54 protein-coding genes, 1 tRNA gene and 2 riboswitches (1 of these 57 running past the window's edge) are annotated in these 54950 nt (G+C 66.1%); of the genes, 22 read left to right on the plus strand and 33 right to left on the minus strand.

Annotated elements, in window-relative coordinates:
* Nucleotides 1-147: 147 nt before the first annotated feature.
* Together aat and C1704_RS10390 are read left to right on the plus strand one after the other, a co-directional pair.
* Nucleotides 148-981, plus strand: a complete 834-nt coding sequence (aat, locus tag C1704_RS10385; RefSeq protein WP_419186794.1) for a leucyl/phenylalanyl-tRNA--protein transferase — start codon at nt 148-150, stop codon at nt 979-981.
* Complete coding sequence (locus tag C1704_RS10390) at nt 978-1724, plus strand: arginyltransferase (RefSeq protein WP_104302666.1); 747 nt, start codon at nt 978-980, stop codon at nt 1722-1724. Before aat ends, C1704_RS10390 begins: the two co-directional genes overlap by 4 nt.
* A 53-nt stretch (nt 1725-1777) precedes the next feature.
* Here the strand turns inward: C1704_RS10390 and C1704_RS10395 are convergent, their stop codons facing one another.
* The gene (locus C1704_RS10395) at nt 1778-2422 is read right to left on the minus strand and encodes a 3-oxoacid CoA-transferase subunit B (protein ID WP_104302667.1); all 645 of its coding nucleotides are present in this window, start codon (nt 2420-2422) and stop codon (nt 1778-1780) included.
* 12 nt (nt 2423-2434) lie between these two features.
* The gene (locus C1704_RS10400) at nt 2435-3136 is read right to left on the minus strand and encodes a CoA transferase subunit A (protein ID WP_104302668.1); all 702 of its coding nucleotides are present in this window, start codon (nt 3134-3136) and stop codon (nt 2435-2437) included.
* A gap of 95 nt (nt 3137-3231) precedes the next feature.
* On the opposite strand from C1704_RS10400, the gene C1704_RS10405 reads away from it, so the two are divergent.
* Nucleotides 3232-3810: a LuxR C-terminal-related transcriptional regulator gene (locus C1704_RS10405; protein WP_104302669.1), complete on the plus strand. Its 579-nt coding sequence runs from the start codon at nt 3232-3234 to the stop codon at nt 3808-3810.
* 75 nt (nt 3811-3885) lie between these two features.
* Nucleotides 3886-4935 (plus strand): glycosyltransferase family 4 protein, encoded by a 1050-nt coding sequence (locus tag C1704_RS10410; protein WP_104302670.1) that lies wholly within the window; start codon nt 3886-3888, stop codon nt 4933-4935.
* Here the strand turns inward: C1704_RS10410 and C1704_RS10415 are convergent.
* The 3 genes from C1704_RS10415 to C1704_RS10425 are packed head-to-tail and all read right to left on the minus strand — an operon-like array spanning nt 4920 to nt 6768.
* Nucleotides 4920-5339: an acyl-CoA thioesterase gene (locus C1704_RS10415; protein WP_104302671.1), complete on the minus strand. Its 420-nt coding sequence runs from the start codon at nt 5337-5339 to the stop codon at nt 4920-4922. The genes C1704_RS10410 and C1704_RS10415 overlap by 16 nt on opposite strands.
* 8 nt (nt 5340-5347) lie before the next feature.
* A complete protein-coding gene (locus tag C1704_RS10420) occupies nt 5348-5989 on the minus strand; it encodes a YceH family protein (RefSeq protein ID WP_170064676.1) in 642 nt (213 codons plus the stop codon).
* The gene (locus C1704_RS10425; RefSeq protein WP_104302673.1) at nt 5986-6768 is read right to left on the minus strand and encodes an SDR family oxidoreductase; all 783 of its coding nucleotides are present in this window, start codon (nt 6766-6768) and stop codon (nt 5986-5988) included. Before C1704_RS10425 ends, C1704_RS10420 begins: the two co-directional genes overlap by 4 nt.
* 258 nt (nt 6769-7026) lie before the next feature.
* On the opposite strand from C1704_RS10425, the gene C1704_RS10430 reads away from it, so the two are divergent.
* The 8 genes from C1704_RS10430 to C1704_RS10465 all read left to right on the plus strand — a co-directional run bounded on the left by C1704_RS10430 (nt 7027) and on the right by C1704_RS10465 (nt 18275).
* A complete protein-coding gene (locus C1704_RS10430; RefSeq protein ID WP_104302674.1) occupies nt 7027-8712 on the plus strand; it encodes an electron transfer flavoprotein-ubiquinone oxidoreductase in 1686 nt (561 codons plus the stop codon).
* Nucleotides 8713-8778: 66 nt separating this feature from the next.
* A riboswitch (glycine riboswitch) is annotated at nt 8779-8869 on the plus strand.
* A 10-nt stretch (nt 8870-8879) separates the two neighbouring features.
* Nucleotides 8880-9000, plus strand: a riboswitch (glycine riboswitch).
* A gap of 59 nt (nt 9001-9059) precedes the next feature.
* Complete coding sequence (gene gcvT, locus C1704_RS10435) at nt 9060-10184, plus strand: glycine cleavage system aminomethyltransferase GcvT (RefSeq protein ID WP_104302675.1); 1125 nt, start codon at nt 9060-9062, stop codon at nt 10182-10184.
* A gap of 38 nt (nt 10185-10222) precedes the next feature.
* Nucleotides 10223-10600 carry a glycine cleavage system protein GcvH gene (gcvH, locus tag C1704_RS10440; protein ID WP_104302676.1) on the plus strand — a complete coding sequence of 126 codons (378 nt, stop codon included), beginning with the start codon at nt 10223-10225 and terminating at the stop codon, nt 10598-10600.
* Nucleotides 10601-10668: 68 nt separating this feature from the next.
* A complete protein-coding gene (gene gcvP / locus C1704_RS10445; protein ID WP_104302677.1) occupies nt 10669-13563 on the plus strand; it encodes an aminomethyl-transferring glycine dehydrogenase in 2895 nt (964 codons plus the stop codon).
* A 10-nt stretch (nt 13564-13573) separates the two neighbouring features.
* The gene (locus tag C1704_RS10450) at nt 13574-14623 is read left to right on the plus strand and encodes a threonine aldolase family protein (protein ID WP_104302678.1); all 1050 of its coding nucleotides are present in this window, start codon (nt 13574-13576) and stop codon (nt 14621-14623) included.
* Nucleotides 14624-14648: 25 nt separating this feature from the next.
* Nucleotides 14649-16040: an L-serine ammonia-lyase gene (locus C1704_RS10455; protein ID WP_104302679.1), complete on the plus strand. Its 1392-nt coding sequence runs from the start codon at nt 14649-14651 to the stop codon at nt 16038-16040.
* 109 nt (nt 16041-16149) lie between these two features.
* Nucleotides 16150-16830, plus strand: coding sequence for a response regulator transcription factor (locus C1704_RS10460; RefSeq protein WP_170064677.1), 681 nt, complete (start codon nt 16150-16152; stop codon nt 16828-16830).
* A complete protein-coding gene (locus tag C1704_RS10465) occupies nt 16827-18275 on the plus strand; it encodes a sensor histidine kinase (RefSeq protein WP_104302680.1) in 1449 nt (482 codons plus the stop codon). The genes C1704_RS10460 and C1704_RS10465 overlap by 4 nt, the downstream gene beginning before the upstream one ends.
* Here the strand turns inward: C1704_RS10465 and C1704_RS10470 are convergent.
* The 3 genes from C1704_RS10470 to C1704_RS10480 are packed head-to-tail and all read right to left on the minus strand — an operon-like array spanning nt 18255 to nt 21211.
* Nucleotides 18255-19748: a tripartite tricarboxylate transporter permease gene (locus tag C1704_RS10470; protein ID WP_104302681.1), complete on the minus strand. Its 1494-nt coding sequence runs from the start codon at nt 19746-19748 to the stop codon at nt 18255-18257. The two genes, C1704_RS10465 and C1704_RS10470, sit on opposite strands and share 21 nt — an antisense overlap.
* A 3-nt stretch (nt 19749-19751) precedes the next feature.
* Nucleotides 19752-20240: a tripartite tricarboxylate transporter TctB family protein gene (locus C1704_RS10475; protein WP_104302682.1), complete on the minus strand. Its 489-nt coding sequence runs from the start codon at nt 20238-20240 to the stop codon at nt 19752-19754.
* On the minus strand, nt 20237-21211 hold the full coding sequence (locus C1704_RS10480) for a Bug family tripartite tricarboxylate transporter substrate binding protein (RefSeq protein WP_104302683.1): 975 nt from the start codon (nt 21209-21211) through the stop codon (nt 20237-20239). The genes C1704_RS10475 and C1704_RS10480 overlap by 4 nt, the downstream gene beginning before the upstream one ends.
* Nucleotides 21212-21458: 247 nt before the next feature.
* Between C1704_RS10480 and C1704_RS10485 the strand changes: the two genes are divergently transcribed.
* From C1704_RS10485 to C1704_RS10505, 5 genes are all read left to right on the plus strand, one after another.
* The gene (locus C1704_RS10485; RefSeq protein WP_245876451.1) at nt 21459-22742 is read left to right on the plus strand and encodes an ABC transporter substrate-binding protein; all 1284 of its coding nucleotides are present in this window, start codon (nt 21459-21461) and stop codon (nt 22740-22742) included.
* Between the two features lie 77 nt (nt 22743-22819).
* Nucleotides 22820-23710: a carbohydrate ABC transporter permease gene (locus C1704_RS10490; RefSeq protein ID WP_104302684.1), complete on the plus strand. Its 891-nt coding sequence runs from the start codon at nt 22820-22822 to the stop codon at nt 23708-23710.
* Nucleotides 23707-24555 carry a carbohydrate ABC transporter permease gene (locus C1704_RS10495; protein ID WP_104302685.1) on the plus strand — a complete coding sequence of 283 codons (849 nt, stop codon included), beginning with the start codon at nt 23707-23709 and terminating at the stop codon, nt 24553-24555. Before C1704_RS10490 ends, C1704_RS10495 begins: the two co-directional genes overlap by 4 nt.
* Before the next feature lie 4 nt (nt 24556-24559).
* Nucleotides 24560-25627, plus strand: coding sequence for an ABC transporter ATP-binding protein (locus tag C1704_RS10500; protein ID WP_104302686.1), 1068 nt, complete (start codon nt 24560-24562; stop codon nt 25625-25627).
* A gap of 12 nt (nt 25628-25639) precedes the next feature.
* Complete coding sequence (locus C1704_RS10505) at nt 25640-26851, plus strand: AGE family epimerase/isomerase (RefSeq protein ID WP_104302687.1); 1212 nt, start codon at nt 25640-25642, stop codon at nt 26849-26851.
* Nucleotides 26852-26873: 22 nt separating this feature from the next.
* On the opposite strand, the gene C1704_RS10510 is transcribed toward C1704_RS10505, so the two are convergent.
* The 4 genes from C1704_RS10510 to C1704_RS10525 form a co-directional block, all read right to left on the minus strand.
* Nucleotides 26874-28754, minus strand: a complete 1881-nt coding sequence (locus C1704_RS10510) for a carbohydrate-binding module family 20 domain-containing protein (protein ID WP_104302688.1) — start codon at nt 28752-28754, stop codon at nt 26874-26876.
* Between the two features lie 230 nt (nt 28755-28984).
* Nucleotides 28985-30181, minus strand: coding sequence for an MFS transporter (locus C1704_RS10515; RefSeq protein WP_104302689.1), 1197 nt, complete (start codon nt 30179-30181; stop codon nt 28985-28987).
* An 8-nt stretch (nt 30182-30189) separates the two neighbouring features.
* Nucleotides 30190-31296 carry a chorismate synthase gene (aroC, locus tag C1704_RS10520; RefSeq protein WP_104302690.1) on the minus strand — a complete coding sequence of 369 codons (1107 nt, stop codon included), beginning with the start codon at nt 31294-31296 and terminating at the stop codon, nt 30190-30192.
* Between the two features lie 89 nt (nt 31297-31385).
* Entirely contained in the window at nt 31386-31844 is a 459-nt protein-coding gene (locus C1704_RS10525) for a CBS domain-containing protein (protein ID WP_104302691.1), read from the minus strand.
* Nucleotides 31845-31980: 136 nt separating this feature from the next.
* Between C1704_RS10525 and C1704_RS10530 the strand changes: the two genes are divergently transcribed.
* From C1704_RS10530 to C1704_RS10540, 3 genes are read left to right on the plus strand one after another with little or no spacing between them, the layout of a single operon-like run.
* Entirely contained in the window at nt 31981-33288 is a 1308-nt protein-coding gene (locus C1704_RS10530) for an O-acetylhomoserine aminocarboxypropyltransferase (protein ID WP_104302802.1), read from the plus strand.
* Complete coding sequence (locus C1704_RS10535; RefSeq protein WP_104302692.1) at nt 33285-34115, plus strand: alpha/beta fold hydrolase; 831 nt, start codon at nt 33285-33287, stop codon at nt 34113-34115. Before C1704_RS10530 ends, C1704_RS10535 begins: the two co-directional genes overlap by 4 nt.
* On the plus strand, nt 34112-34447 hold the full coding sequence (locus C1704_RS10540; protein ID WP_104302693.1) for an Mpo1-like protein: 336 nt from the start codon (nt 34112-34114) through the stop codon (nt 34445-34447). The genes C1704_RS10535 and C1704_RS10540 overlap by 4 nt, the downstream gene beginning before the upstream one ends.
* A gap of 6 nt (nt 34448-34453) precedes the next feature.
* Here the strand turns inward: C1704_RS10540 and C1704_RS10545 are convergent, their stop codons facing one another.
* Nucleotides 34454-35686 carry a YihY family inner membrane protein gene (locus C1704_RS10545; RefSeq protein ID WP_104302694.1) on the minus strand — a complete coding sequence of 411 codons (1233 nt, stop codon included), beginning with the start codon at nt 35684-35686 and terminating at the stop codon, nt 34454-34456.
* Nucleotides 35687-35705: 19 nt separating this feature from the next.
* Between C1704_RS10545 and C1704_RS10550 the strand changes: the two genes are divergently transcribed.
* Both C1704_RS10550 and C1704_RS10555 read left to right on the plus strand, forming a co-directional pair.
* On the plus strand, nt 35706-36092 hold the full coding sequence (locus C1704_RS10550; protein ID WP_104302695.1) for a DUF2069 domain-containing protein: 387 nt from the start codon (nt 35706-35708) through the stop codon (nt 36090-36092).
* A gap of 5 nt (nt 36093-36097) precedes the next feature.
* The gene (locus tag C1704_RS10555; RefSeq protein WP_104302696.1) at nt 36098-37504 is read left to right on the plus strand and encodes an FAD-binding oxidoreductase; all 1407 of its coding nucleotides are present in this window, start codon (nt 36098-36100) and stop codon (nt 37502-37504) included.
* 7 nt (nt 37505-37511) lie between these two features.
* On the opposite strand, the gene C1704_RS10560 is transcribed toward C1704_RS10555, so the two are convergent.
* From C1704_RS10560 to tpiA, 20 genes are all read right to left on the minus strand, one after another.
* Entirely contained in the window at nt 37512-37946 is a 435-nt protein-coding gene (locus C1704_RS10560) for a DUF1178 family protein (RefSeq protein ID WP_104302803.1), read from the minus strand.
* Nucleotides 37943-38557 carry an NUDIX domain-containing protein gene (locus C1704_RS10565; protein WP_104302697.1) on the minus strand — a complete coding sequence of 205 codons (615 nt, stop codon included), beginning with the start codon at nt 38555-38557 and terminating at the stop codon, nt 37943-37945. Before C1704_RS10565 ends, C1704_RS10560 begins: the two co-directional genes overlap by 4 nt.
* An 11-nt stretch (nt 38558-38568) precedes the next feature.
* Nucleotides 38569-38871 carry a DUF2818 family protein gene (locus tag C1704_RS10570; protein WP_104302698.1) on the minus strand — a complete coding sequence of 101 codons (303 nt, stop codon included), beginning with the start codon at nt 38869-38871 and terminating at the stop codon, nt 38569-38571.
* 4 nt (nt 38872-38875) lie between these two features.
* Entirely contained in the window at nt 38876-40372 is a 1497-nt protein-coding gene (gene nuoN, locus C1704_RS10575; protein ID WP_104302699.1) for an NADH-quinone oxidoreductase subunit NuoN, read from the minus strand.
* 13 nt (nt 40373-40385) lie between these two features.
* Nucleotides 40386-41861: an NADH-quinone oxidoreductase subunit M gene (locus C1704_RS10580; protein ID WP_104302700.1), complete on the minus strand. Its 1476-nt coding sequence runs from the start codon at nt 41859-41861 to the stop codon at nt 40386-40388.
* Nucleotides 41862-41877: 16 nt separating this feature from the next.
* Entirely contained in the window at nt 41878-43902 is a 2025-nt protein-coding gene (gene nuoL, locus C1704_RS10585) for an NADH-quinone oxidoreductase subunit L (protein ID WP_104302701.1), read from the minus strand.
* 21 nt (nt 43903-43923) lie between these two features.
* Entirely contained in the window at nt 43924-44232 is a 309-nt protein-coding gene (gene nuoK, locus C1704_RS10590) for an NADH-quinone oxidoreductase subunit NuoK (protein WP_104302702.1), read from the minus strand.
* Nucleotides 44229-44882, minus strand: coding sequence for an NADH-quinone oxidoreductase subunit J (locus tag C1704_RS10595; RefSeq protein WP_104302703.1), 654 nt, complete (start codon nt 44880-44882; stop codon nt 44229-44231). The genes nuoK and C1704_RS10595 overlap by 4 nt, the downstream gene beginning before the upstream one ends.
* Before the next feature lie 73 nt (nt 44883-44955).
* On the minus strand, nt 44956-45453 hold the full coding sequence (gene nuoI, locus C1704_RS10600) for an NADH-quinone oxidoreductase subunit NuoI (protein ID WP_104302704.1): 498 nt from the start codon (nt 45451-45453) through the stop codon (nt 44956-44958).
* A gap of 25 nt (nt 45454-45478) precedes the next feature.
* Nucleotides 45479-46543 carry an NADH-quinone oxidoreductase subunit NuoH gene (gene nuoH / locus C1704_RS10605; RefSeq protein WP_104302705.1) on the minus strand — a complete coding sequence of 355 codons (1065 nt, stop codon included), beginning with the start codon at nt 46541-46543 and terminating at the stop codon, nt 45479-45481.
* Between the two features lie 15 nt (nt 46544-46558).
* Nucleotides 46559-48877, minus strand: coding sequence for an NADH-quinone oxidoreductase subunit NuoG (gene nuoG, locus C1704_RS10610; RefSeq protein ID WP_104302706.1), 2319 nt, complete (start codon nt 48875-48877; stop codon nt 46559-46561).
* Between the two features lie 18 nt (nt 48878-48895).
* A complete protein-coding gene (gene nuoF, locus C1704_RS10615; RefSeq protein WP_104302707.1) occupies nt 48896-50257 on the minus strand; it encodes an NADH-quinone oxidoreductase subunit NuoF in 1362 nt (453 codons plus the stop codon).
* Nucleotides 50257-50787, minus strand: coding sequence for an NADH-quinone oxidoreductase subunit NuoE (nuoE, locus tag C1704_RS10620; protein WP_104302708.1), 531 nt, complete (start codon nt 50785-50787; stop codon nt 50257-50259). Before nuoE ends, nuoF begins: the two co-directional genes overlap by 1 nt.
* Nucleotides 50784-52037 carry an NADH-quinone oxidoreductase subunit D gene (locus tag C1704_RS10625; protein ID WP_104302709.1) on the minus strand — a complete coding sequence of 418 codons (1254 nt, stop codon included), beginning with the start codon at nt 52035-52037 and terminating at the stop codon, nt 50784-50786. Before C1704_RS10625 ends, nuoE begins: the two co-directional genes overlap by 4 nt.
* A 13-nt stretch (nt 52038-52050) precedes the next feature.
* The gene (locus C1704_RS10630; protein WP_104302710.1) at nt 52051-52647 is read right to left on the minus strand and encodes an NADH-quinone oxidoreductase subunit C; all 597 of its coding nucleotides are present in this window, start codon (nt 52645-52647) and stop codon (nt 52051-52053) included.
* A gap of 11 nt (nt 52648-52658) precedes the next feature.
* Nucleotides 52659-53135, minus strand: a complete 477-nt coding sequence (locus C1704_RS10635) for a NuoB/complex I 20 kDa subunit family protein (RefSeq protein ID WP_104302711.1) — start codon at nt 53133-53135, stop codon at nt 52659-52661.
* A 15-nt stretch (nt 53136-53150) separates the two neighbouring features.
* Nucleotides 53151-53510 carry an NADH-quinone oxidoreductase subunit A gene (locus tag C1704_RS10640; RefSeq protein WP_104302712.1) on the minus strand — a complete coding sequence of 120 codons (360 nt, stop codon included), beginning with the start codon at nt 53508-53510 and terminating at the stop codon, nt 53151-53153.
* A 212-nt stretch (nt 53511-53722) separates the two neighbouring features.
* A tRNA-Leu gene (locus C1704_RS10645) sits at nt 53723-53807 on the minus strand.
* A 209-nt stretch (nt 53808-54016) separates the two neighbouring features.
* The gene (secG, locus tag C1704_RS10650; RefSeq protein ID WP_104302713.1) at nt 54017-54400 is read right to left on the minus strand and encodes a preprotein translocase subunit SecG; all 384 of its coding nucleotides are present in this window, start codon (nt 54398-54400) and stop codon (nt 54017-54019) included.
* Between the two features lie 31 nt (nt 54401-54431).
* Nucleotides 54432-54950, minus strand: the 3' portion of a protein-coding gene (gene tpiA, locus C1704_RS10655; RefSeq protein WP_104302714.1) for a triose-phosphate isomerase. It continues 222 nt past the right edge of the window; 519 of the gene's 741 nt are visible here — the last part of the coding sequence; its start codon lies off the right edge, out of view; its stop codon occupies nt 54432-54434.

Below are 54950 nucleotides of genomic sequence, written 5' to 3' on the forward strand. Positions count from 1 at the left end.
CCCGCACCACCCACAACACCCCAGCGCACCGCGCCTTCACGTCGCAAGCCGCACATCAGCAGCGAAGACAAAGACTGTAGCACGAAAGAAAGGGGAAGCGCTAGAGGGCGACCCCATAAAGTTTCGAGGCCTGCGCTTCGCCTGAGAATGCAAGCATTGAAGCTTTCGTTGTCTGTCCCGATGAGCACGCTCGCTATCACCTGGCTCGATCTCGAAGACGACACTTTTCCTGATGTCGCCCTGGCGCTACCGCCGGATTCGGACGCACCTGGTTTGCTGGCCGCGGGAGGAGACCTGCATCCAAGGCGACTGAGGCGCGCATATGCCAGCGGCATCTTCCCCTGGTACAGCGCGGGCCAGCCTATCCTCTGGTGGAGTCCGGATCCCCGGATGGTGCTGTACACCGCCGAGTTCAAGCTCTCGCGGTCCCTGCGCAAGACGTTGCGCCATTTCCGACAGGATCCGGGCTGCGAGGTTCGCATCGACACAGCATTTCCCCGGGTGATCCGTGCTTGTGCGTCCACTCCGCGCGCGGGCCAGTCGGGGACCTGGATCGTGCCGGACATGGTGGACGCCTACGCTGCCTGGCAGCAGCTGGGTGACGTCCACTCTTTCGAAACCTGGGTCGATGATGATCTGGTGGGAGGTCTCTATGGCATCTGCCTGGGCAGGATGTTCTTCGGCGAATCGATGTTTGCCTGGCAAACCGATGCCTCGAAGATCGCGCTGGCGGCGCTGGTGTCTTTCTGCCGGGCCCACGGAATCGACATGATCGACTGTCAGCAGCGCACCGGGCATCTGTCTTCGCTCGGGGCACGGGAGATTCCGCGCTCGGCCTTCCTGGAGCATGTGCGCCGCGCTGTCCAGGCCCCTGGGCCGAGGGTGTGGGCCTTCGAACCCTCCCTCTGGGACGCGCTGGATCCACTGAAGCGCCAGGACGCGGCTTGTGCTAGCGTTTCACCCTGTGGCCCTCCCGCATGACGCATCCCAAGGAACTTCCGCTCGCGTCGCTGCAGTTCTACGCGACCGCCCCCTACCCCTGCAGCTACCTGCCGGGGCGCTCGGCACGCTCACAGGTGGCGACCCCCAGTCATCTGATCCATACCGATACCTATTCCGATCTGGTTTCTCGTGGGTTCCGACGCAGCGGCATGTTCACTTACCGTCCATACTGCGACGGCTGCAAGGCCTGCGTGCCCTTGCGCATCCCGGTGGCGAGCTTCCGGCCCAACCGCAGCCAGCGACGCGCACAGCGCCAGCACGAAAGCCTGCACGCCCGGGTACTGCGGCTGTGCTTCGTCCCGGAGCACTACCAGCTCTACCTGCGTTACCAGTCGGGCCGCCACAGCGGGGGCGGCATGGATCACGATAGCGTGGACCAGTACACCCAGTTCCTGCTGCAAAGCCGGGTGAACTCCAGATTGGTCGAGTTCCGTGAGCCTGGCGTGGACGGTCAGCCGGGCGTGCTGAAGATGATCTCCATCCTGGACATCCTCAACGACGGCTTGTCCGCCGTTTACACCTTCTATGAGCCCGAGCCCGGCTGCAGCTATGGCACCTACAACGTGCTGTGGCAGATTGAGCAGACGCGCCAGCTCGGCCTGCCCCACGTCTATCTGGGCTACTGGATCGGCGAGAGCCGCAAGATGGCCTACAAGGCGCAGTTCCAGCCCCACGAACTGCTGGTGGACGGACGCTGGCAGCCGGCTCTGCCAGGAGGCTGATCACATAACACAACAGGGGCCCGAGGGCCCCTGTCTTGCGACGTGCAGATCGGTCAGGCCGTGGCCAGCGCGAACTCCACGTGGGCGCCCGTCTTGAGACGAACCTCGTCCTCGGTCACGCCGGGAGCCAGTTCGATGCACACGAAGCCCTTGGGCGTGATGTCGAGCACGCACAGGTCGGTCACGATGCGATTGACCACGCCCACCCCCGTCAGCGGCAGGGTGCACTGCTGTAAAAGCTTGTGCTCGCCGTTCTTGGCGCAGTGCTCCATGAGCACCACCACGCGGCCCACGCCAGCGACGAGATCCATCGCGCCGCCCATGCCCTTGACCATCTTGCCAGGGATCATCCAGTTGGCCAGATCGCCCTTCTCGCTGACCTGCATGGCACCCAGGATGGCCAGGTTGATCTTGCCGCCGCGGATCATTGCGAAGGAGTCGGCCGACGAGAAGAAGGATGAGCCCGGCAGCGTGGTCACGGTCTGCTTGCCGGCGTTGATGAGATCGGCATCGACCTCGGACTCGGTGGGGAAGGGGCCGATGCCCAGCAGGCCGTTCTCGCTCTGCAGCCAGACTTCCATGCCGGCGGGCACGTGGTTGGCCACCAGTGTGGGCAATCCGATGCCCAGGTTGACGTAATAGCCGTCGCGCAGCTCGCGGGCGGCACGGGCCGCCATGTCATCACGGTTCCAAGCCATTTGCATTCTCCTTCAGGCGGCGGCGCGCACGGTGCGCTGCTCGATGCGTTTTTCGGGGGTGGCGTTGAGCACGATGCGGTGCACGAAGATGCCCGGCAGGTGGATCTGGTCAGGGTCGAGCTGGCCCGTCTCCACGATCTTCTCGACCTCGACCACCGTGATCTTGCCGGCCATGGCGACGTTGGGGTTGAAGTTGCGCGCGGTCTTGCGGAAGACGAGGTTGCCCGACTTGTCGGCAATCCAGGCCTTGACGAGCGAAACGTCGGGCACCAGCGAGCGCTCCATCACGTATTTCACGCCGTCAAACTCGCGTACCTCCTTGCCTTCGGCCACGATGGTGCCGACGCCCGTGCGGGTGAAGAAGGCCGGGATGCCGGCGCCACCGGCGCGCAGTTTCTCGGCCAGCGTGCCCTGAGGCGTGAACTCCAGCTCGAGCTCGCCGCTGAGGTACTGGCGCTCGAATTCCTTGTTCTCACCCACATAGCTCGAGATCATCTTCTTGATCTGGCGTGTGGCGAGCAGCTTGCCCAACCCGAAGCCATCCACACCGGCGTTGTTCGAGATCACCGTGAGGTTCTTCGCGCCGCTGGCCTGCAGGGCGTCGATCAGCGCCTCGGGGATGCCGCACAGGCCGAAGCCGCCGACGGCCAGCATCTGGCCGTCCTTGACGATCCCTTTCAGCGCCTCGGCAGCGCTGGGGTAAAGCTTGTTCATGCGAGTCTCCTTCGCAACGGGGTTGGGACAAACCCACAGCGTACTACGTATCAGCATACGTAGAATCGCCTAAGCAGTCTCCTGAACGCTTCCTCATGCCTGTCGACCTGCCCGCACTCGGTGCCCTGGACTACCGCGCCGCCTTCGAGATGGCACCGGTGGGCCTGGTGCTCTCGCGCAACCGGGTCATCGTGGACTGCAACCATGCGCTGGCCGAGATGTTCTGTACGTCCCGCGAGGTGCTGGTGGGGCAATCCTTCCTGGTGCTCTACCCCAGCCCGGACGAGTTCGAGCGCACCGGCGAGCGCATCGCGCCCATCCTGGGTCACAGCGGCCGCTATGCTGACGAGCGGATCATGAAGCGTTCACCCGGCGATCCGCGCGGGGAACTGTTCTGGTGTCACGTGACCGGCCGGGCACTGCACCGGGACACCCCACACGCCGCGGGCATCTGGACCTTCGAAGACCTGTCGTCGAAGCGTCCGGTGACGCTGGATCTCACCGGCCGCGAGCGCGAAGTGGCGGCCCTGCTGATCGAGGGCCAGACCAGCAAGCAGATCGGCAAGGCGCTGGGCGTGAGCCACCGTACGGTGGACATCTACCGGGCCCGGTTGCTGCGAAAGTACCGGGCCTCGACCACGCCCGAACTCGTGCAGCGCCTCATGGGCGGATGAAGGCTTCGGCGAACGCTGTCACGAAGCCGCAACCTGCGTGTCATTCAATCGCGCTACCGTCCTACCGGAGCGCGCATGAAGATCCTAATCGTCACGGATGCCTGGGAGCCCCAGGTCAACGGAGTGGTGCGCACGCTGAAGATGACGCGTCGGGAACTTCAGGCCATGGACCATGAGGTGGAGGTGCTGTCACCGCAGGCCTTTCCCACCCTGCCTTGCCCGACCTATCCGGAGATCCGCCTGGCCTGGGCTTCGCGCCGCACCCTGGCGCGGCACATCGATGCCCTCGCGCCAGACTGCATCCACATCGCCACCGAAGGCCCGTTGGGCTGGCAGGCGCGCGCGATCTGCCGGCAGCGCCGCTGGCCCTTCACCACGGCGTACCACAGCCGCTTCCCCGAGTACGTGCATGCGCGCATCCGTCTGCCGGTGGACTGGAGCTATGCCATGCTGCGTCGCTTCCACAACGCGGGCGCGGCCACGCTCGCGCCGACGCCGGCCATCGTGGCAGACCTGCAGTCACGGGGGTTCGCGCGTGCCCGACTCTGGTCGCGTGGGGTGGATCTGACGATGTTCACACCCGAGGGCAAGCGACTGCCGAGGGGCGAGGCCCCCATCTTCCTGCATGTGGGGCGCCTGGCGGTGGAGAAGAACATCGAGGCCTTCCTGCGGCTGGATCTGCCCGGAGAGAAATGGGTCGCCGGAGACGGTCCCGAGCGCGCCCGACTGGAGAAACAGTATCCCGGTATACGCTGGTTCGGGGTGCTGGATGGCCCCACACTGGCCAAGTTGTACCGCAGCGCCGATGTACTGGCCTTCCCCAGCCTCACTGACACCTTCGGACTCGTGATGGTCGAGGCGATGGCCTGCGGCACCCCCGTGGCGGCCTTCCCGGTGCCCGGACCCATCGATGTGGTGGGGTCTTCAGCGGGCGGCGTCCTCGACACAGACCTGCGAAGTGCCTGTCTGAAGGCCCTGTCGCTCGACCGCGCGGGGGTCCGGGCGCATGCACTTCAGTACTCCTGGCGCGCAGCCACCGAGCAGTTCGAGCAGGCCCTGCGGCCGCTCACGGCAACACCGGACGTGCACGCCCCAGTTCGATCGGCCGGTCAGGCGCAGGCCTGACGCAACCAGTCGGGCAAGGGGACCGACTTCTGGCGCGGGAAGTCCACCCACACCAGGGTGGCACCGCCTGCGGCAACGACCTCCCCGGGCTGGTCGGTGCGCTCGAGGGTGATGAAGGTGTCGACGCTGCTGCGCCCCGGGTTGGCCACGTAGTGGCGGGCAAGCAGGGTGCCCGGATACTCGACCTGGCGATAGAAGTTGCAGAACGCGTTCACGATCACCGGTCCGGTGCCCTGGGGGTCGGGGGCGCCGCCCAGGCCGTGCAGCCAGTCGATGCGTACGGTCTCCAGGTAGCGGAAGTAGGTGGCGTTGTTGACATGGCCCATGGCGTCCATGTCGCCCCAGCGGATGGGGATGTGCATCTCGTGCACGAGCTTCTTGTCGTCGGGGATCTCGATGCGCATGGCGGTCGTCAGGCGGCAGGCTTGTCCATGCCGAGTTCACGGTAGAGATGGTCGACCAGGCGGCGCAGCTCGGCCACCTCGGCTTGCAGGGAAGCGGTTACGGGTGCTGGCGGGGTATCGGGCTCGAAGGTGTCCTGCAGTGCGGGTGCCGCCCCCACCAGGTGGGCCCAGCGCGCCTCTCGCATGCCGGGCGCGCGGGGCAGTCGCACCACCAGGGCCGGATCCCGGCTGGCCAGTTCGTCCAGGAAGGCCTCCACCGAGGACGTGTCGGCAAAGCGGTGCATGCGCTCGCTGTGGATGCGCAGCTCCGCCGCCGTCTGGGGCCCGCGCAGCATCAGCAGCGCCAGCAGCACGACGCTCTGACTGGGCAGGGCCAGCACGCGCTGGGTGTTGTGCTCGTAGCGGCTCACCCGGCTGCCGCTGGACTGCAGCACGAGGCTCAGGCCGCGAAGCTCGTCCACCGCTTCCTGCACCTGGGACTCGGTCAGATCCATCACCGGTTGCCGCGCGGTCTTCTGGTTACAGCCGGCCACGAGCGCATTGAGCGAGAGCGGGTAGGTATCGGGCACCGTGAGCTGCTTCTCGATCAGCACCCCCAGCACCCGGCATTCGACGGGGGTGAGCTCACGCAGGCGGGGGGCGGCACTCACAGGGCGAACCCATCGTCGGCGGCGATCACGGCCCCGTTGATGAAGTGACTCTCGTTGGAGCACAGCATCACGAGCAGCGCGTCGAGATCGCGGGGCTGGCCCAGTCGCTTGCGCGGCAGCATGGCGATCAGCTTCTGACCCTGTTCGGTCTGCCAGTGGTGGTGGTTGATCTCGGTGTCGATGTAGCCCGGGCAGATGGCATTGACGTTGATGCCGAACTTGCCCCACTCCAGGGCCATCGCACGGGTCATGTGGACGACCGCCGCCTTGCTCATGCAATACACACCGATCTGCCCCAGCACGCGCAGGCCGGCCATCGAAGCGATGTTGATGATGCGCCCGCCGGTGTAGGTGCCGGGAGCCGCACCGCGAGCGCGCGCCAGCATGCGCTTGCCGACCTCCTGGGCCACGAAGAAGGCGCCCCGCGTGTTGGTGTCGAAGACGTAGTCGTAATCTTCCGGGGTGACATCCACCAGCTTCTGCGTGGTGCTCACACCGGAGTTGTTGACAAGGATGTCGATGGCCCCGACCTCGGTTTCAGCATGCGCAACGGCGGAGCGGATGCTGTGGGTGTCCGTGACATCGAGACCGACCACGTGGGCATCGCCCCCCAGGGCCTCGATCTCCGCGCGCAGGGTCTTGAGTCGCTCGACGCGACGCCCGGCCAGCACCACCGCAGCACCAGCCTTGGCCAGGGTGCGAGCGAACTGTTCGCCCAGGCCGCTGGAGGCTCCGGTGATCAAGGCCACGCGGCCGGAAAGATCGATGCTGTAGCTCATGGGTACCTTTCGATTCCGCCAAAGGGAAGGCATTCATGCCTGACGCAGCCCCAAGCATACCGGGCCCGCATGGCGATGCGCTCCTTGTCGCGCGCTCGACAGCAATGCCAGTCGGGTCGGGATAGAGTCGGATCCCGACAGCAAAATAGAACGATCGTTCGATTTTTGATCGCAAACCGATAGAATTGCGGTCATCCGGTGCGGGCCGCTCTCATGCCCGCCCCCAAGCCCTCCCATCCATTCGACAAGGAAGACACGATGACGGCACAAGAGATCCTGGCGCAGTACGGCCCACGCGAATCCATGGAGTACGACGTCGTGGTCGTCGGCGGCGGCCCGGCCGGGCTGGCCACCGCGATCCGGCTGAAGCAACTCGCGGCCGAGAAGAACCAGGAGATCTCGGTGGTGGTGCTGGAGAAGGGCTCCGAGCCGGGCGCCCACATCCTCTCCGGCGCCGTGATGGACCCACGCGCCATGAACGAGCTCTTCCCCAACTGGAAGGAACTGGGCGCGCCGCTGAACCAGCCCGTCACCGGCGATGACGTGCTGACCCTGACCGAAACCGGCAGCAGTCGCGTTCCCGACTTCCTGGTGCCACGCAACTTCCACAACGAAGGTTGCTACGTCATCTCCTTGGGCAACGTGGTGAAGTGGATGGCCGAGCAGGCCGAAGGACTGGGGGTCGAGATCTTCCCGGGATTCACCGCCGCCGAGGTGCTGTACGACGACCAGGGCCGCGTGCGTGGCGTCGCCACCGGCAACATGGGCGTGGGCAAGAATGGCGAGCCCACCGAGCACTTCCAGCTCGGCATGGAGCTGCTGGGCAAGTACACCATCTTCGCCGAGGGCGCGCGCGGTCACCTCGGCAAGCAGCTGATCGCGAAATACAAGCTGGCCGAGGGCAAGGACCCGCAGACGTATGCCATCGGCATCAAGGAATTGTGGGAAGTCGATCCGGCCAAGGCCAAGCCCGGCCTGGTGGTGCACACGGCCGGCTGGCCCATGGACGACCACACCTTCGGCGGTGGTTTCCTCTACCACCTCGAAGGCAACAAGGTCACCCTGGGCTTCGTGATCGGCCTGGACTACCAGAACCCGTGGATGAGTCCTTTCGAGGAAATGCAGCGGTGGAAGACCCACCCGGCCATCCGCGCCCACCTCGAGGGCGGCAAGCGACTGAGCTATGGCGCCCGCGCCATCAACAATGGCACACCCCAAGCCCTGCCCAAGACCGTCTTCCCGGGAGGTGCCCTGGTGGGCTGCGATGCCGGTTACCTGAATGCCGCGCGCATCAAGGGCAGCCATGCGGCCATCAAGAGCGGCATGCTGTGTGCTCAGGCGCTGTTCGAGGCCGTGGCCGCCGGTCGTTCTGCCGACGAACTGAGCGCCTACCCTGAGGCGTTCGAGAAAAGCTGGCTCTACGAGGAACTGCAGCAGACCCGCAACTTTAAGCATTGGTTCAAGAAGGGCCCGCTGGTGGGCAAGCTGATGACGGGCATCGAGCAGTGGTTCTTGCCCAAGATCGGCATCCAGAGCCCGCCGTGGACGCTGCATCGCGATCAGCCCGACCACGTGTACCTCAAGCCGGCCGATCAGTGCGAAAAGATCGTCTATCCGAAACCGGATGGGGTGTTGACCTTCGACCGTCTGTCCTCGGTGTTCGTGAGCAACACCAACCACGAGGAGAACCAGCCCGCTCACCTGACGCTGAAGGATGCCAGCGTACCCGTCGCGACCAACCTGGCGAAGTACGCCGGACCCGAGGCGCGCTACTGTCCTGCCGGGGTGTACGAGTTCGTCAAGAATGACGACGGCAGTGACCGGCTGCAGATCAACGCCCAGAACTGCGTGCATTGCAAGACCTGCGACATCAAGGACCCCACCCAGAACATCGTGTGGGTGACTCCTGAGGGAGGCGGCGGCCCGAACTATGCGGGCATGTGAACTGACAGGGGTTCCGACGTGAAAAAGGCAGCCGAGGCTGCCTTTTTCGTGGCCGGTGAATTACACTGGCGTCTGTCAGGAGAGAGCTCCCACGGGGGCCGCCGAAGGCGCAGGGTTTCCACCCGAACGCTCAGGTACCCAGGACTGACAAGCGCCTTGTGAACGAGGCGTTCCTCACTGGAGAGAGGCCTGGCGGCCCCGGTCGCCCGGTCCACCGAAGGGGCAAGCGACCCAGGCTGAAACAGCCGGGCCGCCAATCTCTCAGGTAAAGCGGACAGCGAGGGCAGCGCATGCCGACCCGGCAGACGGGGTGGCATGGTCGCACCACTTGCCCCAAGGAGATCGCCATGTCCGCCCAAGTCTCGACGCCCGCGCTGCTGCGCACGCCCCTGTATGCCCTGCACCTGGAGCAGGGCGCCCGCATGGTGCCCTTTGCCGGCTACGAGATGCCGGTGCAGTACGAGGGCATCATCGCCGAGCACCGCCACTGCCGCGAGAGTGCTGCCCTGTTCGATGTGTCCCACATGGGGCAGATCCGCCTGGCTGGCGAAGATGCCGCACGGGCCCTGGAGTCGCTGGTGCCGGTCGATGTGGTCGATCTGCCGGTGGGCAAGCAGCGCTACGGCTTCTTCACCAACAGCAGCGGCGGCATCCTCGACGATCTGATGATCACCCGCCGGGCGAACGACCTGCTCCTGGTGGTCAATGCGGCCAACAAGCACGCCGACCTGGCCCACCTGAACACCCACATCGGGCACCGCTGCACGGTGCAATCCTTGCCCGACCTCGCCCTGCTGGCCTTGCAAGGCCCACGGGCCGCAGACGCGCTGGCGCGCGTCAACGCCGACGTGCAGCGCCTGAGTTTCATGACCGGCGACCATTTCACTCTCGCCGGTAAGTCCTGCTTCGTGACCCGCTCGGGCTACACCGGTGAAGATGGCTTCGAGATCTCGGTGGCAGCCGACGACGCCGAAGCGCTTGCCCGCGTGCTGCTGATGCAACCCGAGGTCAAGCTGGCCGGGCTGGGCGCGCGCGACACCCTGCGCCTGGAAGCCGGCCTGTGCCTGCACGGCCACGATATCGACGCGAAGACCACACCTGTGCAGGCAGCGCTGACCTGGGCCATCCAGAAGGTGCGCCGCGCCGGCGGGGCCCGGGCGGGCGGCTACCCGGGCGCCCAGACCCTCGACCTGCAGATCGCCAACGGGGTGCAGGTGAAACGCGTGGGCCTGGTCGGCCTGGAGCGTGCGCCGGTGCGCGAGGGGGCCAAGCTGCTCGATGCAGCGCGCCACAACGCGGGGCATGTGACGAGCGGTACGGTGAGCCCGACCCTGGGCGTGCCCATCGCCATGGGCTACCTGCCCGTCAACCACGCAGCCACCGGCGCGATCGTGCATGCCGTGGTGCGCGAAAAGACCCATCCGATGCGTGTGACGGCCCTGCCCTTCACGCCGCATCGCTACCACCGCTGAACCTTTCCATTTCTCCAACTTCCAGCCAGGAGCCCTGCATGACCGTCAAGTACACCCCCGACCACGAGTGGATCGAACTCGATGGCGACGAAGGCGTTGCCACCGTGGGCATCACGCCCCATGCCCAGGATGCCCTGGGCGACGTGGTCTTTGTCGATCTGCCCGCCGTCGGCGCCAACTTCAAGAAGGGCGACGTGGCCGGGGTGGTCGAGTCCGTCAAGGCCGCGGCCGATGTGTACGCCCCGCTGAGCGGACACATCCTGGAAGTGAACGAAGACCTCCGGGCCGACCCGTCGCTGGCCAACACCGACCCGCTGGGCAAGGGCTGGTTCTTCAAGCTGAAGATGGACGACCTGGCGGAGTTCGATGCCCTGCTGGACGCGCCCGCCTACGACGCCCTCGTCAAGAACGCCTGAATCCCATCTCCGGTCGCGGCCCGTATCCCGGGCTGCGGCCACCGCCTGCCCCCTCACCCCCCTCTGCCATGCTCATGTCTGCCCTCACCCCCTTGAGCGACCTGGAAGCCCGCGACGAATTCGTAGCCCGCCACATCGGCGTCGATGCCGCTGATGAAGGGCGGATGCTCTCGGCCATCGGCGCGGCCTCGCGCGCCGCCCTGGTCGACGCCATCGTGCCGCGCAGCATTGCCCGCGGTAGCGCGATGAGCCTGCCGCCGGCTGTGCCCGAGGCACAGGCACTGAGCGAGCTCAAGAGCCTGGCCGCACGCAACCGTGTGTTGCGCAGCCACATCGGCCAGGGCTATTACGGCACCCACACGCCTACCGTCATCCTGCGCAACGTGCTGGAGAACCCGTCCTGGTACACGGCCTACACGCCCTACCAGGCCGAGATCTCGCAGGGCCGTATGGAAGCTCTGGTGAACTTCCAGACCATGGTGTGCGACCTCACGGGCATGGCGATTGCCAACGCCTCGATGCTGGACGAGGCCACGGCTGCCGCAGAAGCCATGACGCTGGCGGCCCGCGTGGGCAAGAGCAAGAGCTCGACCTTCTTCGTGGCCGACGACGTGCTGCCCCAGACCCTGGAAGTGGTGCGCACACGCGCCCGGCCGCTGGGAATGACCGTCGTGACCGGGCCTGCCGATCAGGCCGGGCAGACCGACTGCTTCGCGGCCCTGTTCCAGTACCCGGGCGTGAACGGCCAGGTGCGCGACCTGCGACCTCTGACCGAGGCGGTGCATGCCCGCGGTGCCCTGGCGGTGGTGGCCGCCGACCTGCTGGCCCTGACGCTGCTGACCCCTCCGGGCGAGCAGGGAGCCGACATCGTGGTGGGCACGACGCAGCGCTTCGGGATGCCCATGGGCAACGGCGGACCCCATGCGGCCTACATGGCCACGCGCGATGATTTCAAGCGCTCGCTGCCCGGCCGCCTGGTGGGCGTGAGCGTGGACGCCCACGGTGCCCCGGCCTACCGACTTGCGCTGCAAACGCGCGAACAGCACATCCGGCGCGAGAAGGCCACGTCCAACATCTGCACCGCGCAGGTGCTGCCGGCCGTGGTGGCGAGCATGTACGCCGTGTACCACGGCCCGCAGGGGCTCAAGCGCATCGCTCAGCGCGTGGCCAGTTTCACCGCAGTGCTGGCGCAGGGCCTGGCAAGCCTGGGCTGGGCGACCACACACGACACCGCCTTCGACACCCTGGAAGTACGCACGGGTGAGCAGACCGAAGCCTTGCTGGCTGCCGCCGTGGCCGCCGGCATGAACCTGCGCCGGGCCAGCGCAAGCACCGTCGGTATCTCGCTGGACGAAACCACGACGCGAGAGCACGTACAAGCCCTGTGGCAGGTCTTCGCCCAGGGCCGCCCCCTGCCCTCTTGGGACACGGCCGAAAAGGGCGTCGCGCCACTCATTCCGCAGGCGCTGCGCCGCACCAGCCCCTATCTCACCCACCCTGTCTTCAATACCCACCACTCCGAGACGGAGATGCTGCGCTACCTGCGCAGCCTGTCGGACAAGGACCTGGCGCTGGACCGCACGATGATCCCCCTGGGTTCGTGCACGATGAAGCTCAACGCCACCAGCGAGATGATCCCCATCACCTGGCCGGAGTTTGCGCACATCCACCCCTTTGCACCGCAGGACCAGCTGCAGGGCTATGTGCAGCTCAACGAGCAGCTGTGCGCCTGGCTGAGCCAGGCCACGGGCTACGCCGGCATCAGCCTGCAGCCCAACGCCGGCTCGCAGGGCGAATACGCCGGGCTGCTGATCATCCAGGCCTACCATGAGGCGCGCGGCCAGGGGCACCGCAACATCTGCCTGATCCCGGAATCGGCCCACGGTACCAACCCGGCCTCGGCTCAGATGGCCGGCATGCAGGTGGTGGTGACCAAGTGCGACGCCGATGGCAACGTCGACCTCGACGACCTGCGCGCCAAGTGTGAGCAGCACAGCGAGCGCCTGGCCTGCGTGATGATCACCTACCCGTCCACCTATGGTGTCTTCGAGACGCGGGTGAAGGAACTGTGTGAGCTGGTGCATGCCCATGGGGGGCGCGTCTATGTGGACGGCGCCAACATGAACGCCCTGGTGGGCGTGGCCGCACCGGGCGAATTCGGCGGTGACGTGAGCCACCTGAACCTGCACAAGACCTTCTGCATCCCGCATGGCGGCGGCGGGCCCGGCGTGGGCCCGGTGTGCGTGGTGGCCGACCTCGTGCCCTTCCTGCCGGCGCACCGCAGCGCGGGCCTGGGCAGCGAGGCCCAGGTGGGGGCAGTGAGCGCTGCGCCCCTGGGCAACGCAGCCGTGCTGCCGATCTCCTGGATGTACATGCGCATGATGGGTGCCGAAGGCCTGAAAGCCGCCACCGAAACCGCGATCCTCAGCGCCAACTACATCGCCGCCCGCCTGGACGGCCCCTATGAGCTGCATTTCAGCAGCAACGTGCCGGGCATCAAAGGGGGGGGTGTGGCCCACGAGTGCATTCTGGATCTGCGCCCGCTGAAAGAGTCCAGCGGCATCACGGCCGAGGACGTGGCCAAGCGCCTGATCGACTATGGCTTCCATGCCCCCACGCTGAGCTTCCCGGTGGCCGGCACGCTCATGGTCGAGCCCACCGAGAGCGAATCACTGGCCGAACTGGACCGCTTCGTCGAAGCCATGCTGGCCATCCGCGAGGAGATCGCCAAAGTCGAACGTGGCGAATGGCCGCGTGAGGACAACCCGCTGAAGAATGCGCCGCACACGGCCGAGAGCCTGCTCAAGGCCGAGTGGAACCATGCCTACACGCGCGAGGAGGCCGCCTATCCGTTGGCCAGCCTGCGCCGCCAGAAGTATTGGCCGCCGGTGGGCCGGGTGGACAACGTCTATGGCGACCGCAACCTGTTCTGCAGTTGCGTGCCCTTGAGCGAGTACCAATAAGAAGACCGTCATGAAACAGCATTTCGCCAGCGACAACTACGCGGGGATGTGCCCGGAGGCCACGCATTGGTTCATGGAAGCCAATGCCAGTGGCCACCAGCCCGGTTACGGTGAGGACATCTGGACCCAGCGGTCCACCGACAAGATCCGCGAGCTCTTCCAGACCGATTGCGACGTCTACTTCGTCTTCAACGGCACGGCGGCCAATTCGCTGGCCCTGGCCGCGATGTGTCAGAGCTACCACTCGGTGATCTGCACGCCGGTGGCGCACATCGAAACCGACGAGTGCGGCGGGCCGGAGTTCTTCTCGAATGGTTCCAAGCTGCTGGTGGCCGAAGCCGAAAGCCCGGCCGCCCGGCAGGGCAAGCTCACGCCCGATGCAGTGGAGCAGCTCGTCACCAAGCGCAGTGACATCCACTATCCCAAGCCGAAGGTGGTGAGTCTCACCCAGGCCACCGAACTCGGCACGGTCTATACCGTGGAGGAAGTGCGCGCGATTTCGGCCATTGCGAAGCGGCGCAAGCTCAAGCTGCATATGGATGGGGCGCGTTTCGCCAACGCGGTGGCCGCCCTGGGCTGTCACCCCAGCGAGATCACCTGGCGCGCGGGCGTGGACGTGCTGTGCTTCGGCGGGACCAAGAACGGCCTGCCCATCGGCGAAGCGGTGGTCTTCTTCGACCGGGCGCTGTCCGAGGACTTCGCCTACCGCGTGAAGCAGGCCGGCCAGCTGGCCTCGAAGATGCGGTTCATCTCGGCACCCTGGGTGGGCCTGCTGGAGAACGACGTCTGGCTGCGCAACGCCCGGCATGCGAATGCGATGGCGCAGCGCCTGCATGACGCCATCCGCGACATCCCCGGTGTGCAGGTGCTCCACCCGCCTCAGGTGAACTCCGTGTTCGCCCAGCTGCCGGCCCCGGTCATCGAGGGCCTGTACGCGAAGGGCTGGAAGTTCTATCAGTTCATCGCCGGTGGTGGTTGCCGCCTGATGTGCGCCTGGGACACCACAGCCGAGGCGGTGGATGCGTTTGCCAGTGACCTGCGGCAGCTCTGCCAGCCCTGAACCTCACCCCTCCTGGAGCCCGCCCATGGCCGTCTCGGTCTTCGACCTGTTCAAGGTGGGCATCGGCCCGTCGAGCTCCCACACCGTGGGCCCGATGCGGGCGGCCCGGCTGTTCGTGGAGCGGCTGCGCCACGAGGGTCGGCTCGAGGCCGTGCAGCGCGTGCGCTGCGAGCTGTACGGCTCGCTGGGAGCCACCGGCAAGGGCCACGGCAGCGACAAGGCCGTGCTGCTGGGCTTGGCTGGCCACGAGCCCGACACGGTCGATGTGGACCAGGTGCCGGCGATGCTGGAGGCGATCCGCCAGGAGCGCACACTTGTGCTGGGTGCTACCCATCGCATCGCGCTGAATGAGGCCGAGGATCTGATCTTCCTTCGTCGTCAGTCCCTGCCCTTCCATGCCAATGGCATGCGCTTCCTTGCCTTCGGTGCCGATGGCACGGAGCTGGCCGCGCGCATCTACTATTCGGTGGGCGGCGGCTTCGTCGTCAGTGAGGAGGTGGCTGCCGATGGGAGCCGACAAAAGCGCATCGCGCCTGACACCACCGTGCTGCCCCTGCCCTTCCACAGCGGGGCCGAACTGCTGACACTCACCCGCCGTGAAGGCTTGTCCATCGCGGGCGTGATGCGCGTGAACGAGCGTCACTGGCGTAGCGATTCCGAGATCGATGCGGGGCTCATGCACATCTGGCGCGTGATGCAGGAATGTGTGAACCGTGGCTGCCGTGCCGAGGGCACCCTGCCGGGTGGCTACAAGGTGCGCCGGCGCGCTGCGGCGCTGTACCGCTCGCTCACCGCGCACCCTGAAGCGGCCTTGAAGGACCCGCTACAGGTGATGGACTGGGTGAATCTCTATGCCCTGGCCGTCAACGAGGAAAACGCCGCCGGAGGCCGTGTGGTGACCGCCCCCACCAACGGGGCCGCCGGCATCGTGCCAGCCGTGCTGCACTACTACACCCGCTTCGTGCCGGGCGCCACCGAGGCCGGCGTGATCGACTTCCTGCTCACGGCCGGGGCGATCGGGATCCTCTACAAGGAGAACGCGTCGATCAGCGGCGCCGAGGTCGGCTGCCAAGGTGAGGTGGGCGTGGCCTGCTCGATGGCCGCTGGCGCACTGTGTGCAGTGCTGGGTGGCACACCGCAGCAGGTGGAAAATGCCGCCGAAATCGGCATGGAACACCACCTGGGGCTGACCTGCGACCCGGTGGGAGGACTCGTTCAGATCCCCTGCATCGAGCGCAACGCCATCGCCGCCGTCAAGGCCATCAACGCCGCACGCATGGCCCTGCGTGGTGATGGGGTCCACCATGTCAGCCTCGATCAGGTCATCAAGACCATGTGGGAAACCGGCGCAGACATGAAGACCAAGTACAAGGAAACGGCCCGGGGTGGCCTGGCGGTGAACATCGTCGAGTGCTGAGCGCCCGCAGCGCTGCAGGACCGTTTGGAGTCATCCCGCCTCCCGGTCGCTGCCACCTCATAGTGCAAGCCCCAGGGCGGCATCTGTAATTGCGCGTTAAGCTTCGGGCATGCGACTCCTGCTTGCCGAAGACGATGCCATCCTGGCCGACGCACTGGTTGCCAACCTCGAACATGCCGGCTTCGAGGTGGAAACTGCTGAGAATGGTGCCGTCGCGGAGTACCTGCTCAACCGCCAGCATTTCGACGCGGCCATCCTTGACATTGGACTGCCTCTGGTCGATGGACTGACGGTGCTCAAGCGTGTAAGGATCAGCAAGCCCGCCCAACCCATCCTGGTGCTCACGGCCCTGTGCGATCTGGAGCACCGTGTCGAGGGCCTGAATGCGGGCGCCGACGACTATCTCACCAAGCCCTTCGAGTTTCCGGAACTGGAGGCCCGTGTGCGCGCCCTCCTGCGACGGGCCCAGCCGGGCAGCGCCCCGCTGCTGCAAGCCGGCAGCCTGCAGATGGACCGGGATGCACGACGCGCCACCATCGGTGGCGAGCCGGTGGATTTCTCGCCGCGCGAATGGTCGCTGCTGGAACTGCTGCTGGGCCAGCGTGACAAGGTGGTCACCAAGGAGCAGATCACCCAGACCTGGGGAGGCGAGGCCGCAGCAAAGAGCGAGCCGGCCGGCTCCATCGAGGTCTACATCCACCGCCTGCGCCGCAAGCTGGAGCCTTCGGGCCTGTCGATCCGCACGGTGCGCGGCCTGGGCTATCTGCTCGAAGCGGACGCGAAGGCGTGACCCCTGCGCGATGGAGCGCCCTGCAGGCGCGGCTGGGGCTGGTACCTGGCCGACGGTCGCTGCATCGGCACCTGATGTGGTGGCTGTTCATCCCGCAGCTGGTGCTGTGGATTGCAGCCGCCTTCGTCACCTACAGCGTGGCGGCTCGCTACGCCAACCTCGCGATCGACCGCAGTCTGTACCAGTCGTCCCGGGCACTGGCGCAGCAGGTCAAGCCCATCGACAACGGCTTGATGATCGACTTTCCCAAGGCCGCCCAGGCCATCCTGGAAACCGACCCGGACGACCGCGTCTACTACATGGTGAGCACCCCACCGGGGCAGTTCATCCTGGGCAACAACACGCTGCCGCCCCCGCCGCCCATTCCCGACGTGCAGCTCGACCGGCCCTACTTCTACGATGGGTTGGTCGATGAGGTCCCGGTGCGTGTGGCGGCCTTGTACCTGGCCTATGGGGACCAGGCCTCGCCGCAACGCATGCTGGTGCAGCTGGCCAAGAGCCGCGCCAGCCGCGAGGAGCTGGCGCGGCAGATCCTCATCGACACGGCGTTGCCGCTCTCAGCACTGATCCTGCTGATGTCGCTCATCGTCTGGGGAGGCATCCGTACCGGGCTGGCACCGCTCGCCCGGCTGCAGGCCGTGGTGGAAGACCGTGCACCCAACGACCTCGCCCCGATTGAGCTTGAAGCCGCGCCTCAGGAGGTGCGGGCCCTGGCGCGCGCCGTCAACAGCCTGCTGGCCCAGGTGCACGAGAACGTGAGCACACAGCGCCGCTTCATCAGCAATGCCGCGCACCAGCTGCGCACCCCTCTGGCGGGCCTGAAGTCGCAGGTCGAGCTGGCCCTGTCCGAAGCCCAGGACCCTGCGCTGAAAGCGCGGCTGCAACGCGTGCAGGAGAGTGCCACACGCGCGGCCCACCTGGTGGGGCAACTGCTGATCCTCGCGCGCGCCGAGCCTGAATCGGCCGCAGCCCTGGGGAGGCGCCACTTCGATCTGGGCCGGCTGGTGCGTGAAGTGACCGCGGAGCAGGTGCCCCGTGCTCTGCAGCTGGGGGTGGATCTCGGCGTCGACGACAGCGAAGATGCCGCCCTGGAGATCCTGGGCAATGGCCTGTTGATCCGGGAAGTGCTGGTCAACCTGATCGACAACGCCGTGCGCTACGCAGGCCGCGGCGCCAGCGTCACGGTGCGCAGCCGACGGGTGGACACCCAGGCCGAGGTGGTGGTGGAAGACGACGGGCCAGGGCTGCCTGCCGAGGCAGGGCCCGATGCGCACGAGCGCGTGTTCGAGCGCTTCGTGCGTGCCAGCCACGACAGCCAGGGCTGCGGCCTGGGCCTGGCCATCGTCAGAGAGATCGTCGAGCGCCACGCCGGGCAGGTGCACCTGGAGCCGGTGCAGCCGCACGGCCTGCGGGCGGTCGTGCGTCTACCGCTGGCGACGAGCTGACCAGAGCTTCCACAACGGGGGCACCACCAGCAGCAGCGCGGCCATCACCAGCAGGGTGGCCGAGATCGGGCGAGTGACAAACGTGCTCCACTGTCCCTGACTGATGGTGAGCGCCTGGCGCATCGACTGCTCCATCATCGGACCGAGGATCAGCCCCACCACGAGGGGCGCCACCGGGAAGTCGAAGCGCCGCATCGCATAGCCGATCACGCCGAAGACATAGAGCAGGGCCACATCGAACAGCGAGTTGCTGGCGCCATAGACCCCGATGGTGGAGATCACGATGATGCCCGCATACAGGAGCGGCACCGGGATGGACAGGAGCTTGACCCACAGTCCGACCAGCGGCAGGTTGAGCAGCAGCAGGATCACGTTGCCGATGTACAGGCTCGCGATGAGCGTCCACACCAGGCTGGACTGGGAGGTGAAGAGCGTGGGGCCAGGCTGCAGGCCATAGCTTTCGAAGGCCGAGAGGATCACGGCCGCGGTGGCCGACGTCGGAATGCCCAGCGTGAGCAGGGGCATCAGCACGCCAGCGGCCGAGGCGTTGTTCGCAGCTTCCGGGCCGGCCACCCCCTCGATGGCCCCGTGGCCAAACTCCTCCTTGTGCTTCGACAGCTTTTTTTCGGTGTAGTACGAGAGCAGCGTGGGCAGCTCGGCGCCGCCGGCGGGCATCGCCCCGATGGGAAAGCCGAACCCCGCGCCGCGCACCCAGGGCCACCAGGAGCGCTTCCAGTCCTCGCGCGTGAGCCAGACCCGGCCCTGGACCTTGAGCACTTCACCCTTGCCCGCCCGGCCCTGCCAGGCCAGGTAGAGCGCCTCGCCCACGGCAAACAGACCCACCGCCACGGCGGTGAACTCGACCCCATCCAGCAGCTCCGCCTGCCCGAAGGTGAAACGCGGCTGCCCGGTCTGAAGGTCGATGCCCACCATCCCCGCCAGCAGGCCCAGGCTCAGCGCAATCAGGCCACGCAGCACCGAACTGCCCAGCACCGCAGAGACGGCCACCAGCGACAGCACCATCAGGGCGAAATAGTCGGCAGGGCCAAAGCGCAGCGCCATCTCCACCACCCATGGCGCCACGAAGGTGAGCGCAAGCGTGGCCAGCGTGCCCGCCACGAAGCTGCCGATGGCCGCCGTGGCCAGGGCCGGCCCGGCCCGGCCCTTCTTGGCCATCTTGTAGCCTTCCAGGGCCGTCACCACCGTGGCCGATTCCCCGGGCGTGTTGATGAGGATGGAGGTGGTCGAGCCGCCGTACATGGCGCCGTAGTACACGCCAGCAAACATCACGAACATCGCCGCCGCGGGCACCTTGTAGGTGAGGGGCAGCAACAGCGCAATGGTGAGTGCAGGACCAATGCCCGGTAGCACGCCCACCATGGTGCCCAGCAGGCAGCCCAGGAAGCCATACAGCAGGATCTCGGGCTGCAAGGCCGCAGCGAAGCCGCCCATCAGGGCTGCGAAAGTGTCCATCGGTCAGGTCAGGAAGGGCACGAAGGGGCCAAGCTGCACCCCGAGCTGCCGGTCGAAGAGATACCAGATCGCGAACGAGAACAGCAGCGCGACGATCAGGTCACGGGCCCAGCGCCGGCTGTCGAAAGCGCGCGCGATGCACACGAAGGACACCACGCCGGCCAGGCCGATGCCCAGCAGGGGCGTGAGGGCCAGCAGCGCGGCCAGGCCACCGACCATCCAGGCCACCCGGGCATGCCGTCCGGGCAAGGGTGATTCATGCGGGTCATCGACCGCATCACCGCTGCGCCCCAGCAGGCTGAAGACCAGGTAGAGCACCGCGAGGACGCCCAGCACGATCACCAGGGCGCGCGGCATCACGGCCGGTCCGACCGCCGCGAACGCCGGTGGGTCGGGGATCACCTCCACCTGCCATACCCCCAGGACCACCAAGGCGACCAGCGCCAGCCCCATGCAGACGGGGCCGGGGCGAGGGCGCAAGGGCGCCGTCATGCCAGGCCCAGGTCCTTCATGACCGCTTCCGTGGCGGAGATGTCGGCCGCCAGCATCTGGCCGAAGGCATCGCCTGTCAGGAAGACGTCGGTCCACTTGCGCTGGTCCAGCACCTCTTTCCAGGCCGGCGCCGCGTGCATGCGGGTGAGCAGGTCCACCAGCGCCTGCCGCTGCGAAGGCGTGATGCCCGGTGCGCCGAAGACGCCACGCCAGTTGGCAGCCGTCACATCGAGCCCCTGCTCCTTCAGGGTGGGCACATCCACGCCGGGAATGCGCGCATTACCCGACACCGCCAAGGGGCGCAGCCGCCCCGCGCGAATGTGTTCCGCAAACTCCGAGTAGCCCGAGATGCCCGCGGACACCTGGGCACCCAGCACCGCCGCCGTGGCGGGGCCACCACCGGCAAAGGCCACATAGGCCGCTTCGCGCGGGTTCTTGCCCAGCGCACGCAGGATGAGGCCCAGCAGCAGGTGGTCAGTTCCCCCCGAGGAGCCACCGGCCACGCTCACGGCCTTGGGTTCGGCACGCAGCGCATTCTCCAGATCCTTCCAGGTCTTGTGGGGGCTGCTGGCCGGCACCACGATGACGCCGGCTTCTTCGGTCAACCTCGCCAGCGGCGTCACATCCTTGATCGTCACCGGGCTCTTGTTGGCGATGCCCCCGCCCACCATCACCGAGCCTCCGACCATCATCGCGTTGCCCTGTCCCCTGCGCTGGTTGACGAAGCGGGGCAAGCCCACCATGCCAGCAGCGCCGCCCACATTCTCGAACTGGAAGCTCCCCACGAGGCCTGCAGCCTTGCAAGCGGCTTCAATGGCACGCGCCGTGCCGTCCCACCCCCCACCGGGCGCCGCCGGCACGAACATCAGGATCGATTCAAAGGCCTGCTGGGCCCAGGCCAGGGGGCTGAGCCCACCCAGCACAGGGGTCAGGCCGGCAGCGACAACGACGCGACGGCGATTCAAGTCCATGGGAGTCTCCGAAACGTTTCTGTTGGAAGGGAAGGCAGGCACGCTGCTTCGCCTTGGCACATTTCGAGAGTAATTCCAGCGTCTGTGGCTGGCATCAGCGTTTGCGCGGGGTTGGGGCTCCCGCCAGGCACGGGTAAACACTTATTAATGCTGTATGGATGTTTGTTTAATTATTTCTTAACATTCCACCACGGCGCACCCGTATCCACCCTCGCGCCGGATCCACCACACAAAGAGGAGCATCGACATGAGCTTGACCCGTCCCCTGACCCGCCGCCGCATCGCGCGCACACCCCTGAAGGCCCTGGCTCTGGCGGCCGCGCTCGTCACCGGCGTCGCCGCCCACGCCGGCGAGGTGGAGGTTCTGCACTGGTGGACCTCCGGCGGCGAAGCGAAGGCCGCCACGGCCCTCAAGGGCCAGATGCTCAAGCTGGGCCACACCTGGCGCGATTTCGCGGTGGCCGGCGGTGGTGGCGACTCGGCGATGACGGTGCTCAAGTCGCGCGTCGTCTCGGGCAACGCGCCGGCCGCGGCCCAGATCAAGGGCCCGTCCATCCAGGAATGGGCCCGCGAGGGTGTGCTGGCCAACATCGATGACGTGGCCAAGGCCAACAACTGGGATGCCCTGCTGCCCAAACCCATCGCAGACGGCCTGAAGTACAAGGGCAGCTACGTGGCCGCGCCCGTGAACGTGCACCGAGTGAACTGGATCTGGGCCAACCCGGCCGTGCTGGCCAAGGCGGGCGTGAAGCTGCCCACCACCTGGGATGAATTCTTCACCGCGGCCGAAGCGCTGAAGAAAGCTGGCGTGATCCCGGTCGCCCATGGCGGCCAGAACTGGCAGGACTTCACCACCTTCGAATCGGTCGCGCTCGGCGTGGGCGGAGTGGACTTCTACAAGAAGGCCCTGGTACAGCTCGATCAAGGCGCACTCAAGAGCCCGACGATGGAGAAGGTGCTCACCACCTTCAAGCGCATCAAGGACTACACCGACCGCAACGCCCCGGGACGCGACTGGAACCTGGCCACGGCGATGGTCATCAACGGCCAGGCCGGCATGCAGCTCATGGGCGACTGGGCCAAGGGCGAGTTCATCGCCGCGGGCAAGGTACCGGGCAAGGACTTCGTCTGCGCAGCCGCCCCCGGCACGGCCCAGGCCTTCACCTACAACGTCGACAGCTTCGCGATGTTCAGGATCAAGAATGAGGCGAACGTGAAGGCGCAGAAAGACCTGGCCGCAGCCCTCGTGTCGCCCGAGTTCCAGGAGGTCTTCAACCTGAACAAGGGTTCCATCCCGGTGCGTCTGAACATGGACCTGTCCAAGTTCGACGACTGCGCGAAGCTCTCGGCCAACGACTTCGTGGCCTCGGCCAAGTCGGGCGGCCTGGTGCCGTCGATCGCCCACGGCATGGCCGTGCCTTCGGCCGCGGAGGGGGCCATCAAGGATGCGGTGTCGCAGTTCTGGAACAGCGACCGCATGAGCGCCAAGGATGCGATGGAGCGCATTGCCAGCGCCGCCCGCGCCCAGTGAACCTGCTCCAGGCACCTTGAACGATGGCGGCCGCCGTGTGCACGGTGGCCGCCCCTGATGTTCCTGCTGGATTCCGCATGACCCCTCCCGTCCCCTTGCGAGTGCGCCAGCCCTGGCTGCCGCGCCTGGTGCTCGCGCCGTCCTTTGTGCTGTCGATGATCTTCATCTACGGCTTCATCGCCTGGAACGGCTATCTCTCGCTGTCGGCCTCGCGCTTGCTGCCCAACTACGAGTTCGTCGGGCTCGAGCAATACGCCACCCTCTTCGCCAGCGAACGCTGGTGGGTGGCCATGCGCAACCTCGGGATCTTCGGGGTTCTTTTCATCGGCCTGTCAATGGGCCTGGGCCTGCTGCTGGCCATCCTGCTCGACCAGAAGGTGCGCGCCGAAGGCGCCTTGCGCACCATCTTCCTCTACCCGATGGCCTTGAGCTTCATCGTCACCGGCACGGCCTGGAAGTGGATCCTCAACCCGGGGCTGGGCCTGGAGCACCTGATGCACCAGTGGGGCTTCGAGAGCTTCCAGTTCGACTGGCTCATCAACCCCGACCGGGCCATCTACACGGTGGTGATCGCCGGGGTGTGGCAGTCGGCCGGCTTCGTGATGGCGCTCTTCCTTGCCGGCCTGCGAGGCATCGACGACAGCATCGTCAAGGCCGCCCAGCTCGACGGCGCCAGCCTGCCCCGCATCTACTGGCGCATCCTCATCCCCAGCCTGCGGCCGGTCTTCTTCAGCACGCTGCTGGTGCTCTCGCACATTGCCATCAAGAGCTTCGACCTGGTGATGGCGCTGACCGCCGGTGGCCCCGGCTTTGCCAGCGACGTGCCTGCCACCTTCATGTACACGATGGCCTTCACCCGTGGCCAGATCGGCCTCGGAGCGGCGTCGGCCACCGTCATGCTGGCCACCGTCGCGGCCATCGTCGTCCCTTACCTCTACAGCGAGCTGCGCACGAGGAAGCCGGCATGAAGCACCTGCACCGTTTCTTCCTCCTGGGCGCGCTGGCCTTGTTCGCTGGCCTGTTCCTCGCACCGCTGTATGTGATGGTGGTCACCTCGCTGAAGGACATGGACCAGATCCGCGCCGGCGGCCTGCTCGATCTGCCTTCCGATCCCAGCCTGGCGGCGTGGTCCAAGGCCTGGTCGAGCGCCTGCACCGGCACCGACTGCGGCGGTCTCAAGCCCTTCTTCATGAACTCCATCGCCATGGTGGTACCTGCCGTGCTCATCTCCACCGTGCTGGGGGCGCTCAATGGCTACGTGCTGAGCAAGTGGCGCTTCCGCGGCAGCGAACTGATCTTCGGCCTGATGCTCTTCGGCGTGTTCATGCCCATGCAGGTGGTGCTGCTGCCGATGTCACAGGTGCTGGGCTGGCTGGGACTGTCCACCTCGGTGTGGGGCCTGGTGCTGGTGCATGTGCTGGCCGGCCTGCCCTCCACCACCCTCTTCTTCCGCAACTACTACGTCGGCCTGCCCGACGAGCTGGTGAAGGCTGCGATGATCGACGGGGCCGGCTTCTGGCGCATCTTCTGGCGCATCGTGCTGCCGCTGTCCACACCCATCCTCGTCGTCACGCTGATCTGGCAGTTCACGCAGATCTGGAACGACTTCCTCTACGGCGTGGTGTTCACAGGCGCCGAGGCCAAGCCCGTCACGGTGGGCCTGAACAACCTCGCCAACACCACTGCCAACGTGAAGGAATACAACGTCGACATGGCCGCCGCCATGATCGCCGCCCTGCCCACGCTGGCCGTCTACATCATCGCTGGCAAGTACTTCGTGCGCGGCCTCACCGCCGGCGCCGTGAAAGGCTGATCCCATGGGAGCTCTCTCCATCCGCCAGGTCCGCAAGGCCTATCACTCACTCGAGATCCTCAAGGGCATCGACCTGGAGGTCGAAGCCGGCGAGTTCCTCATCCTCGTCGGCCCCTCGGGCTGCGGCAAGTCCACGCTGCTGGCCATGATCGCCGGGCTGGACCATCCCACCTCGGGCAGCATCCACATCGGCGACCATGACGTGACGCACGCCTTGCCCAAGGACCGGGACATCGCCATGGTGTTCCAGAGTTACGCGCTCTACCCCAACATGACGGTGGCCGACAACATCGGTTTCGCGCTGGAGATGCGCAAGGTGCCCAGGGCCGAGCGTGAGGCCACCGTTGCTCGCGTGGCGAAGATGCTGCAGATCGAGCACCTGCTGCAGCGCAAGCCGGCTGCGCTCTCGGGCGGCCAGCGACAGCGTGTGGCCATGGGCCGCGCTCTGGCGCGCAACCCCAAGCTCTTCCTTTTCGACGAGCCGCTGTCCAACCTGGACGCCAAGTTGCGTGTGGAGATGCGTGCCGAGATCAAGCTTCTGCACCAGCGCACCCGCACGACCACCGTCTATGTCACCCACGACCAGGTCGAGGCGATGACCCTGGGCGACCGCATCGCGGTGATGAAGGACGGCCAGGTCCAGCAGTTCGGCACCCCCGACGACATCTACAGCCGGCCGGCCAACCGCTTCGTCGCCGAGTTCATCGGCTCGCCGGCCATGAACTTCGTCGAGGCCTCGCGCACTGGCGCCCACGAGTTGCAGGCCCACGGACTGGGCCTGGCGCTCACGCCGACCCAATGCCAGGCCCTCCAGGCTCACGGGGGCAGCACCGTCAGTTACGGCCTGCGCCCGGAGGCCCTGCGATTTGCGGCCGAGGGCCTGCCCGGCGAGCTGGGCATGGTCGAGCCCACAGGCCCGGACACCTATGCCCTGGTGGACACCCCCCTGGGCCGCCTCACCGCGCGCGTGCCGGGCAAGGTGCACCAGCGTGTGGGCGAGCGCGTGCATCTGGCCTGGTCGCCGGAGCATTGCCACCTTTTCGACGGACAGACGCAGCAACGCATCGCCTGATACGCTTGCGGGATGCAAGTCTTCCCGCGCTACCGCTCTCCAGCCTTCCTGAAAGAGCACATCTTTCACACCATGGCCTTCTACCACCCGCGCTGCATCGACCGGCGCGGGGGCTACTTCCACTTCTTCCTCGACGATGGCACGGCCTACGACACCGGACACCGCCATCTGGTCAACAGCACCCGGCTGATCTACAACTATGCCCAGGCCCACCTGCACTTCCGTGCGCCCACCTACCTGGACGCCGTGCGCCATGGCCTGGCCTTCCTGCGCGAGGCCCACCTGGACCCGGCCACGGGTCGCTATGCGTGGATGCTGCGCGTGGACGACCATCCCGACGGACGCCGGGAGCACGTGGTGGAGGACGCCTCCCAGTACGCCTACGGTCTGGGCTTCGTGATGCTGGCCTACGCCCATGCGCTCAAGGCCGGCGTGACCGAGGCGCGCGACTGGCTGTCCGAGACCTGGCAGACCTTGAACAGCCTCTTCTGGGACGACACCCACGGTCTGTACGCCGACGAACTCGCTGAAGGTGGCGGCTGGGGCTCCTACCGGGGCCAGAACGCAAACATGCACGTGTTCGAGGCCTTGCTGGGGGCCTTCGAGGCCACCGGTGAGACGCCCTACCTCGACCGGGCCGAACAGATCGCGCGCCGCGTCACGGTGGACCTCGCCGACCAGACCGACGGCCACATCTGGGAGCATTACCGTGCCGACTGGACCCCCGATTGGTCCTACCACCGGGACCGGCCCGACGAGGTCTTCCGACCCTGGGGCTACCAGTTCGGGCACCAGGCCGAATGGGCCAAGTTGCTGCTCACCCTGGACCGTCTTCGCCCGGCATCGTGGCTGCTGCCTCGCGCGCAGGCCCTGTTCGACTTTACCGTGGCCCACGGCTGGGACGAGGACGCCCGCGGTCTGTTCAACCGCATGGCGCCCGACGGCAGCCTGTGCGACGACCACAAGGCCTTCTGGGTCCAGTCCGAGACGGCCACCGCGGCGGCCCTGCTGGGGCACCGCACCGGCCTGGAGACCTATTGGCGCTGGTATGACCGGCTGTGGTCGTACTGCTGGGACTACTTCATCGACCACGAGCATGGCGCCTGGTACCACACCCTCACGCGCGACAACCGCCGCCTGGGTGAGGAGAAGACCCCGGTAGGCCGGCTCGACTACCACACCCTGGGCAACTGCTACGAGATGCTGAGGGTGGTGGCCCCCTGACGGAAGCCACCCGGGCGCGCGACTATTGCCAGTTGCCGCCCGTGCTCACCGATCCGCCACCGGACGGTGTGGTCACGATGCGGTTGCTGCCGCCCTCCCACACCACGTTCCCAGCCCCATCCTTCTTGATGAACTTGTACTGGTAAGTAGTGTTGGCCGGCAGGTCGAGCACCGCGCGCCAGTTGCCGCGCGTCCCCGAACCGGAGATCCAGGTCATCGGCCTGGCGGCCGCCGGCGACCAGTTGCCCAGTGCGCTGTGGTTGCCCACGACGAAGAGGTTCTGTCCCCAGACGGTGTCGGCCGATACGTTGAACGTCACCGAGGCCGTCTGCGGCGGCTGAGTGGCGCCGCCCAGGCGGGCGCCTGCATGGATGGCCGCCGCGCCGTTCGGCCCGGCCGTGAGCGTCACGTACCCGCCGGCATCGACCGTCACCACATTGCCGGTGCACTGGCCGTTGCTGAAGTCCCCCGAGATGACATCGCAATACTGGCCTGCAGGCAGGCTGGTCTTGAAGTTGCGTGTCAGCGCGGCACCTTCGCGGTTGATCACCACGAAGCCCTTGTCACCTCGCCCGAAGGCGATCTGGTTGTTGCCGTTGTCCCACCAGTCGGTCACGGTCCAGTTCGACACCGTGGCGTTGCGGAAAGCCACCATGTTGCCGATGCCGCGCCAGCGATGCTCGCACACCCAGCCGCCGATGCTCTGGCTGAAGCACGCCGGCTGGCTGCCGCCACCGTCCCAGGGGCCACGGGTGGCGCCGCCACTGTAGTGCGGTGGGCCGAAGCTGGTGTCGTAGGCCGTGCTGCGGTTGAAGGCATAGCTCGACATCAGCGCCGGGTAGCCATAAGGCCAGGCCAGCATGAAGATGTTCGCCAGGTCGTAGGTCGCACCGTAGTGGTAGGTGAGGTAGTTGCCGCCACCCCCATGACCCCGCTGCTTGTCGTGGTTGTCGATGAAGGCCACAGCCTTGCTGCTGGACATCAGCCCCCAGGACTCCCCGAAGCTGCGCAACTCGGCCAGGCGGCCGCCGCCGGCGAACTTGCCGAAGATCTGCTTGCCATAGTTGAACTCGGTCACGGTCACCTGGCCGCCGCCGAGCGAGAAGTACTGGTTCGGCTGCACCGCTTCGCCCGCTGCACCGATCACTTCCAGGAACCAGAAGGGGCGGTTCGCACCGGTGCGGCTGTTGACCGCATCGATGATGGCGCCCAGGTCGGTCGGGCTGATGTGCTTGGCCGCGTCCACCCGGAAGCCCTTGACCCCCATGTTGACCAGGCCCACCAGATAGTCGGCGATCTTGCCGCGCACATAGGTGCTGCCGGTGTTCAGGTCCTGCAGGCCCGAGAGTTCGCAGCGCTGCACGTTATTGGCATCACCGTAGTTGGTGATGCCGCACACTGGTTGATGGAAGTCATTGGGACCATAAAGCCCGGGGTAGTTGTGATAGCTCCAGCTGCGCCCGGCGCTCGAGGTGCCACCGGTGCCGCCCGACATATGGTTGATCACGGCGTCCACGTAGATGCCCACGCCGACGGCATTGCATCGGTTGACCATGTCCTGAAACTCGGCGCGCGTGCCGCTGCGGCTGCGGTCCAGGTTGTAGCTCACCGGCTGGTAGCGCATCCACCACGGATAAGGGGCACCGTCCCCGCTGCTCACCCAGTTGTGCTCGTTCGGGGGCGACACCTGCACCGCCGCGAAGCCCTTGGGCCCGAGGAAGGTCTCGCACTCGCGCGCGATGTCGGTCCACTTCCATTCGAAGAGGTGCACGAAAGCCGTGCGCGGCGCGGTCTGGGCCTGGACGGTCGAAGCGCCCAGGGCCGTTGCGGCCAGAGCGAATGCCGCCAGACCCTTTCGGGCCAGGCGTCGCCAGGAAGGGGGCAAAGGGGAAGGCTGCAGCATCGATGTCTCCTGCGGTGCTGGGTGGGTGGGCCGGTGTGGCCGGCCGCGGTTGGGGAATGGGCGGCAAGCTTAGGCAGGCGCACGCCGCAACGCCAGCACCTGAAGGCAGGTACATCGCCGTTACGATGGATTTTTTTGTAAGGACTACAGGCACTACATCGAGCAACGGGCAAAGCGCCGATGTAGTCGATTGAAAGATCAGGGTTTGCCCGCGCGACGTCAGACGGCACTCAGCGCTCGATCTGCGCGACACGCCATGCCGCGAGCGCTGCCAGCATCGCCATCGCTGCTGCGGCCCAGAACACTGACGCAAAGCCCCAGGCCTCGCCGAGCGCTCCTCCGGCCACGCCGCCCACCACACCAGGCAATCCGTAGCCCAGCACGGAATACAGCGCCTGGCCGCGCCCGCGCAGGCGATCGGCGAAATGCCGGTTGATGAAGGCAATGCACACTGTGTGATGAGTGGCAAAGGTGAGCGCATGGCTCACCTGGGCCAGAACCAGCACCGCGAGGCTCGCCCCAAAGGCGGCCGTGGCGCCGAAGCGAAGTGCCGCCACGGCACACACCCCCACCATCCACCACGTCAGCGGCCAGCGCACCAGCCAGCGGCCCTGCACCAGGAACCAGACGATCTCCACCGCCACCGACACCGCCCAGAGCACGCCCACCACGCGCTTGCTGTAGCCCAGCTCGTCCAGGTAGAGCGAGAAGAAGGCATACAGGCCCACATGGGCCAGGATCATGAAAAAGACCGAGACGAAGAACCAGCGCACGGCCGGGCGAGCCAGCACAGGGGCCAGGGGCGGCGCCGGCTCACCCATGTGTTCGCCATCAGTGCCGGACGGCAGACGCCAGCACACCGCCACCAGCGCGCCGAGCAGCGCGACCGTGCCCACTGCAAACCAGGAAAGGCCAAAGCGCTCGAAAACGAAGCCAAAGACCAGCACCGTCACGATGAAGCCCACCGAGCCCCACACGCGCACGCGACCATAGCGGGCCACGTCCAGGCCCTGTGGATTGGTCACCCGCTGAGCCAGCGCAGCCTCCGCCATGGGCATCATCGCGCTGGTGTTGAAGAACATCAGGAAGAGCACCACGCCGACAATCCCGACGGTGGGCGACACCCATTGCGGCATCAGCAACAGGCCCAGGCTGCTGGCCAGGCCCAGGCTCGCGGCCCAACGCATCAGCAGCGCACGCCGGCCGGTGTGGTCGGACAGCCAGCCCCAGCTGTAGGGCGCCATCACACGGGTGAGACTCTGCACGGCCGTGAGCAACCCGATCGCCAGCGAGCCGAAGCCCAGTTCCTTGAGCCACAGCGGCAGGTAGGGGTTGAAGTAGCCGATGAAGCCGAAATACACCGCGGTCAGCGCCGCGAAGGACCACAGGCCCTGCGAAGGCGCGGAGGCGCCGGCGGGAGCCGCCATGGGCGGCCTCAGGCCTGCGGCGCGCGGGCCGGGATCTGCGGGGTGGCCACCGACACGTCGCCGCATTGCGCCCGGTGGCGCAGCGCGTGGTCCATCACCACCAGGGCCAGCATGGCCTCGGCAATCGGTGTGGCGCGGATGCCCACGCAGGGGTCGTGGCGGCCGAAGGTTTCCACCGTGGCCGGCTGGCCCTGCAGGTCGATCGACTGGCGCGGCGTGCGGATCGAGCTCGTGGGCTTGATCGCGAGGTGCACCACCAGGTCCTGCCCCGTGCTGATGCCCCCCAGCACCCCGCCGGCGTTGTTGCTGCGAAAGCCTTGCGGCGTGAGTTCATCGCCGTGTTCGGTGCCCTTCTGGGCCACGCAGGCAAAGCCCGCGCCGATCTCCACGCCCTTGACGGCATTGATGCCCATCATGGCGTAGGCGATGTCGGCATCGAGCTTGTCGAAGAGCGGCTCGCCCAGCCCCACGGGCACGCCAAGGGCCTCGACGCGCAGGCGCGCGCCGACCGAATCACCGGCCTTGCGCAGCGCGTCCATGTAGTCTTCCAGCCGCGCGATGTCGCTCGCATTGGCGGCAAAGAAGGGGTTGCGGGGCACGTGGTCCCAGGACTCGAAGGGGATCTCGATCTCGCCGAGTTGGGTCATGCAGCCACGGAAGGTGGTGCCGTGCTGCTGCGCCAGCCACTTCTTCGCCACCGCGCCTGCGGCCACCATCGGGGCCGTGAGCCGCGCCGACGAGCGCCCGCCGCCGCGCGGGTCGCGGATGCCGTACTTGTGCCAGTAGGTGTAGTCGGCATGCCCAGGCCGGAAGGTCTGGACGATGTTGCCGTAGTCCTTGCTGCGCTGGTCGGTGTTGCGGATCAGCAGGCAGATGGGCGTGCCGGTGGTCTGGCCCTCGTACACGCCTGAGAGGATCTCCACCGCATCGGGTTCGTTGCGCTGGGTCACGTGGCGCGAGGTGCCCGGGCGGCGGCGGTCCAGGTCAGGCTGGATGTCGGCCTCGGACAGGGCCAGCCCGGGCGGGCAGCCGTCGATCACGCAGCCGATGGCCGGGCCGTGGGACTCGCCGAAGTTGGTGACGCGAAAGAGCTGGCCGAAGGTGCTGCCGGACATGGAACCCAAGCGATGAAAGGGCCGGGGCCGCGCCAACGTGGCCGGCCCCGGCGTGTGGAAGATGGCCCGATTTTACGGGCCTGTGCACCTCAGGACGGCTGGGCCGGCTCGTCACCCACGGGCCAGTCGCGGATGTAGGCCTTGAGCATGCGGTTTTCGAAGTCCTGGCTGTCCACCACCGCCTTGGCCACGTCGTAGAAGGAGATCACGCCCATCAGCGTGCGCTGGTTCATGACCGGCATGTAGCGGGCGTGGCGGCCGAGCATCATGCGGCGCACCTCGTCGATCTCGGTTTCCAGCGTGCAGGTCAGCGGGGCCGCATCCATCACCGTGCGCACGATGGTCTGGCCCACCGTGCCGCCGTTGGCCACCACCGCCTGGATGCATTCGCGGAAGGTGAGCATGCCCACCAGATCGCCGTGCTCCATCACCACCAGCGAGCCGATGTCGTGCTCGGCCATGGTCTTCATGGCATCGCCCAGGCGCTGGTCGGGCGACACCGTGAACAGTGTGCCTCCCTTGACGCGCAGGATGTCACTGACTTTCATGGCGGGCCTCCTCTGGCAGGTTCGCGGGTGAGCGGAAACAGGTCGAGGCTTCAATATAGCCCACAATGCCTGTCCACTGGACACGCGAGCACCCCCTGGGCAATCCCGGGTGCGTGCCGACACCTTTGGAGACACCATGCCTGGATATTCCGACCCCGGCTTCGACACGCTGGCCCTGCACGCGGGCAGTGCGCCGGACCCGACCACCGGCGCCCGCGCGGTGCCGATCTACCTGAGCACCTCCTTCGTCTTCGACGACAGCGACCATGCGGCGGCGCTGTTCAACATGGAGCGCGCGGGGCATGTGTATTCACGCATCTCCAACCCCACCACGGCGGTGCTCGAAGAGCGCATCGCCGCGCTCGAAGGTGGCGTGGGCGCCATTGCCACGGCCAGCGGGCAGGCCGCCCTGCACCTGGCCGTCGCCACCCTGATGGGCGCCGGCTCCCACATCGTCGCCAGCACGGCCCTGTACGGCGGCTCGCACAACCTGCTGCACTACACCCTGACGCGCTTCGGCATCGAGACCACCTTCGTGCCCCCGGGCGACCTGGATGCCTGGCGCCGTGCGATCCGACCCACCACCCGCCTCTTTTTCGGTGAGACCCTGGGCAACCCCGGCCTGGACGTGCTGGACATTCCCGCCGTCAGCGCCCTGGCCCACGAACACGGCCTCCCGCTGCTGGTCGATTCCACCTTCACGTCGCCTGCACTGATGCGCCCCATCGACCACGGCGCCGACCTCGTCTACCACTCGGCCACCAAGTTCCTGGGCGGCCACGGCACGGTGATCGGCGGCGTGCTGGTCGACAGCGGTCGCTTCGACTGGGAGGCCTCGGGCCGCTTCCCCGAACTCACCCAGCCCTATGAAGGCTTCCACCAGATGGTGTTCACCGAGGAAAGCAGCGTGGGAGCCTTCCTGCTGCGTGCGCGGCGCGAGGGCCTGCGCGACTTCGGCGCCTGCCTGAGCCCGCACTCGGCCTGGCTGATCCTGCAGGGCATCGAGACCCTGTCTCTGCGCATGGAGCGCCACGTGGCCAACACCCGTCAGGTGGTGAAGTTCCTGGCCGAGCACCCCATGGTGGAATCGGTGGGCTACCCCGAGCTGCCCGGCCATCCCAGCCATGCACTGGCCCAGCGCCTGCTGCCCAAGGGGTGTGGCGCCGTCTTCAGCTTCAACCTGCGCGGCAGCCGCGAGCAGGGCCGCCGCTTCATCGAAAGCCTGCGGCTGTTCTCTCATCTGGCCAACGTGGGGGACTGTCGCTCGCTGGTCATCCACCCGGCCTCGACCACCCACTTCCGCATGGACGACGCCGCCCTGGCGCGCGCCGGCATCACGCCCGGCACCATCCGCCTGTCCATCGGTCTGGAGGAGGCGTCCGACCTCATCGACGACCTGGGCCGGGCCCTGAAAGCCGCCGAAAGAGCCGGGAGGACCGCATGAAACTGCTGGTCCGTGGCCAAGAGGCCTATGCCTACACGGGGGGGAAATCCTTCGACCCCGCCCTGCCCTGCGTCGTGTTCATCCACGGCGCGCTCAACGACCACAGCGTGTTCGCCTTGCAGACCCGCTACCTCGCCCACCACGGCCACGCCGTGCTCGCGGTGGACCTGCCGGGGCACGGACGCAGCGCCGGCCCGGCACTCGACAGCATCGAGGCGCTCGCCGAATGGCTCATCGCCCTGCTCGATGCCGCCGGCGTGACGCGCGCGGCCGTGGTAGGCCACAGCATGGGCTCGCTCATCGCGCTGGAAGCCGCCGCCCGCCTGGGCGAGCGCGCCACCCACGTCGCGCTGGTGGCCACGGCCTATCCGATGAAGGTCTCGCCGGCATTGCTGGAAACCTCGCTCAAGGACCCGAACAGGGCCATGCGCATGGTCAACAGCTTCTCCATCGGCACGATGGCCGCCAAGCCTTCGGCGCCCGGCCCCGGCGCCTGGCTGCACGGTGGCAACCTGGCCCTGATGGAGCACTTGCAGGCCCGCCACGCACGCCAGCACGAGGGCGCCAATCTCTTCCACACCGACTTTTCCGTCTGCGACCGCTATACAGGCGGCCTGGAGGCGGCCCAGCGGGTGCACTGCCCGGCGCTGCTGCTGCTGGGCGCCCAGGACCAGATGACGCCGCCTGCGGCCACCAAGGACCTGGCAGCAGCCTTGAAGGCCCAGGTCACGACCCTGCGCGCCGGGCATTCCCTGATGACGGAGAACCCGGACGGGGTGTTGAATGCCCTCAAAGGCTTTCTCTCCTCGCCCAGGAGTCCGTCATGAGCACCACCTTGCAGGGACAGGGTGTCGACCCGCGCAGCTTCAAGAGCTTCGCCGAGTTCTACCCCTTCTACCTCAGCGAACACAGCAACCGCACCTGCCGCCGGCTGCATTTCGTCGGCTCCACCCTGGCGCTGATCTGCCTGGCAGCGCTGCTGGCCACCGGCCAGCCGCAATACCTGCTCTACGGCCTGCTGGCAGGCTATGGCTTTGCCTGGATCGGCCACTTCGGCTTCGAGAAGAACAAGCCCGCCTCCTTCAAGCGGCCGCTCTACAGCTTCATGGGCGACTGGGTCATGTACAAGGACATCTGGACGGGCCGGATCAAGTTCTGACGCCGCTCACTCCAGCAGTTCCTGGAGTGTCATCCGACCGAACCCGGCCTTGTCCCAGAAGCCGCGCAGGTTGGGGGCCGGATCGAGCAGCAGTTCGGCCACGAGAGGCTGCGCCAGCGTCGTGTCGGGTTCGGCCAGCAGCACATAGCGTGCGCCGCCTTCCTCGTCCAGCCGGCCGACCCAGTCCAGGGCTCGCAGCTTCTCAAGCAACGGCTCGATCTGCAGCGGGTCGGTGCGCAGCCGCTCCGACAAGGCTTCCAGACTCATCCCGTGGGCCTGCTGCGAGCGGCTGAGCTGCAGCTCCCGCAGCACCATCAAGGCCAGGTGAAAGCGATGCCCCGGCGTGGCCGGCCGGCGCACCACCTTCATCTGCAGACTGGGGGCGTAGGCCGCGATCACTGCCCCCAGCAGGACCACCACCCAGCCCAGGTAGAGCCAGATCAGGAAGATGGGTACGGTGGCAAAGGTGCCGTACAGCGCGGAATAGGTGGGCACCTTGCCCAGGTACCAGGCCAATGCCGCCTTGGCCAGTTCGAAGCCCGTGGCCACGAAGACCCCGCCGGCCAGGGCGTGCGGCCAGCGCACGTAGGTGTTGGGCACGTAGCGAAACAGCCCGGCAAAGGCGGCCACCATGAGGAAGTATTCCAGGGTGTTGAACAGGAACGAAACCGGGGCCGGCAAGCTGCCCACCAGCCCTCGCGAGGCGGTCATCGCATAGGAGGTCAGCGTCAGGCTCACGCCCAGCAGCAAAGGCCCCAAGGTGGCCGCGGCCCAGTACACCAGCACCCGCTGGGCGATCGGGCGCGGTTTGCGCACGCGCCAGATACCGTTCAAGGTGCGGTCGATCGTGAGCATCAGCGAAAGCGCCGTGAGCACCAGTACCACCAGACCGGCCGTTCCCAGGCGGTTGGCGTTGGCCGCAAAGCGCGTCAGCGCCGTCAGCACAGGCTTCGCGATCGCCTCAGGCACCAGGGTCTTGATGAAATAGCTCTCCACCGCCGCCTGGAAGCTGCCAAACATCGGAAACGCCGTGAACACGGCGAGCGTCACCGTGAACAGCGGCACCAGGGCGATCAGGGTCGTGAACGTCAGGCTGCCGGCGGTGAGGCCCAGACGGTCCTCACGGAAGCGTTGGCCCAGGGTTCTGAGGGTGTCGAGCCAGGGCCAGTCTTGCAAGGTGCGGACCAGCTCCGACAGCCGCACGCGCGCCGACGGCAGCAGCTGCTTGGGAAAGTTCATGCCCGGTATCATGCCACCGATGGATCACGTCTCCCGCATCGACACCACACGAGCACTTGCCGTGGGCAGCCTGGTGGGCCTCATCGTGCTGGGCATCGCCTGGGAACTCTGGCTCGCGCCGCTGCGCCCCGGCGGCTCCTGGCTGGTGCTCAAGGTGCTGCCGCTCTTCCTGCCGCTGGCGGGCCTGCTCAAACGGCGCATGTACACCTACCGCTGGGTCAGTCTGCTCGTTTGGGTGTACTTCACCGAGGGCGTCGTGCGCGCCACCTCCGACCGCGGTTTCAGCGCCGTGCTCGCCGGCATCGAGGTGCTGTTGTGCCTGGTGCTGTTCACCGCATGTGCCTTGCACGTGCGCTGGCGGCTGCGCCATGCACGCACGGCCTCCGAAACCTCTCCCGCTCCCTGAATCCCATGAGCCTGCTTGATGATCTGCGTGCCGCCGTCGGCACGGCCCAGGTGCTCACCGAGGGCGATCTCTCGGCCTACGAACTCGACTGGCGCAAGCGATACCGAGGCAAGGCCCTGGCCGTGGTCCGCCCCGGAAGCACGGCGGAGGTGGCCGCGGTGGTCCGAGCCTGCGCGCGCCACGGCGCGAGCCTGGTGCCCCAGGGCGGCAACACCGGCCTGGTGGGTGCCTCGGTCCCCGACGACAGCGGCCGGCAGGTCCTGCTCAGCACCCAGCGCCTGCAGCGCATCCGCGCGATCGACACGGCCAACCTCACGATCACGGTCGAGGCCGGCTGCGTGCTGCAGACCGTGCAGGACGCAGCGGCCGCGAAGGACCTCCTCTTCCCGCTGAGTCTGGCCGCAGAGGGCAGTTGCACCATCGGCGGCAACCTGGCCACCAACGCCGGCGGCACCCAGGTGCTGCGCTATGGCAACGCGCGTGAGCTCTGCCTCGGGCTGGAGGTGGTCACGGCCGACGGCGAGGTGTGGGACGGTCTGAGCGGCCTGCGCAAGGACAACACCGGCTACGACCTGCGCGATCTCTACATCGGCAGTGAAGGCACCCTGGGAGTCATCACGGCCGCCACGCTGCGTCTGTATCCCCGCCCCGTCGCCCGCATGACCGCGCTGGCCGCCCTGCCCTCCATGGACGCCGCCGTGGCTCTGCTGCTGCGCGCCCAGGCCCGGCTGGCGGCCAGCCTCACGGGCTTCGAGGTGATGAACCAGTTCTCGCTCGACCTCGTGCGCAAGCACTTCCCGCAGCTGCCCCAGCCGCTGCCCGCCTCACCCTGGACGGTGCTGATGGAGGCCTCCGACCACGAGTCCGAAGCCCACGCGCGTGCGCTCTTCGAAGCCCTCCTGGAGCAGGCCTTCGAGGACGGCGTCATCACCGATGCCGCCGTGGCCGAGAGCCTGGAGCAGTCCAAGGCCCTGTGGCACCTGCGCGAATCCATCCCGCTGGCCCAGGCCGAGGAAGGGCTGAACATCAAGCATGACATCTCGGTACCGGTCTCGCGCATCCCTGCCTTCGTCGCATCCACCGACGCAGCGCTGGAGGCTCATCTGCCGGGCGTGCGTCTGGTCGATTTCGGCCACCTCGGTGACGGGAACCTGCACTACAACGTGCAAGCCCCTGCGGGGGTGCCTGGCGCGGCCTTCCTGGCCGAGCACGAGGCCCAGGTGAATCGCATCGTGTACGACGCCGTCATGGCACATGGCGGATCCATCTCGGCAGAGCATGGCGTGGGAATGCTCAAGCGAGAGGAACTGGCGCAGCGCAAGTCAGCCGTTGCGCTCGGCCTGATGCGGTCGATCAAGCAGGCGCTGGACCCGCACGGGCGCTTCAACCCGGGGCGACTGCTCGTTCCCTGAGGGATACTTACTGCACCGGCCCATCCAGATCGGCCGGGACGGGCAGCGCAAGCACCTCGATGCCCTCCTCGAGCAGGGCCTCGGTGTCCTCTCGAGACGCCCGGCCCCGGATGCCCCGGGTGGGGCTTTCGCCGTAGTGGATGCGCCGGGCTTCCTCGGCAAAGCGTTCGCCCACGTCCTCGGTGTGCGCCAGCACATGACGCACGGCACGCATCCACAAGGCTTCCGGGGTGTCGGCCTGGGGCTTGGGCGCCGCCGCGGGGGCCGGTTCGCTGGCCCCCAGATTCAGGCGTGGCGCGCTGGGCAGCTTGTCCACGTGCGCATCGCCGCACAGAGGGCAGGTCACCAGCCCACGTGACAGCTGGGACTGGAAGTCCTCTTCGGAGCCGAACCAGCCTTCGAAGCCGTGGCCCTGGGCACAACGCAGGTCGAACACCTTCATGGGGTCGATGATGCCCGATCCGCGCCGGATGCGCTGCGCCAGGTCAATGGCCAGCGCCCAGCCTGCCAGTTCTGCCACCACAGCAGGCCGATGAGCGTCTTGGCGTCGGTCACCTCGCCGCGGGCCACAGCATCCTCGAGCTCACGGGGGGTCGCGTGGAAGACTTCCACGAACTCGCCTTCGTCGAGCCGGGCTTCGCCCAGGCTCAGACCCCGGGCGAACCAGACCTCGATACCCTCGTCGGAATAGGCGATCGCGTTGTGGAGGAGGCCCGCATAGGCCCATTCCCGGGCACTGTATCCGGTTTCCTCCTGCAGCTCGCGCACCGCGCACGCCAGGCCGGGCTCGCCAGCATCGAGCTTGCCGGCCGGGAATTCGATCATCACGCGTCCCATCGGATAGCGGTACTGGCGCTCGAGCACGAAACGCCCGTCGTCGAGGATGGGCACGATCATCACGGCGCCCGGATGCATGATGAACTCGCGGTGTGCGTGCGCCCCGTTGGGCAGGCACACCAGGTCGCGGCGCACCGTGAGGAAGCCCCCCTGGTAGACGACCTCATTGTTCAGGCAGGTTTCGCGCAGCGCCTCGTCCCGGGGATCACCGGCCATGACGCCGTCCCTCAGTCGCGGCGCCGGCGCAGGTAGCGCCAGACGAAGCCCGGAAAAGCCAGCGTGGCAAAGAGGCTGGCGGCCACCACATAGAACTCCCAGCCCTGCGGGTGGCGCTGACCCAGCCGCGCCTCCAGGCCCATGCCCAGCAGCAGCACCAGCCCGAAGAGCAGCAGCCACTCGAACAGGCGCCAGCCGAGCCCCTTGGGAGCGCGGACCGGACCCACGATCAGAAGCCGCTCATTGAGAAACGGCAGGTTGGCGGCCACCGCCGCCACGAGCAGGATCACCCAGATCGACGCGGACTGATCCATGCCCTCAGATGCTGAAGGCGCGCACGATGGCCTGCGCGCACAAGGCCATCAGGCCACCCGGCAGGATGCCCAGCACGAGCACCGCCAGACCGTTGGCCGACAGCACGGCCCGGGCCTCGGTCGAGGCCACGATGGGCGAGCGGTCCTCGGCCTCATCGAAGTACATGACTTTCACGACACGCAGGTAGTAGAACGCGCCCACGAGCGAGAGCAGCACTGCAAAAACGGCCAGCCAGATGTAGAGACCCACGTTGGTGGACACCAGCGCCTGCAGCACTGCCAGCTTGGCGTAGAAGCCCACGGTGGGCGGAATGCCCGCCAGCGAGAACATGAAGATCGCCATCACCGCGGCATACCACGGGCTGCGCTGGTTCAGGCCCTTGAGGTCGCTGATCTCCTCGGCCTCGAAGCCCTGCCGAGACAACAGCATGATCAGTCCGAAGCTGCCCAGCGTCGTGACCACATAGGTGACGACATAGAACAGCGCGGAGCTGTAGGAGTTGGCGGCCGACAAGGTGTTGCCATTGACCACGCCGCTGGTCAGGCCCAGCAGCATGAAGCCCATCTGTGCGATGGTGGAATAGGCCAGCATGCGCTTGAGGTTGGTCTGGGCGATGGCTGCGAGGTTGCCCACCACCAGCGACGCCACCGACAGCACCATCAGCATCTGCTGCCAGTCCACCGCCAGCGAGAGCATGCCCTCCACCAGCAGGCGGATGGTGATGGCAAAGGCCGCCAGCTTCGGTGCCCCGGCGATCAGGAGCGTGGCCGCCGTGGGTGCGCCCTGGTAGACATCGGGGACCCACATGTGGAAGGGTGCGGCGCCCAGCTTGAAGGCCAGGCCAGCCACCACGAAGACCACCCCGAACACCAGCACCTGCTGGTTGATCTCGCCCGAGGCGATGGCACGGAACACCTCGTTGATGTCGAGCGACCCGGTGGCGCCGTACATCATCGACAGGCCGTACAGCAGGAAGCCGCTGGCCAGCGCACCGAGCACGAAGTACTTCATGGCCGCCTCGGTGGCCACCAGGTCATCGCGCCGCAGGGCGACCAGGGCGTACAGCGACAGTGACATCAGCTCCAGGCCGAGGTAGATCACCAGGAAGTTGCTCCCTGAGATCATCACCAGCACGCCCAGCAGCGAAAACAGGCTGAGCGTGAAGAGCTCGCCGCCGCGCAGCATGTCTCGCTGCGAGGCATACAGGCGTGCATAGACCAGCGTGACGAAGACCGACAGCGTGGCAAAGAACTTCAGCAGGTTGCCCAGCGGATCATTGACGAACATCCCCTGCATGGCGCGGACCGTCTCGCCGCCCACGTAGTAGCCCATGAAGTAGGCCATCTGCATCGCGGCGACCACGGCCAGGGTGGCCAGCGTCAGCACATAGGTCAGCGTGCGCATCGGGTGCGTCACGAACAGGTCGATCACCAGGATGGCACAGGCCAGCACCAGCAGGACGACTTCGGGGTAGATGGCGATCCAGTTCATCGTGTTCATGGTCGTCGCCCCCTCAGTTCAGTTTGGACATGGCGACGTGCTTGAGCAGGTCCACCACCGAGTGATGCATCACGTCGGTGAAAGGCTTGGGGTAGAGCCCCATCCACAGCACCGCGAGCGCCAGCAGCGCCAGCATGAAGAACTCGCGCCTGTTCAGGTCTTCCAGCGTGCGGACATTGTCGTTGGCCACCTCGCCGAAGTAGACGCGCTTGACCATCCACAGCGTGTAGGCGGCACCGAAGATCAGCGTCGTGGCTGCGGCCATGCCGATCCAGAAGTTCACCTTCACGGCACCCAGGATCACCATCCACTCGCCCACGAAACCGGCCGTGCCGGGCAGTCCGGCATTGGCCATCGCGAAGAGCACTGCAAAGGCCGCGAACTTGGGCATGGTGTTCACCACCCCGCCGTAGTCGGCGATCTCACGCGAGTGCACGCGGTCGTAGAGCACGCCGATGCACAGGAACATGGCGCCCGAGACGAAGCCGTGGGCGATCATCTGCACGATGGCGCCGGAGACGGCCAGTTCATTGAAGAGGAAGAAGCCGAGCGTCACGAAACCCATGTGGGCGATGGACGAATAGGCCACCAGCTTCTTCATGTCCTGCTGCACCAGCGCCACCAGTCCGATGTAAACCACGGCAATCAGTGAGAGCGTGATGATCAGCCAGTCGAGCTCGCGCGCGGCATCCGGCAGGATCGGCAGGGAGAAGCGCAGGAAGCCGTAGGCACCCAGCTTCAGCATGATGGCTGCCAGCACCACCGAACCACCGGTGGGAGCCTCCACGTGCGCATCGGGCAGCCAGGTGTGAACCGGCCACATCGGCACCTTGACGGCAAAGGCCAGGAAGAAGGCACCGAAGAGCAGCATCTGCGCGTCCAGCGGCAGCGGGAGCTGGTGCCAGGTCAGGATGTCGAAACTGCCGCCCGACTTGAAGTACAGGTAGGCCAGCGCCACCAGCATGAGCAGGGAACCCAGCAGCGTGTAGAGGAAGAACTTGAACGCGGCGTACACCCGGCGCGGACCGCCCCAGATGCCGATGATGATGTACATCGGGATCAGGGTGGCCTCGAAGAAGACGTAGAACAGCAAACCATCCAGCGCCGAGAACACCCCGATCATCAGCCCGGAGAGGATCAGGAAGGCACCCATGTACTGGTTCACGCGCTCGGTGATCACCTCCCAGGCCGAGATCACCACCACGATGGTGATGAAGGCCGTCAGCAGCACGAACCACACGGACAGGCCGTCCACGCCCAGGTGGTAGTGCACGTTGAAGCGGTCGATCCACTTCACGTACTCGACGAACTGCATCGCCGAGGTGGAGGTGTCGAAGCCGGTGATCAGCGGCACGGTGATGAGGAAGCTCAGGACCGCACCGGCCAGCGCGATCCAGCGCACCGGGGTGGCATGCTCATCGCGACCGAGGGTCAGCAAGATGACGCCGAAGAGGATGGGCGTCCAGATGGCGAGGCTCAGCAGACTCATGTTGGGGGCACCTCGCTCAGCGGACCAGGAAGGATTGCAGATAGGGCCACAGCTGCCAGGTGACGAGGGCGAAGACGCCAACGATCATCACCAGGGCGTAGTGGTAGATGTAGCCGGACTGCACCAGCCGCACCAGCGAGGCGGTCCAGCCGACCACACGGGCCGAGCCGTTCACCAGCAGGCCGTCGATCACGCCCTGGTCGCCCCCCTTCCACAGACCCTTGCCCAGCAGGCGCGCGCCTGCCGCAAAGATCTTCTCGTTGATCCAGTCCATGTAGTACTTGTTTTCCATGATGCGCACGAGGAAACCCAGGCGCCGGTGCAGCAGGGCCGGGATCTCAGGTTTGACCATGTAGAAGTAGTAGGCCGTCGCCACCCCCGCCACGGCCAGCCAGAAAGGCGCCGTCTGCAGACCGTGCAGCGCCATGGCGGCCGCACCGTGGAAGCCCTCGGCCAGCGCCTTCATCGCGGGGTGCGCATCCGTGTTCACGAAGATGGCATCCTTCAGGAAGTCGCCGAAGAGCATCGGGCCGATCGTCATGAAGCCGATCACCACCGAGGGGACGGCGAGCAGCAGCAAAGGCGCCGTCACCACCCAGGGTGACTCATGCGGCTCGTGGTGGCCGTGGTCCTCATCGTGGTGGCCATGGTCATCGGGCGACGGATACGGCTTGTCGTGGAAGCGTTCCTTGCCGTGGAAGACCAGGAAGTACATCCGGAACGAGTAGAAGGCCGTGATGAACACCCCGGCCACCACCGCAAAGGTGGCGAAGCCCGCACCCGGCAAGTTGCTGGCCTCCACCGCCAGAATGATGCTGTCCTTGGAATAGAAGCCCGAGAACAGTGGCGTGCCGATCAGGGCCAGCGACCCCAGCAGCGCGGTGATCCAGGTGATGGGCATGTACTTGCGCAGCCCGCCCATGTTGCGGATGTCCTGATCGTGGTGCATGCCGATGATCACCGAGCCGGCCGCCAGGAAGAGCAGCGCCTTGAAGAAGGCGTGTGTCATCAGGTGGAACACGGCGACCGAGTAGGCCGAGGCCCCCAGCGCCACCGTCATGTAGCCGAGCTGCGACAGCGTGGAATAGGCCACGACGCGCTTGATGTCGTTCTGGATGATGCCCAGGAGACCCATGAAGAGCGCCGTGATCGCCCCGATCACCAGCACGAAGTTCAGCGCGGTATCCGACAGTTCGAACAGCGGCGACATGCGTGCCACCATGAAGATGCCGGCGGTCACCATCGTGGCGGCGTGAATCAGTGCCGAAATGGGCGTGGGGCCTTCCATGGAGTCGGGCAGCCACACATGCAGCGGGAACTGGGCCGACTTGCCCATGGCGCCGATGAACAGGCAGATGCACGCCACCGTCAGCAGCATCCAGTCGGTCCCGGGGAAGCTCAGTTTGGACAGCTCGTCCGCCTGCGCGAAGATCTCGGTGTAGTTCAGCGAGCCGGCGAAGGCAACCAGCAGGCCGATCCCGAGGATGAAGCCGAAGTCACCCACCCGGTTGACCAGGAAGGCCTTCATGTTGGCGAAGATGGCCGTGGGCTTCTTGTACCAGAAACCGATCAGCAGGTAAGACACCAGGCCCACCGCCTCCCAGCCGAAGAAGAGCTGCAGCATGTTGTTGCTCATGACGAGCATCAACATCGAGAAGGTGAACAGCGAGATGTACGCGAAGAAACGCTGGTAGCCCGGGTCCTCTTCCATGTAGCCGATGGTGTAGATGTGCACCATCAGCGACACAAAGGTCACCACGCACATCATCATCGCCGACAGACCGTCAATGAGGAACCCCACCTCCATCTTCAGGTCGCCCAGCACCAGCCATTCGTAGACGGTGGCATTGAAGCGTGCGCCATCGACCGCCACGGCCTTGAGCACCATGGCCGAGAGGATGAAGGAGATCAGCACCCCGAGGATGGTGAAGAAGTGCGCGCCGCGGCGACCAACCACCTTGCCGAACAAGCCCGCGATGATGGCGCCGGCCAGGGGTGCCAAGGGCACCGCGACCAGCATGTTCTGAGAGAGTTGCGACATCTTGTTGTGCCCTGTGCTGCGTCAGCCCTTGAGGGCGTCGAGTTCATCCACGTTGATGGTCGAACGGTTGCGGAACAGCACGACCAGGATGGCCAGGCCGATCGCCGACTCGGCGGCCGCCACCGTCAGGATGAAGAAGACGAAGACCTGTCCGGCCAGGTCCCCCAGGTAGTGGGAGAAGGCCACGAAATTGAGGTTGACGGCCAGCAGCATCAGCTCGATGGCCATCAGCAGCACGATCAGGTTGCGCCGGTTCATGAAGATGCCGATGACCGACATCGCGAACAGGATGGCCCCCAGCGTGAGGTAGTGTCCGAGGGTGATGCTCATGCCTTGCCTCCGGGGGTGGGTTCGTCGCCGCTCGGGGTGCTGGCCGCGGGCGTGTCCACAACCGGCTTGATCTGCAGCACGCGCAGGCGCTGTGCCTTGGTCACCCGCACCTGGTCGGCCGGGTCGATGTAGCGGGAGTCCTTGCGTCGGCGCAAGGTCAGCGCAATGGCCGCGATGATCGCCACCAGCAGCAGGACGGCGGCCACCTGGAGCGGGTAGATGTAGTTGGTGTACATCTCGATGCCCAGCAGCTTGGTGTTGCCCATCTCGATGGCTTCCGGTGTGGCCGCCGGGGCCTCGCGCACGCCAAAGCCTGTCATCAGCACCAGCGCCATCTCCAGCGCGATCAGCACGCCCACGAGACCGGCCACCGGGAAGTGCTTCCAGAAGTTCTGACGCATGGCATCGACATTGACGTCGAGCATCATCACAACGAAGAGGAAGAGCACCATCACGGCGCCGACGTAGACGAGCACCAGCGCAATGGCCAGGAACTCGGCCTGCAGCAGCATCCACACGCCGGCGGCGTTGAAGAAGGCCAGCACGAGGAACAGCGCGGCATGCACCGTGCTGCGCGCCGTGATGACGCGGAAGGACGCGAACAGCAGGACTGCTGAAAACACGTAAAAGAGCGCGCTTAGGGTATCCATGTCTTTGTTCTCGGTTGGCGGGCCTCAGGGCTCCTCCTCGGGGCCCGACCGGCCGGCAGGCCGCACGGGGGGCTTACCGGTACTTCGCGTCCGCCTCCTTGTTGGCCGCGATCTCCTTCTCATAGCGATCCCCCACCGCCAGGAGCATGTCCTTGGTGAAGTAGAGGTCGCCCCGCTTCTCGCCGTGGTACTCGAAGATGTGGGTTTCGACGATGGAATCGACCGGGCAGCTTTCCTCGCAGAAGCCGCAGAAGATGCACTTGGTCAGGTCGATGTCATAGCGCGTGGTGCGTCGCGAGCCGTCATCACGCACGTCGGATTCGATGGTGATCGCCATCGCCGGACACACCGCCTCGCACAGCTTGCAGGCAATGCAGCGCTCTTCGCCGTTCTCGTAGCGGCGCAGCGCATGCAGGCCACGGAAGCGCGGCGACAAGGGTGTCTTCTCCTCCGGAAACTGCACCGTGATATGCGGCGAGAGGAAGTGGCGACCCGTGAGCGCCAGCCCCTTGATCAGCTCCGTGAGCATGAAACTGTTGATGAACCCTTTGAGGGAAGCTACAGCAGACATGGTTGGACCTCGTCAGACTTCCGGTTCAGTTCCAGATGTTCCAGGGCGACTGGATCCACAGACCCACCACCACGAGCCACACCAGGGTCACGGGGATGAAGATCTTCCAGCCCAGGCGCATGATCTGGTCGTAGCGGAAACGCGGGAAGGTCGCGCGCACCCACAGGAAGATGGTGACCAGCACGAAGGTCTTCAGCCCGAGCCAGAGCCAGCCGGGGATCCAGTTGAACAGCGCGCTGTCCACGGGCGGCAGCCAGCCGCCGAAGAACATCAGCGCGGCCAGGGCCGAGATCAGGATCATGTTCGCGTACTCGGCCAGGAAGAACATAGCAAAGGACATGCCCGAATACTCGATCATGTGACCGGCCACGATCTCCGACTCGCCTTCGACCACGTCAAAGGGGTGACGGTTGGTCTCGGCCAGACCCGAGATGAAGTACACCACGCAGATGGGCAGCAGCGGCAGCCAGTTCCACGACAGGAAGTTCAGCCCCATCTCGGCAAAGTAGCCCTGGTCCTGGCTGGTGACGATGGCCGTCATGTTCAGGCTGCCGGTCACCATGAGCACCACCACGAAGGCGAAGCCCATGGCAATCTCGTAGGACACCATCTGCGCCGAGGCGCGCATCGCACCCAGGAAGGCGTACTTGGAGTTCGAGGCCCAGCCCGCAATGATCACGCCGTACACCTCGAGCGAGGTGATGGCCATCAGGAACAGCAGACCGGCGTTGATGTTGGCCAGCGCCACGTCCGGGCCGAAGGGAATGACCGCCCAGGCCGCCAGCGCGGGCATGATGGTCATGATCGGCGCGAGGTAGAACAGGCCCTTGTTGGCCGCCGTCGGCGAGATGATCTCCTTGAAGATCAGCTTGACCGCATCGGCAATCGGCTGGAGCAGGCCTGCGGGGCCGACCCGGTTGGGGCCCGGACGGATCTGCGTCCAGCCAATGGCCTTGCGCTCCCACAGCGTCAGGTAGGCCACGCAGATCATCAGCGGCAGCACCAGCGCCACGATCTTGATCAGGTTCCAGACCACGGGCCAGGCGCCTCCGAGCTGGGCCTGACCGAATTGAGTGAAGGTCTCAAGCATCTGCAGCTTCCTCGATCACGCCTTGCTCAGTTCCACCGGGGCGAACAACGGCCCGAGTTCCGCCGTGGCGGGATGCCCGGTTGGCACGCGCACCGCCTGGGCCGCGAGCGTGGCGTCGCAGCGCACCGGCAACGTGGCCACACCGCCACCGACCTGGACCCGCACGCGATCGCCGTCCTTCAGGCCGAGCTGGCTCCACGCCGAGGTGCTCACCGACACCACCGGTGCACGCGCATCCGCTGTCTGCTGCAGCGCGGGCGCACGGCGCACCAGCACGTCAGTGGTGTAGATGGGCACGTCGGCAATCCGCTCGAACCCGGCGGCAGCGTTTGCCGAAGTGGCGCCAAGCGCGGCGTCATTGTTCAACCGTTGCGCCAGCGTGGTTGTGTCGCCCAGGGCCTGAGCACGCACTTCTTCCGCCGTCTCGAAGCCGAAACCCGGCAGGTCGAGCATCGTGCCCAACACGCGGAGCACCTTCCACGCGGGACGGGTCTCGCCCAGCGGCTTGACCACACCGTAGAAACTCTGGGGGCGGCCTTCAGCGTTGACAAAGGTGCCCGCCGTCTCGCTGAACGGGGCGATGGGCAGCATCACGTCGGCATGGCCCTGCGCGGCCGACTTGAACGCGGTCAGGGCCACGACCATGTCGGCGGATTCGAGCGCGCGGGTGGCACGCAGGGGATCGGCCAGGTCGAGCTGGGGCTCCACATGCAGCAGCAAATAGGCCTTGAGCGGCTGGGCCAGCATGCCGCCGACATCGAGTCCTCCCGGGCCGGGCAGCGCGCCGACCAGCTGCGCCCCGACGCTGTTAGCAGCTTCGCCGAACGAACCCACCGTCGCGCCGGTCTGGGCAGCGATCCAGCCGGCCAGCGCCAGCAGCTGCGAGGCTTGCGGATGCTGGACTGCCGCGTTGCCCAGGAGCACGGCCTTGTGTTCGCCCTGGAGCAGCGAGCGGGCGATGGCCATGGAGGCTTCGTCCGGGGTGGCCGCTACCGGTGCGGAGACACCTTTCTCGGCCGCGACAGCCGCAGCCACGCCCGCGAGCGTCTGCACCCAGGCCGACGGGGCCGCCGTCAGGCCTTGCGCCATGGGCATAAGCCAGTCGTCGTGCACCGCGTGCAGACTGTGGATGCGCCCTCCTCGCTTGACCGCCTGGCGCAGGCGCTGCGCGAAGAGCGGATGGTCCTTGCGCAGGAAAGCGCCAACCACCAGTGCAGCATCGAGGCTGGACAGCGATGCGATGGACCGCCCCAGCCAGCGGGCCTGGCCGGACGGCGCAGCGGAGAAGTCGGCATGGCGCAGGCGATGATCGACATTCCCACTGCCCAGCCCCTTGACGAGCTGCGACAGCAGGTACAGCTCCTCGGCCGTCGCATGCGGACTGCCCAGGGCACCGATGGCGCTGGCACCGTGATCGTTGCGGATCTGCTTCAGACCGTTGGCGACGTATTCCAGCGCCGTCTGCCAGTCGACTTCGCGCCACTGACCGCCTTGCTTCAGCATCGGCACGGTCAGGCGGTCATCGCTGTTGAGCGCCTCGTAAGAGAACCGATCCCGATCGGCAATCCAGCACTCATTGACCTCTTCGTTTTCGAGGGGCACGACACGCATCACCTTGTTGGCCTTGACCTGCACGATCAGGTTGGCTCCAGTGGAGTCATGCGGGCTGATGCTCTTGCGGCGCGAAAGCTCCCAGGTGCGCGCGGTGTAGCGGAAAGGTTTGCTCGTCAGCGCCCCGACGGGGCAGATGTCGATCATGTTGCCCGAGAGCTCGGAATCAACCGTGTTGCCCACGAAGGTGGTGATCTCGGCGTGTTCTCCGCGGTGAAGCATGCCCAGTTCCATCACACCGGCGATCTCCTGCCCGAAGCGCACGCAACGGGTGCAGTGGATGCAGCGGCTCATCTCCTCCATGGAGATCAGCGGGCCCACCTCCTTGTGGAACACCACGCGCTTTTCTTCCTGGTAGCGCGAGGCCGAACCGCCATAGCCCACGGCCAGATCCTGGAGCTGGCATTCGCCCCCCTGGTCACAGATGGGGCAGTCCAGCGGGTGATTGATGAGCAGGAACTCCATCACCGATTGCTGGGCCTTGACGGCCTTGTCGCTCTTGGTGCGCACGATCATCCCCTGCGTCACCGGCGTCGCGCAGGCGGGCATGGGCTTGGGGGCCTTCTCGACGTCAACCAGGCACATACGGCAGTTGGCCGCGATCGAGAGCTTCTTGTGATAGCAGAAGTGCGGCACATAGGTGCCGGCCTTCTCAGCCGCATGCATCACCATGCTGCCTTCAGGCACTTCCACCTTCTTGCCATCGAGTTCGATTTCGATCATGGGTCTTGTCTCTCGCGCTCAGGACGCCAGGGTGTCCGCCGCGGCCACAGGCTTGGCGGCATGGCCCGGGATCAGGGCTTCGAATTCGTGGCGGAAATGCTTGATCATGGCGCGCACCGGCATGGCTGCGGCATCGCCCAGGGCACAGATGGTGCGACCCATGATGTTGCCGCTCACGTTGTCCAGCAGATCGATGTCCTCGGGACGGCCTTGGCCACGCTCGATGCGATCGACCAGGCGCCACAACCAGCCCGTGCCTTCGCGGCATGGCGTGCACTGGCCGCAGGACTCGTGCATGTAGAAGTAGGACAGGCGCTTGAGTGATTCCACCATGGAGCGGCTGTCGTCCATCACGATCACGGCACCGGACCCGAGCATGGACCCCGCCTTGGCGATCGAGTCATAGTCCATCGTGCACTCCATCATGATGTGCGCGGGCAGCACGGGTGCAGACGACCCCCCAGGGATGACCGCCTTGAGCTGACGCCCCTTGCGCACGCCGCCGGCCAGTTCCAGCAGCTTGGCAAACGGCGTTCCCATGGGCACTTCGTAGTTGCCGGGCCGCTCCACGTCGCCCGAAACCGAGAAGATCTTGGTGCCACCGTTGTTCGGCTTGCCGCACTCGAGATAGGCCTGACCGCCATGGCGGATGATCCAGGGCACCGCCGCGAAGGTCTCGGTGTTGTTGATCGTGGTGGGCTTGCCGTACAGGCCGAAGCTGGCGGGGAACGGCGGCTTGAAACGCGGCTGGCCCTTCTTGCCTTCCAGCGATTCGAGCAGCGCGGTTTCCTCGCCGCAGATATAGGCGCCGAATCCATGGAAGGCATGCAGCTGGAAGCTGAAGTTGCTGCCCAGGATCCGGTCGCCCAGGTAGCCGGCGGCGCGGGCCTCCTCAAGGGCCTCTTCGAAACGCTCGTAAACCTCGAAGATCTCGCCGTGGATGTAGTTGTAGCCCACGCTGATGCCCATCGCGTAGGCGGCAATGGCCATGCCTTCGATGACGATGTGCGGGTTGTAGCGCAGGATGTCACGGTCCTTGCAGGTGCCCGGCTCCCCCTCGTCGGAGTTGCACACCAGGTACTTCTGGCCGGGGAACTGGCGGGGCATGAAGCTCCACTTCAGGCCCGTGGGGAAACCGGCGCCGCCACGGCCACGCAGCGCGGAGGTCTTCACCTCGGCGATCACCTGGTCGGGCGTGAGCCCTTCGCCGCCGTCCTGGCCGAGGATCTTGCGCAGGGCCTGGTAGCCGCCTCGGGCCTCATAGTCCTTGAGGCGCCAATTGCTGCCGTTCAAACCTGCATAAATCTGCGGCTGGATATGGCGATCATGGAAACAAGTCTCAAGGCCGGTGGCCTGGAACTTGGACAGGTCAAGGGCCATCACTTCACCCCCTGCTTGGCAGCAGCCTCGAGGTCAGCCAGGAGCGCATCGAGCCGATCGTTGCTCATGAAGCTGCACATCTGGCGATCATTGACCAGCATCACCGGCGCATCGGCACAGGCCCCCAGGCACTCGCATTCCTGCAGCGTCACCAGACCATCGGGCGTGGTCCCGCCGATCTCGATACCCAGGCGCTGAGCCAGATGCTCGGCTGCCGCTTGCCCCCCGCGCAGTTGGCACGGCAGGTTGGTGCAGACGTTGAGCTTGAACTTGCCCACCGGCCGCTGGTTGTACATGTTGTAGAAGGTCGTGACCTCGCGCACGGCCACGGCCGGCATGCCCAGGTACTGGGCCACGCCCAGTTCGGCCTCGGCGGAGACCCAGCCCTGTTCCTGCTGCACGATGGCCAGACAGGCCATCACGGCGGATTGCTTCTGATCGGCCGGGTACTTGGCCACCTCGCGGGCAAAACGCTCGAGCGTGGCCGGTGCAAACTGCATCGGCTGGACCAGTTTGGCTTGGGCGCTCATCGGTCAATCTCTCCGAACACGATGTCCATGGTGCCGATCACGGCCACGGCATCGGCAATCATGTGGCCGCGCGACATCTCGTCCATCGCGGCCAGGTGGGCAAAGCCCGGGGCACGGATCTTCAGGCGGTAGGGCTTGTTGGCGCCGTCGCTCACGAGGTAGATGCCGAACTCACCCTTGGGATGCTCGACGGCAGCATAGGCCTCGCCTTCGGGCACGTGGAATCCTTCGGTGAAGAGCTTGAAGTGGTGAATCAGCTCTTCCATGCTGGACTTCATCTCCACCCGAGATGGTGGCGCCACCTTGTGGTTGTCCGTGATGACGGGGCCGGGGTTCTTGCGCAGCCAGTCCACGCACTGCTGAATGATGCGGTTGGACTGACGCATTTCCTCGACTCGCACCAGATAGCGGTCGTAGCAGTCACCGTTGGTGCCCACGGGCACGTCAAACTCCATGCGGTCATAGACATCGTAGGGCTGCATCTTGCGCAGGTCCCAGGCAATGCCCGAGCCGCGCAGCATCGCGCCGGTGAACCCCAGATTGAGGGCACGTTCTGGGGTGACCACGCCAATGCCCACCGTGCGTTGCTTCCAGATGCGGTTGTCTGTCAGCAGGGTCTCGTACTCGTCCACATGCTTTGGAAAGCGACGAGTAAAGTCTTCGATGAAGTCGAGCAGCGAGCCTTGGCGATTCTCATTGAGCTTGGCGATCGCCTTGGCGTTGCGAATTTTGGAGGGCTTGTACTGCGGCATGCTGTCGGGCAGGTCGCGGTAGACGCCGCCCGGGCGGAAATAGGCCGCGTGCATGCGAGCACCGGACACCGCCTCGTACATGTCGAAAAGGTCTTCGCGCTCACGGAAGCAGTAGATGAGCATGTTCATCGCACCGCAGTCCAGACCATGAGCGCCGAGCCAGAGCAGGTGATTCAGCAGCCGGGTGATCTCGGCGAACATGACGCGGATGTACTGCGCGCGCTCGGGAACCTCGATACCCAACAGCTTCTCGATGGCCAGGCAGTAGGCATGTTCGTTGCACATCATGGACACGTAGTCGAGACGGTCCATGTAGGGCAGCGACTGGATGTAGGTCTTGCTCTCGGCGAGCTTCTCGGTGGCCCGGTGCAGCAGACCGATGTGCGGGTCGGCACGCTGGATGACCTCGCCGTCGAGTTCCAGCACCAGGCGCAGCACCCCGTGGGCGGCCGGGTGCTGAGGGCCGAAGTTCAGCGTGTAGTTCTTGATGTCAGCCATGGTTGCCTCGGGCTCAGTGCAGGCCGCCGTAGTGGTCTTCACGGATCACGCGCGGTGTGATCTCCCGCGGCTCGATCGTCACGGGCTGGTAGATGACGCGGCGCTGCTCGGGGTCGTAGCGCATCTCGACGTGGCCCGTGGTGGGGAAGTCCTTGCGGAACGGGTGGCCAATGAAGCCGTAGTCGGTGAGGATACGGCGCAGATCCAGATGACCCTCGAACACGATGCCATACAGATCGAAGGCTTCGCGCTCGAACCAGTTGGCAGAGTTCCAGATCTCATTGACCGAAGCCACCACCGGCAGGTCGTCGTCCGGGCAGAAGGTGCGCACGCGCAGCCGCCAGTTGTGGGTGACCGACAGCAGGTGGCAGACCACGGCATAGCGCAGCCCCTCATGCCTGCCGTCGCCATAGGTGCTGTAGTCGACGCCGCACAGGTCGATCAGCTGCTCGAAACGCAAGGCGTCGTCGTCACGCAGGCGGCGGCAGACCTCGAGGTAATCGGACGAGGACACCACCAGGGTGAGTTCACCGCGATCGCGCTGGAGCGAACGGATCTGGCCACCCAGACGGGCCTCGATCGCGCTTTGCAGGGTGTCGAGTCGGGTCATGGCAGCTTCTCTCAGCGGGCGATGGTGTTTTCGCGACGAATCTTGGACTGCAGCTGCAGGATGCCGTAGAGCAGCGCTTCCGCAGTGGGCGGGCAACCAGGAACATAGACATCGACCGGGACGATGCGGTCGCAACCACGCACGACGGAGTAGCTGTAGTGGTAATAGCCGCCGCCGTTGGCGCAGGAGCCCATGCTGATCACCCAGCGCGGCTCGGCCATCTGGTCGTAGACCTTGCGCAACGCCGGGGCCATCTTGTTGCACAGCGTGCCCGCCACGATCATCAGATCAGACTGACGAGGGCTGGGGCGGAACAGCATGCCAAAGCGGTCAATGTCGTAGCGCGACGCGCCCGCATGCATCATCTCGACGGCGCAGCACGCCAGGCCAAAGGTCATGGGCCACAGCGAACCGGTCTTGGACCAGTTGATCAGCTTGTCCGCCGTGGTGGTGATGAAACCTTCCTTGAGAACGCCTTCGATACTCATGACTGCACTCCTTGGTCATTCCCAATCCAGGGCGCCCTTCTTCCACTCGTAGATGAAGCCCACCACGAGGATGCCCAGAAAGACCATCATGGCCCAGAAGCCCACAGGTCCGATCTCGCGCAGGGCCACCGCCCACGGGAAGAGAAAGGCGATTTCCAGGTCGAAGAGGATGAAGAGGATGGCCACCAGGTAGTAGCGCACATCGAACTTCATGCGCGCGTCCTCGAAGGCCTCGAAGCCGCACTCATAGGGGGAGTTCTTTTCGGGATCGGGCCGGCGAGGCCCCAGCACGAAGCCCAGCACCTGAGGCGCGACGCCCATCGCGACGCCGACCAGGATGAAGAGGATGACGGGGAGGTACTGGTCGAGAATCATAGGCCTTGCGTCGCTTGGGTCATCGGTCTGTGTGTCCTGGCTGCGCCGTGTCGGTGTCGTCCGGCCTTTGCCGCAAGCGGCAAAAATAAGGCGCGCTGCCCCCAGCGGAAACCGCTGCTTTCAGCACGCCCGATTTCCCCGAGGCCGCCCGTGAAAACCGGACCCAGGGTCGACAGGGCACCGGATGAGAACCCTGCCGAAGATGCATTGAGTGGTGCCGACGGCGAGACTCGAACTCGCACAGCTTTCGCCACTACCCCCTCAAGATAGCGTGTCTACCAATTCCACCACGTCGGCACTGAACATTCACACAAGCCGTGTACGACCCGAGTGCATGCATCAATCGTTCAGTTTCGCTGCGCAAACCACCCATGGTGTCTGAGGGGAGTGGCTTGCTACACAGACATAAATTCTAACTCGAAAAGCAGGGTTATCTCCAAGTGTTGCAGGTCCTCTTTTCAGAGTGTCCTTGGCTTGGCGCAAACCCCGCCGCTCTACCGCGCCACTCAGTTGCTCGCGGGGATCTGACCGGCACCACCGGAGGGCTCGGAAGCCGACGGCGCAACCGAGGGTGCACCGGGGATCTGCGCAGCGCCGGGCGCCACCGGCTGGTCGAGCACACTGCCCCCCCCGCCCGACGCAGCATGCGGCGTAGCGTTCGACAGATAGGCCAGGGCCAGGGTGCAGGCGAAGAAGATCGTGGCGCACACCGCGGTCGTGCGCGACAGGAAGTTCGCACTGCCTGTCGCGCCAAACAGGCTGCCCGAAGAGCCGCCGCCAAAGGACGCCCCCATGTCAGCGCCTTTGCCATGCTGGACCAGCACCAGGCCGATCATGGTCAACGCGGCCAGCAACTGCACCACAAGGATCAGGGTGGTCATGAACTGCATCAGTGTTCTCCAGTGATTCAAGAGCGCACGCTCAGAGCGCTGCGCGGCAGATGGCAACGAAGTCGGCAGCCTTCAGCGAGGCACCGCCGATGAGCCCGCCATCGATGTCGGGCTGCGAGAAAAGGCTGGCAGCGTTCTCAGGCTTGACGCTGCCGCCGTAGAGGATGCGCATGCCATCGGCGTGCGGCGTGGCCGCCTTGAGCTGGGCACGCAGCACCGCATGGACAGCCTGGGCTTGCTCCGGCGTGGCCGTACGCCCCGTGCCGATGGCCCAGACCGGCTCGTAGGCCACCACCATCTGAGGGACACAATGACCCAAGGTGTGAATCACGGCCGACAACTGGCGCTTGACCACGGCTTCCGTCTGTGCGGACTCGCGCTCAGCCAACGTTTCACCCACGCAGACCACAGGCGTGAGACCCTTGCTGACCACCATGCGGGCCTTGTCGGCGACGAGCTGATCCCCTTCACCGTGCAGGCTGCGGCGCTCCGAATGTCCCACGATGACATAGCGGCAGCCGAGGTCGGCCAGCATCGCCGCCGACACCTC

The organism is Caldimonas caldifontis (assembly GCF_002930615.1).
Lineage (GTDB): Bacteria > Pseudomonadota > Gammaproteobacteria > Burkholderiales > Burkholderiaceae_C > Caldimonas > Caldimonas caldifontis.

What these genes read in the sequence shown, in the direction of transcription:
- aat (WP_419186794.1), top strand. Translation starts at nt 148, where the DNA reads ATGCAAGCATTGAAGCTTTCGTTGTCTGTCCCGATGAGCACGCTCGCT.
- C1704_RS10390 (WP_104302666.1), top strand. Translation starts at nt 978, where the DNA reads ATGACGCATCCCAAGGAACTTCCGCTCGCGTCGCTGCAGTTCTACGCG.
- C1704_RS10395 (WP_104302667.1), bottom strand. Translation starts at nt 2,422, where the DNA reads ATGGCTTGGAACCGTGATGACATGGCGGCCCGTGCCGCCCGCGAGCTG.
- C1704_RS10400 (WP_104302668.1), bottom strand. Translation starts at nt 3,136, where the DNA reads ATGAACAAGCTTTACCCCAGCGCTGCCGAGGCGCTGAAAGGGATCGTC.
- C1704_RS10405 (WP_104302669.1), top strand. Translation starts at nt 3,232, where the DNA reads ATGCCTGTCGACCTGCCCGCACTCGGTGCCCTGGACTACCGCGCCGCC.
- C1704_RS10410 (WP_104302670.1), top strand. Translation starts at nt 3,886, where the DNA reads ATGAAGATCCTAATCGTCACGGATGCCTGGGAGCCCCAGGTCAACGGA.
- C1704_RS10415 (WP_104302671.1), bottom strand. Translation starts at nt 5,339, where the DNA reads ATGCGCATCGAGATCCCCGACGACAAGAAGCTCGTGCACGAGATGCAC.
- C1704_RS10425 (WP_104302673.1), bottom strand. Translation starts at nt 6,768, where the DNA reads ATGAGCTACAGCATCGATCTTTCCGGCCGCGTGGCCTTGATCACCGGA.
- C1704_RS10430 (WP_104302674.1), top strand. Translation starts at nt 7,027, where the DNA reads ATGACGGCACAAGAGATCCTGGCGCAGTACGGCCCACGCGAATCCATG.
- gcvT (WP_104302675.1), top strand. Translation starts at nt 9,060, where the DNA reads ATGTCCGCCCAAGTCTCGACGCCCGCGCTGCTGCGCACGCCCCTGTAT.
- gcvH (WP_104302676.1), top strand. Translation starts at nt 10,223, where the DNA reads ATGACCGTCAAGTACACCCCCGACCACGAGTGGATCGAACTCGATGGC.
- gcvP (WP_104302677.1), top strand. Translation starts at nt 10,669, where the DNA reads ATGCTCATGTCTGCCCTCACCCCCTTGAGCGACCTGGAAGCCCGCGAC.
- C1704_RS10450 (WP_104302678.1), top strand. Translation starts at nt 13,574, where the DNA reads ATGAAACAGCATTTCGCCAGCGACAACTACGCGGGGATGTGCCCGGAG.
- C1704_RS10455 (WP_104302679.1), top strand. Translation starts at nt 14,649, where the DNA reads ATGGCCGTCTCGGTCTTCGACCTGTTCAAGGTGGGCATCGGCCCGTCG.
- C1704_RS10460 (WP_170064677.1), top strand. Translation starts at nt 16,150, where the DNA reads ATGCGACTCCTGCTTGCCGAAGACGATGCCATCCTGGCCGACGCACTG.
- C1704_RS10470 (WP_104302681.1), bottom strand. Translation starts at nt 19,748, where the DNA reads ATGGACACTTTCGCAGCCCTGATGGGCGGCTTCGCTGCGGCCTTGCAG.
- C1704_RS10475 (WP_104302682.1), bottom strand. Translation starts at nt 20,240, where the DNA reads ATGACGGCGCCCTTGCGCCCTCGCCCCGGCCCCGTCTGCATGGGGCTG.
- C1704_RS10480 (WP_104302683.1), bottom strand. Translation starts at nt 21,211, where the DNA reads ATGGACTTGAATCGCCGTCGCGTCGTTGTCGCTGCCGGCCTGACCCCT.
- C1704_RS10485 (WP_245876451.1), top strand. Translation starts at nt 21,459, where the DNA reads ATGAGCTTGACCCGTCCCCTGACCCGCCGCCGCATCGCGCGCACACCC.
- C1704_RS10490 (WP_104302684.1), top strand. Translation starts at nt 22,820, where the DNA reads ATGACCCCTCCCGTCCCCTTGCGAGTGCGCCAGCCCTGGCTGCCGCGC.
- C1704_RS10495 (WP_104302685.1), top strand. Translation starts at nt 23,707, where the DNA reads ATGAAGCACCTGCACCGTTTCTTCCTCCTGGGCGCGCTGGCCTTGTTC.
- C1704_RS10500 (WP_104302686.1), top strand. Translation starts at nt 24,560, where the DNA reads ATGGGAGCTCTCTCCATCCGCCAGGTCCGCAAGGCCTATCACTCACTC.
- C1704_RS10505 (WP_104302687.1), top strand. Translation starts at nt 25,640, where the DNA reads ATGCAAGTCTTCCCGCGCTACCGCTCTCCAGCCTTCCTGAAAGAGCAC.
- C1704_RS10510 (WP_104302688.1), bottom strand. Translation starts at nt 28,754, where the DNA reads ATGCTGCAGCCTTCCCCTTTGCCCCCTTCCTGGCGACGCCTGGCCCGA.
- C1704_RS10515 (WP_104302689.1), bottom strand. Translation starts at nt 30,181, where the DNA reads ATGGCGGCTCCCGCCGGCGCCTCCGCGCCTTCGCAGGGCCTGTGGTCC.
- aroC (WP_104302690.1), bottom strand. Translation starts at nt 31,296, where the DNA reads ATGTCCGGCAGCACCTTCGGCCAGCTCTTTCGCGTCACCAACTTCGGC.
- C1704_RS10525 (WP_104302691.1), bottom strand. Translation starts at nt 31,844, where the DNA reads ATGAAAGTCAGTGACATCCTGCGCGTCAAGGGAGGCACACTGTTCACG.
- C1704_RS10530 (WP_104302802.1), top strand. Translation starts at nt 31,981, where the DNA reads ATGCCTGGATATTCCGACCCCGGCTTCGACACGCTGGCCCTGCACGCG.
- C1704_RS10535 (WP_104302692.1), top strand. Translation starts at nt 33,285, where the DNA reads ATGAAACTGCTGGTCCGTGGCCAAGAGGCCTATGCCTACACGGGGGGG.
- C1704_RS10540 (WP_104302693.1), top strand. Translation starts at nt 34,112, where the DNA reads ATGAGCACCACCTTGCAGGGACAGGGTGTCGACCCGCGCAGCTTCAAG.
- C1704_RS10545 (WP_104302694.1), bottom strand. Translation starts at nt 35,686, where the DNA reads ATGAACTTTCCCAAGCAGCTGCTGCCGTCGGCGCGCGTGCGGCTGTCG.
- C1704_RS10550 (WP_104302695.1), top strand. Translation starts at nt 35,706, where the DNA reads ATGGATCACGTCTCCCGCATCGACACCACACGAGCACTTGCCGTGGGC.
- C1704_RS10555 (WP_104302696.1), top strand. Translation starts at nt 36,098, where the DNA reads ATGAGCCTGCTTGATGATCTGCGTGCCGCCGTCGGCACGGCCCAGGTG.
- C1704_RS10560 (WP_104302803.1), bottom strand. Translation starts at nt 37,946, where the DNA reads ATGAAGGTGTTCGACCTGCGTTGTGCCCAGGGCCACGGCTTCGAAGGC.
- C1704_RS10565 (WP_104302697.1), bottom strand. Translation starts at nt 38,557, where the DNA reads ATGGCCGGTGATCCCCGGGACGAGGCGCTGCGCGAAACCTGCCTGAAC.
- C1704_RS10570 (WP_104302698.1), bottom strand. Translation starts at nt 38,871, where the DNA reads ATGGATCAGTCCGCGTCGATCTGGGTGATCCTGCTCGTGGCGGCGGTG.
- nuoN (WP_104302699.1), bottom strand. Translation starts at nt 40,372, where the DNA reads ATGAACACGATGAACTGGATCGCCATCTACCCCGAAGTCGTCCTGCTG.
- C1704_RS10580 (WP_104302700.1), bottom strand. Translation starts at nt 41,861, where the DNA reads ATGAGTCTGCTGAGCCTCGCCATCTGGACGCCCATCCTCTTCGGCGTC.
- nuoL (WP_104302701.1), bottom strand. Translation starts at nt 43,902, where the DNA reads ATGTCGCAACTCTCTCAGAACATGCTGGTCGCGGTGCCCTTGGCACCC.
- nuoK (WP_104302702.1), bottom strand. Translation starts at nt 44,232, where the DNA reads ATGAGCATCACCCTCGGACACTACCTCACGCTGGGGGCCATCCTGTTC.
- C1704_RS10595 (WP_104302703.1), bottom strand. Translation starts at nt 44,882, where the DNA reads ATGGATACCCTAAGCGCGCTCTTTTACGTGTTTTCAGCAGTCCTGCTG.
- nuoI (WP_104302704.1), bottom strand. Translation starts at nt 45,453, where the DNA reads ATGTCTGCTGTAGCTTCCCTCAAAGGGTTCATCAACAGTTTCATGCTC.
- nuoH (WP_104302705.1), bottom strand. Translation starts at nt 46,543, where the DNA reads ATGCTTGAGACCTTCACTCAATTCGGTCAGGCCCAGCTCGGAGGCGCC.
- nuoG (WP_104302706.1), bottom strand. Translation starts at nt 48,877, where the DNA reads ATGATCGAAATCGAACTCGATGGCAAGAAGGTGGAAGTGCCTGAAGGC.
- nuoF (WP_104302707.1), bottom strand. Translation starts at nt 50,257, where the DNA reads ATGGCCCTTGACCTGTCCAAGTTCCAGGCCACCGGCCTTGAGACTTGT.
- nuoE (WP_104302708.1), bottom strand. Translation starts at nt 50,787, where the DNA reads ATGAGCGCCCAAGCCAAACTGGTCCAGCCGATGCAGTTTGCACCGGCC.
- C1704_RS10625 (WP_104302709.1), bottom strand. Translation starts at nt 52,037, where the DNA reads ATGGCTGACATCAAGAACTACACGCTGAACTTCGGCCCTCAGCACCCG.
- C1704_RS10630 (WP_104302710.1), bottom strand. Translation starts at nt 52,647, where the DNA reads ATGACCCGACTCGACACCCTGCAAAGCGCGATCGAGGCCCGTCTGGGT.
- C1704_RS10635 (WP_104302711.1), bottom strand. Translation starts at nt 53,135, where the DNA reads ATGAGTATCGAAGGCGTTCTCAAGGAAGGTTTCATCACCACCACGGCG.
- C1704_RS10640 (WP_104302712.1), bottom strand. Translation starts at nt 53,510, where the DNA reads ATGATTCTCGACCAGTACCTCCCCGTCATCCTCTTCATCCTGGTCGGC.
- secG (WP_104302713.1), bottom strand. Translation starts at nt 54,400, where the DNA reads ATGCAGTTCATGACCACCCTGATCCTTGTGGTGCAGTTGCTGGCCGCG.